Raw genomic sequence first — 56,441 nt, forward strand, 5'->3', positions numbered from 1 at the left:
CGACGAGACCGCGCACCGCGGCCGCGTCGAACACGTCCACCGCCACGTAGCACCCGCCGACCGCCAGGGCGGCGAGCAACCCCGCGTTCAGTCCGAACGAGTGCGACAGCGGATTGACGCCGAGCAGCCGGTCGGATCCGTCGATCCCCAGCCGCTCCCCCAGGTCGCGGTACACCCGCACCAGCTGGCCGTGCCGCAACACCACGCCCTTCGGGGTCCCTGTCGACCCGGACGTCGACATCACGTAGGCGACATCCCCCGCGGCGGCGGCGCGGTGCCGGTCCAGCCGGCGCAGGTCGAGGGCGCGCGGATCGTCGCCCGAGGCGACGAAACCGTCCCACCCCGCGTCCGGGTCCCGGTGCAGGTCCACGACACCGCGCAGGTCCGGCAGGTCGCGAAACGGTGCGTCCGCGGCCGGCGGACCGGCCGCGGCGCGCAGCAGTCCGGTGTAGTCGGTGTCGAGAAAACCGTTGTCGAGGAACAACTGTCGGACCCGCGTCCGCCGCAGGATCTCGGCCGCTTCATGCCCGCGGGCGCGGGTGTTGATCGGTACGACCACGGCACCGATCGAATGGGCACCGAGCACCACCACCGTCCAGCGCACGGAGTTGGGTGCCCAGAGTGCGATCCGGTCGCCGTGCTCGATCCCCGCGGCGATCATCGCCCGGCCGGCGCGGTGGGCCGCTGCGGCCAACTGCCGGTACGTCAGCCGTTCGCTCGTGTCCACGACGGCTTCCCTGTCCGTGTGCGTCCGCGCCGACTCGGACAGGATCGACCACACGGTCTGGGGCTCCGGTACGGGTGAGGTCACGGCCGGACGGTACCCCACGGATCACGACTCGGATGCGTGTCCCGCTCGGCGGGAGAAGCCGGGCGCAGGGCCCCGGTTACGTGGCTACCGTCACACCGCACGAACCCCGACACCCTGGAGTTGACCATGGCCTCCGAAGACGACATCCGTTCCGCGGTCACCGCGTACCTGGCCGCAGTCGGCGGCGGTACGTCCGCCGACGTCGCGGCCCTCTACGCCGACGACGCGACCCTCGAGGACCCGGTCGGCGCCGAACCGAAGGTCGGGAGGGAGGCGATCGAGAAGTTCTACGCGGCCCTCGACGCCGTCCGCAACCGCACCGAACTGCTCGCCGTGAAGGTGGCGGGCAACACCGCGGCGTTCCACTTCCGGGTGGTCACCGAGACCGGCGAGCAGACGATCACCATCGAACCCATCGACGTCATGACGTTCGACGACCAGGCACGCATCACCAGCATGCGTGCCGTCTGGTCGCCGTCCGACATGGTCGTGTCCTGAACAGGAGCCGATCGTGAGCACGAACGAAACCTGGGACCATGAAGTCGATTTCGTCGTCGTTGGCAGCGGATGCGGTGGTCTGACCGCGGCCCTGGCAGCGCGCAAGGGCGGTCTCGAGACACTGATCGTGGAAAAGGCGTCGGTCTACGGCGGCACCACCGCCCTGTCCGGTGGCGGCATCTGGATCCCGAACAACCCGACCCTGCGACGTGAGGGCCTCGCCGACAGCAGGCAGGACGTGCGCCGCTACCTCGACGCCGTCGTCGGCGACCGCGTGCCCTCGGCGAACATCGACGCGTTCATCGACCATGGGCCCGCGATGATGGAGTTCCTGGAGTCCACCGGACCGCATCTGCGGTTCCAGTGGTGCACCGACTACTCGGACTACCACCCCGAGAAGCCGGGCGGCCGGGCCCGCGGCCGATCCGTGGAACCGCTGCCGTTCGACCTGAAGCTGCTCGGCGACGACGAGAAGTTGCTGCGTCCGGCCGCGCTCGCGACCCCGGCCGGGCTGTACATCACCTCCAAGGAGTTCGTGAAGCTGAACATGGTGATGCGGACGTGGGCGGGTCGCCGTGCGGCGCTCGCCACCGGTTGGCGCGCCGTCAAGAGCGTCCTGCTGCGTCGGCACATGGAAACGCTCGGTCAGGCCCTGATCGGACGGCTCCGGCTCGCGGTCAAGGAGGCCGGGGTTCCGCTGTGGCTGGACAGCCCGATGCGCGAACTCGTCACGGACGACACGGGCGCGGTCCGCGGTCTGCTCGTCCGCAAGGGCGGAACCGACGTGCGGATCCGGGCCCGGCGCGGCGTTCTGCTCGCCAGCGGTGGATTCGAGCAGAGCACGCAGATGCGCAAGCAGTACCTGCGCGAGGGCGGGAAGGACAACTACAGCGCCGGGTCCGTCGACAACACCGGAGACGGCATCGTCGCCGGTGAGAAGGTCGGCGCCGCACTCGATCTGATGGACGACGCCTGGTGGATGCCGTCGTTCCGCAGGCCGGACGGGATCATGCACGTCCTGGTGTCGGAGCGGTCCATTCCGCGGTCGATCATCGTCGACCAGTCCGGTCGCCGGTTCACCAACGAGGCCGCCCCGTACGTGACGTTCGTCCACGAGCAGATCGCCGGCAGGCACGATCCGGTCTGGTTCGTCTTCGACGGAAAGGCGAAGAACCGCTACCAGTTCGGTGGGGTGATGCCCGGTCAGAAGTTCCCGCAGTCGTGGTTCGAGTCCGGCCTGATGCATCGTGCGGACTCGATCGAGCAGCTGGCCACCGACATCGGCGTACCGCCGTCGCAGTTGTCGGAGACGGTGTCCCGGTTCAACGGATTCGCGCGAAGCGGACGGGACGCGGACTTCGGCCGCGGCGACAGCGCCTACGACAACTACTACGGCGACCCGACGCTCCCGTCCCCGACGATGGACGTGATCGACTCCGGTCCGTTCTACGCGGTCCGGATGCAGGTCGGCGACCTCGGGACGAAGGGTGGTCTGGCCTACAACGAGCACGCCCAGGTGCTGCGCGCCGACGGTTCCGTCGTCGACGGTCTCTACGCGACCGGCAACACGGCATCCGCCGTCATGGGCAACGACTACGCCGGCGCGGGTGCGACCATCGGACCCGCCATGGTCTTCGGTTACATCGGTGCCCGGCACGCCGCCGCCGGTTGACGCGGGAGATGTGTGATGCGTGAACTGAAGTGCGGTACGTGCGGCACTCGGGTGCTGGTGGAGAAGTACAGCCCCACGCACACCAGCGTGCAGTGGCAGGGCGACGCGCAGTCGTCGTGCCCGGAGTTCGCGCGGCGGGCGGCGCTCGGAGAGCCGAGCAGCGCGATCCCGACGTGCCACGCGTTGCGCGACTCCATCGAGCGGGCCGTGTACGACGGTGTGCTCGAAACCGATTCCCCTCGTAGCTATCCGGTGGCCGGCCGCCTCGGATAGCCGACCGTCCCGACCAGCCCGGTGACCCGGTGCCACATCCGTGGCGCCGGGTCGCTCTGCGTTCCGGGGTGGTTCGTCATCTTCCGTGTGGCACAACGTCCTTACTTCTGCTACCGGTCCGATGTGCCGTGTCACCACGGGTTGTGCCGAACTCGGCGGGCGGTCCCGGGTCGGTTCTCCCGCTGGGTGGACACGGTCATGGCGCAGCAGGGGTCGATGCCACTGTGATGTCGGTTACACAGGCGATCGCCTGGTGACACCGAACCCCCACCCACGTTCCCCCATCCTCGGACGAATGCCGTGGTGGGTGAATGCGAAAGGAACCGATGATGGTCGGTCACGCTCTTCCCGGCGGTACCACCGCCGACACCGCGCCACAGCGCTGGACCCCGCGGCTGGTGTTCTCGCTCGCCTCGATCGTGCTGCTGCTCGAGATGCTCGCGGTGAGCTACATGATGATCTCGATGGCACTGCCCGCCATCTCGGCCCACTACCAGACCACGCAGGGCGCCTGGCTGCTCACGTCGTTCCTGCTCGTCGGGGCGGTCACCGCGCCGCTCATCGGCAAGCTCGCGGACATGTACGGCAAGCGGCGCCTGCTGCTGGCCTGCGTCGGCATCGCCGTCGCGGGCTCGTTCCTCTCGGCCGTGGCGGGCAGCTACGCGATGCTGATCGCAGGACGCGCGCTGTCGGGTCTGCTCGTACCGTGCCTGTTCCTGAGCTACTCGCTCATCCGCGACGTCTTCCCCGCGAAAACCGTTGCCCTGGCCGTCAGCATCGCGACCAGCGGTATGGGCCTGATCGCCATTCCCGCGCCGTTCCTCACCGGCTGGCTGATCGACAACCACGGATTCCGCAGCATCTTCTGGTTCTTCGTCGTCGGCCTGGTGGTGCTGGCCGCGATGATCGTGGCGTCCACCGACGAGTCGCAGGTCCGACTGCGGTCGAGCATCGACCTGATCGGTGCCGTCCTCCTCGGGGCCGGCATCGCCGGAGTGCTCGTCGCCGTCAGCTTCGGGCCCACGTGGGGTTGGCGCAGCGGCGCGACCCTCGCGTACCTCGTCGGTGGCGTCGCCCTGCTCGTCGCGTGGTTCGTCTCGGCGCGGACGGTCCGCGAGCCGCTGATCGACCTCAACGTCCTCGGCAAGCGGCCGGTGCTGCTCACCGCGGTCGGCGCCGGATTCTGCTACGGCGCCAGCGGACTGTTCACGATCCTGCTGCCGATGCTCGCGATGACGCCGGCGATTCTCGGCCTCGGCTACGGATTCGGCGTCAGCGCTGAGGGATTCGCGATCTTCCAGGCGCCGATCGGCGGCATGGTCGTGGTCGGCGGCATCGTCGTCGGCATGTTCGTCGGGCGCGGTGTCCGCCCCCGACCGCTGATGGTCACCGGCATGCTCTGCATGGCCGCCGGCTTCGCCTGCGTCGCGATGGTTCACGACGACAAGGCGCTGCTGATCGCCTTCGCCGCGCTGTTCGGCACCGGCATGGGGATGGCGTACGCCTCGGTTCCGAACCTGCTGATCGAGGCCGTCCCGCCGCAACTGCAGGCGAGCACCGCCAGCATCGTCGGGGTGTTCCAGTCGGTGTTCCCGGCGGTGCTGCCGGTGATCGCGTTCACGGTGATGAACAACTCGTACATCGCACCCATCCCGCTCGAGCTCACTCAGGGCGCGATTCTCTACACCGACACCGGCTACCGGGTCGCGTTCCTCATCGGCGCCGCCGCCGCGGTGCTCGGTGCGCTGGTCGCGTTCGCGCTGCCGCGTCGCATCGAGCAGCTCGCCGTGCCCGCGGCCGACGGGACCGCCACCCCGGAACCATCGCTCGTCCGGGACTGATGCCGGCTCGGCGGCTCTGACATCGCGTCGGACGAATTTCAGAGGACCGTCAGAGGGCGGGCGGTACCGTCGCCGAGTCGAGCGCAGGATGTGCTCGGCGGGGAAGGGTACTCGAAGAGGCCGAACGAGGGTCGAGTCCACCTCGATCAGGGTCGACGCCCTGCGCAGGTTCGAATCCTGCCCCTTCCGCGCGATGACTCGACAGGCCGACGGCGGATTGGTGGGCCGTCGGCGACGCCGACACGAAAGGTCCAGCCGATGCTCGAGACAGTCTTCGTCGCGCCCTGTGACGCGCCCGTGGAAGTGGCCTGGGACTACTTCAGCGACCACCGCAACGCCGTGAAGTACATGCACGGCATGGTGAGCTACACACCCACGGGGCCGCTCGACAAGTGCGCCGGCGCGACCTTCGACGGTGCCATGAAGCTCGGTCCCTCCACGATGAAGTCGACCGTCGAAACAGTGACGTGGGAGGAGAACTCCCTGGCCGTGTACAAGTCGACCCAGGGTGTGAACCTCACGACGACATACCGATTCAGAAAGGTCGACGACGATCGCTGCGAGGTGGAGGTCGAGATGTTCTTCGAACTCCCCGGCGGTGTCGCAGGACGGGCGATGGAGAAGGCGATCGAACCGATCGTGCGATCCAACGCCAATCAGACGAGGGACAACATGACCCGCCTCGTCGGCGAGTACCACACGGAGATCAAGAATTCCGTCCAGCCCTAGACAGCACATCGTTTCACCGGTCCGAGGCCGGCCTCGTTCACCTGACGAGGCCGGCTTCGTCGTCGTCCGAGCGCGTCGTCTGAAAGGTGCCGTGTCGGAGGCTCACCGAAAAGTCAGCACCCGTGCGACACCATGCCCTCGGGTACCGCACCCCGGTGCGCCGCGTCCTCACGTTCCGTGAACGCACGGAAGAACCACATCGTGTGCACCGCCACTGCTGATCAACGGAAGGCTGCCCCATGACGGTCAACTACGAGCGGCTGCTCGCCACCGCGGTTCCGGATCCGATCGTGGAGGCGGATCGGTCCGGAACCGTCACCCCCAGCGGTGCCGACCGGCCGGCCGTCGCCGCGTCGGGGTTCCCGGCGCTCCAGAAGGAGGTTCGTGCGGCGGGTCTGCTCGACCTTCGCCGGGGCCACTACGCGGTGAAGATCGTCGTGAACCTGATGATGCTCGGAGCGGGGTGGGTGGCCTTCTTCGTCATCGGGCGCAGTTGGTGGCAGTTGGTGATCGCGCTGTTCATGGCGTTCTGCTACGTGCAGATCGGTCTCATCGGCCACGACGTCGGGCACCACCAGGTGACGCGTACCCGCAGGGGGCGGGAACTCCTCGGCTACCTGCACGGAAACCTGTTGCTGGGAGCGAGTTACGAGTGGTGGATCAACCATCACAATCGTCATCACAGCAATCCGAACCACATCGAACGTGACACCGACATCGTCAGGCGGAAGGCGATCTTCACCGCCGAGCAGGCCGAGGAACCGATGAGTGCAGCACGCCGGTTCGTCATCCGCCACCAGGAGAAGGTGTTCTTTCCGATGGCGATACTCGAGTCACTCGGTCTGCGGGTAGTGAGTTTCCGGGCCGTCACGATGCGCAGCGTTCGCCGTCCGCTGCTCGAGGGCGCACTGATCGCGGTGCACACGGTGCTGTACTTCACCGCTGTCTTCACGGTGCTCGGGCTGTGGACGGGGATGGCATTCGTCGCGGTCCATCACGGTGTCACCGGCCTGTACGGGGGCCTGATCTTCGCGCCGAACCACAAGGGCATGCCGGTCCGGTCCGACGAGGAGACCCTCGACTGGATGACCCGGCAGGTCGTGACGGCACGCAACGTGCGGGGCGGGCGCATCATCGACTACATCTACGGTGGACTGAACTACCAGATCGAGCACCACCTGTTCCCGTCCATGCCGCAGCCGAACCTGCGCAAGGTACATCCGATCGTGCTGAAGCACTGTGCGGCAGCGGGACTCCCGTGTCACGAGACGTCCGTTGTCGGAGCCTACGTCGAGATCGTCAAGCACCTGCGCAAGGTGCGGATCGAGGCCGAGCCACTGCTCCGGTGAGAAGACACTCCCCCGGCGGACCCGTCCGCCGGGGGAGTGCGTGTGTGCGATGTCAGATCGAGTTGGTCACCCGCAGCAGGGCCCACGCCAGCCGGGGACGAAACCACCCGTCGTAGGCCATGTACTCGGGAAGCGTCGCTTCCGGATACCACTTCAGCTTGTACTCGAGTTGCGTCGCCGACGGATAGACGAACGAGCCGTGTTCCCCGAGCAGCCCGACGATCCGGGTGATCGGCGCGGACGCGGTGGTCATCTCGTGGACCGGGTCGAGGCTGGTGAACGGGGTGAACCCGAAGTGCAGCCACTCGGCACCGCCCTCTCGGAACCGTTGGCATGCACTGAAATTGATCGCCTCCATCACCCCGGGCGGCGCGTCGGGGACACGGCGACTCAGGTCGTGCAGCCATCCGGGGCGCGAACCGTGGACCGGCGCGTAGGAGACGTACCCGACCGGCACACCGTCGACGGTGCCCAGGAACAGTCTGCGGTGTTCCTGCGCCGGCCCGCCGATCTCACCGACCAGGAACTGCAGTTCCCGGACGTGCCGTCCCTTCTGTCGCAGCCACACGCGATCGATCTGCTCGATCCGATCCGCATGTTCCGCCGCGTCGACCTCCGCTATCTCGAGGCCCGCTCGGGTGGCTCGGGAGATCTTGTTCCTCAGTCGCACGAAACGCTTGCCCCGCAGGGTCATCCCGGACAGCTCCACGGCGTACGAGGCGCCGATCTGGTTGACCCGCATTCCCCGCTCGGCGTACAGGGTGGCGTCGTCGTGCTGGAGCTGCAGGGCCAGCACGCGTCTGCGTCGTCGCCCGGCGGCGTCGAGGAACGCCTGGAGCAGGGCCGCGCGGTCGTCGGCCGCTGCGAAGGGACCGCCGAACTGGATCCAGCACCTCCCCACCTCGCGGTAGGCGATGAATCCGTCGAGGTGTGGAGCCGTGAACAGCTCGTTCCCCTGATTGAGTGCGAGAAACGCACTCGGGTTGTCGGCATGTCGGCTGATTGCCGAGAATGCGGCATTCCGTGCCTGATCCGGCACGGCTCGAGGTGAGGACACGGTCGATCACTCCGTCGTGGGCTGGGACTGGTGGTGCGACGAGAGTTGCGCGTCGTCCTGACACGGGCCCGACGCACTGCCCCGAACGCATCAGTCGAGCGTCAGAAGAGGTCCATACGCTCGCACCGACGAAAGCGAAGTCCTGGCCGGCCGGACAGGCACAGCAACGAATCACATGGGATCGGGTATGTCACTGACCAAGCTGGGTAACGAACTGTTGACCTACGGCAACTACGTCGGAGGAAAAGACGTCGAAAGCGACAAGTGGGTGCATGTGCTCTCGCCCCGTGCCGTGCTCGACGACTCCTTCAGCGCGCTGCGGACCAAGCGTGAGCTCGACCGCGGAGCACTCTCGGTGGACGATGCCGAACCGGGGCTGGTCGTCGGACGTGTCGCACTCGCCGACGATCGCACGGTCTCCGAGGCGCTGTCGGCCGCGGCGTCGGCGGCCGTCCAGTGGCGCACCTACCCCCGGTCGGTCCGGTTCGACGACACCCTCCCGCGGATCCACGAGCGTCTCCTCGAGTGCCGTGAACTCATCGTCGAACTGCTGACGTACGAGGGGCATCCACTCGAACTGGCGGAGTGGGAGTACTCCGGATGCCTCGAGAACACCTCGAAGCTGTCGGTGGACTTCCTGCGGACACAGCTGTGGAACGAGCACATCGCCGACGACGGGCGGCGCCGGATCGTCCGCCGGCAACCCGACGGTGTGGTGTGCGTCAATCCACCGGCGAACGCGCCGATGGCCAGCGTCCTGCTCGCGGCGCTGTCGCTCGCGGCGGGAAACGCGATGGTGATTCGAGCCCCGCGCACCGCGCCCCTGGGCGTCATGTGTGTGATGCGGGAACTCATCGCGGACGTACTCGGGGAGGTCGGCGCTCCCACAGGGACGGTGAACGTGCTCTGCGGAAACCCGGCGCCGCTGCTCAAGGCCTGGCTCGACAGTCCCCATGTCGACGACATCATGTACTTCGGCAGCGTCGAGCCGGGACTGAAGTTCGAGCAGAAGTGTGTGGCCGCAGGCAAGAAGCCCATCCTCGAACTCGCGGGCAACGACATCGTCACCGTGTGGTCGGATGCGAACCTCGACCATGCCGCGACGGCGATCAGCGAGAGCTTCTACGGTTCGGGACAGCTGTGCATGGTCCCGAACGTCGTCGTCGCACACCCGGCGATCGCCGACGACCTCATCGCGTTGGTGGCGGAGAAGGCCGAGGCCATGCGGCCCGGATATCCCGACGACGAGTCGACACGTCTGGCTCCCGTCCTGCGCCACGACGGGTTCAACGCGTTCGTCGCGGACGCGGTCGCCAAGGGCGCCACCGTGGTGACGGGTGGCGGCGGCATGCACCTCGACGGTACCCCGGGGGACACCGGATTCTTCCTGCAGCCCACGGTGATCCGTGTCGACGGTCTCGAGCGGGCCCGTGACGTCGACGCGGTACGCGAGGAGACCTTCTTCCCGCTCATCCCCGTCGTCGTCGCGGAGGACGCCGCCGACGACGTGCTCCTCGACACGATGATCGACTTCGTCAACTCGAACAGGTACGGCCTGCGGAACTCGTTGTGGGCAGGCAACGACACCACGATCGACCGCTACGTGACCGCCGTCGTCAACGCGGGACTGTTGAAGGTCAACGAATCTCACATCGCCTTCAGTGCACCGCTGCCCTCGCACGGCGGCACCGGTGTCACCGGCGGCGTCTTCGGCGAAGCGAACTACCCGATTCTGCGTACCACCCACCTACAGGGCGTGGCGATCACCGATCGCCCGCAACCGCCTCGGCACCGCTAGGAGAGCCACCATGCGAAGCCTCGACGATGCTCGCGACGTCTGCGAAGCGTATCTCCCGGGCCTCTTCGACGAACTGGACGCGACGCCGCTCCGTGATCTCGAGCGGCCCGGCAATCAGGGCCTGGACATCTTCCGGAAGTACGGCGGATCCGCGCTCGTGATTCCGGAGATCTACAGCGGGCTCGGCGCCGGTCCCGTCGACGCGATCCACGTCATGCGCGCGATCGCCTCACGTGCCCCCTCCCTCGCGGTGGCCACGGCAATGCACCACTTCTCGGTCGCCACGCTGTTCACCCTCGCCGACTGCCTGCGCTCGAGCGGCACCGAGTGGGCGATGCTCATGGGCATCGCCGAACAGGGTCTGCTGGTGGCGTCGGGATTCGCGGAAGGTAAACCGGGACAGGGAATCCTGTCGCCGTCCGTCCGAGGGTCGATCGCCGACGGCGGGTACGTCGTCAACGGATCCAAGAAGCCGTGCAGCATGGCGCGGTCGATGGACCTGCTGTCCGCCAGCACGGCGGTGACCGACGCGAACGGCGACACCGAGCTGATCCTCCTGCTCGTCCCGGCGGATTCCGACGGGCTGTCGGTACATCCCTTCTGGCAGAGCGACATTCTCGCAGGGGCGGAGAGCGACGAAGTCCGCCTCGTCGACGTGTTCGTCGACGAGCGGCTCGCGACCCGAGCGGAGTTCACCGACAGCGGCGAGGTGGATGCACTCCAGACCGTCGGCTTCATGTGGTTCGAGATGCTGATCTCCGCCTGCTACCTCGGGATGGCCAGTGGATTGGTCGAACGGGTCTTCGCCGCGGACCGGGTCGGCGCCGAGGCACGGGCGGCGATCGGTGTCCGGCTCGAGACGGCAACGCTGCTGTTGGAGCGGGTGGCGGCGTTGCTGGCCGACGGTGCCTGTGACGGCGCTGCCCTGACCAGGGCGATGATCGCCCGCTACGGCGCTCAGGACGCGATCAACGACGCCGTGGGCCGGGCCGTGGAAGCCCTGGGCGGGATCAGTTTCATCACCGATCCCGGCATCGCGTACCTGCAGTCGGCGACGCGCTGCCTGAGCTTCCATCCCCCGTCGCGTTCGTCCACCCACGGGACGCTCGCCGTGAGCCTGGCCGGCGGCAGCTTCGTACTGGATCGATGAGGCGGACGACATGACAACGGCGAGAACGACACCGGCGAGTTCGACAGCGGCCGGGGACGTCGACCGGATCTACCGGACCAACCTCAGCGCCGGGCGCGCGATGATCGCGGAGATGACCGGTGGCCACGTCGAGGTCGCCTCCGAAGGCGCGTGGGTCACGTCCGCCGACGGCGAGCGATTCCTCAACGCCGGCGGCTACGGGGTGTTCATCACCGGTGCGCGACACCCGATCGTCGAGGACGAGGTGATCAGGCAGTTGCGAACGCATCCGGTGGGTACCAGGATGTTCCTGGACCCCGTCGCGGCACGGGCAGCCGAGATGCTGTCCGCGTGTACTCCTGCGGGTCTCGAACGAATCCACTTCTGCGGTTCCGGAGCGGAAGCGACGGAGGCGGCGATCAAGATCGCACGCCTGCAGGGTCGGCGCAGGCTCGTCTCGATGTACGGCGGCTATCACGGCAAGACGATGGGAGCGCTGTCGCTGACCGCCCGCGCGGCGTACCAGAAGCCCTTCGAACCGCTGCTGCCCAGCGTCACCCACGTCACCTACTCGGACGTCGACGAACTCGAGGCCGAGCTACGCCGTCATCCCGGTGAGGTGTGTGTGATCGTCGAACCCGTGCAGGGCGAGGCCGGCGTGATCGTGCCCGAGCCGGGATACCTGCACACCGTGCGGGCACTGTGCACGCGATACGGTGCATTCCTGGTCGTCGACGAGATCCAGACCGGCCTCGGCCGTCTCGGGTCGTGGTGGGGGGTCGACCGCGAGGCCGTCGTTCCCGACATCCTGCTGTCCGGGAAGGCCCTCGGCGGCGGCATCCTTCCCGTCGCGGCGGCGATCTGCACCGACGAGGCGTTCGGGGTGCTCAACCGCGATCCGTTCCTGCACACCTCGACCTTCTCCGCCGCCCCCCTCGCGATGGCTGCGGTCTGCGGGGCACTGCGCGCAATCAAGGAGGACGACCTCGTCCTGCGTGCGCAGACGTTGGGGGCCATCCTGATTCCGGCCGTCACCCGGAGCCTGACCCGTCACCTGGGTCCGTTCGTCCGCGCCGTTCGTGGGCGGGGCCTGCTCATCGGCATCGAATTCTCCGAGCCGGGTATGGCGGGAGAAATGTTGGTGGAGTTGATCTCCAACAGGGTCATCGCCAACTTCTCGTTGAACTCGGACTCGGTTCTGAGGTTCACGCCCCCCGCGATCCTCACCGAACCGGACACCGAATTCCTGCTCGCCGCGCTGGACAACGCAGCGCACACGGTCGGCACCAGATATCAGCACAGTTAGGAACGCACACATGAGAACAGTGACTCTCGCGGTGGTCTCGCGGGGCTGCGACGCCGACGAAGCGTACCGGCGCGTCAGCGACTTCGAGCGGTATCCGCAACTCGTGGACGAGGTGCGCTCGATCACCGTGCAGGAGAGCACCGGTGGTGTGACCGCCAGCGACTGGGAGGTGTTCTTCCGCAACGGACCGCTGCGGTGGTCGGAAGTCGACTACTTCCAGCCCGAGATCCGCCGCATCACGTTCGAACAGACGGCGGGATACTTCGAGGTCTTCCGCGGCAACTGGCAGGTCGATCCGGTGCGCGACGGATGTGTCGTGAACTTCGAGGTGACCTTCGACTTCGGTATCCCGAGCCTGGTCGGGGTCCTGGAACCGATCGCGACCAAGGTCCTCAAGGAGGGGATCGCGCTGGCACTCCTGCAGCTGCTCGGCGACGCCGAGGTCGAGAACGATCCCCTGGTCAGCGGTGCGGTGGCGGCCAAGCTCGCCGAACTGTCGCTCGCCGAGACCGCCGCGACGCCCGCCGGGCCCGCGAGGAGACCGGACGCCCGCACGGAATCGGACGCCCGATGGACCATGTGAACCGGTACGACACCCGGAACACGTTCTGGCTGGTCCGTGCGGAGTACGCCCTTGCGTTGGCGATCGCCGTGGCGCTGTTCCTGTGCCATGTCCGTGACGTCAACTGGGTGGTCGCGGTCGCGCTGTTCCTCTACATCGACGTGATCGGCTACTTCCCCGGGGCCGTCGCCCACGCCAGATCGAAGACCGGCGAGATCTCGACCGTGTACTACGTTCTGTACAACACGATGCACAGCATGGTCACCCAGGCCGCCGTCGTGGGTGCGTGGGTGTACCTCCTGGGCTTCGAATGGGCGCTTCTGGTGATCCCGATTCACCTGTGCGGCGACAGGTTCCTCTTCGGAAACTTCCTCAAGCCGTTCGCCGATCCGTTCGAGCCGAAGCTCATTCCGGAATTCAAGGAGTTCGAGGAACGCAGAGCGCTCCGGGGGCGGGCCCGGATCCCCGCTCGACAAGCGCCGCCGCCAACCGTGGTGCCGGTGCCGTGACCGTCACCGACACCGCGACGCCGACGGCCCTCCTGCGCACGCTCGCCGACTGGGCCGCGCGACTGCGGTACGACGACATCCCTTCCACGACGAGGGAGCTCGCGCACAGTCAGATCGTGTCCAACATCGCCGCGGTGCGTGCATCGGCGCAGCATCCACTCGGCCGCCGGCTCGTGGCGGCATTCGGGCCACCCGACCAGCGGGATCCGAAGAACGCCGCATTCGTCCTCGCGGGACTGTCGATCCTGCTCGACTACGACGAGGTGTCCTACGTCGGTCATCTGTCGACCTCGGGGGTGAACGTGGCGATCGCCTACGCGGCGGAACTGGGTTCGAGTGGCCGGGACGTCGTGACCGCGGTCATCGCCGCGAACGAATGCGCCGCGCGTGTGACGGCGGCGACGATCCTGGGCCCGTTCTTCCGCGGGCAGACGAACACCCACTGTCACCTGGTGGGCGCCGCAGTCGCGCTGTTGAAGGCGAGGGCCGCGTCGCACGAGGAGTGGGTCGCCGGCCTGGGGCTGGCGCTGGGCATCCTTCCCACACCGGTTCACGACGCCGTCCTGGGCAGTGACCTGAAGGCGCTGACGGCTGCGTCCCCGGTCCGGATGGCCCTCGACGCGTGTGACGCTGCCGCTGCGGGGTTGACGGGCAGTGCGACGCTGCTCGACGGCCCGGACGGGTTGTTGGGCCAGTTGTCGAACGTGTACATGCCGGACGCGGTCGTAGCCGGCCTCGGCGAACGGTGGCACACGGACACGTTGGCCTTCAAGCGATTCCCCGCCAGTGCCTACGCGCAAGCGGCGTTGGAGTGCGCCGAGCGCATTCACCGGCGCACGGGTGGGATCGGTCCGTCCGACGTCACGGAGGTGCGTGTCCACGGGTCGATCCTGACCTGGTTGCTGGACCGGAAGGTGACCTCGCATCCCGACGGTCACACGAGAAGTGTGACGGCCGCGAACTTCTCGCTGCGATACGGCGTGGCGACGGTCCTGACGTGCGGCCGACTCCAGGTCGCGGACCTCACCTCCGAGCGGATCACCGACGAGGGGCGCGGGGAACTGGCGTCGAAGGTGGTGGTCGAGCACGACACGGAGCTGTCCGAGGCGATGGTTCGGGCCACCTCGCCCCTGGGCCAGGCATTGCGGCAGGCCGGACCCCGGGCGCTCGACTGGCCGGAGCTGACGGCACTCGGTGGCGACGATCTGGAGAGCAGGCTCCTCGCACTCGGCCCGGTCGAGTCGACGTTCGAGAACGCGACGATGGCGATCGGAGCCCGTGTCGAGGTGATCCTGGTCGACGGGACGGTGCTCACCGAGACCTGCGACGTGCCGACCGGCATGACCGGGCACACCACCCGGAGATCCCACCGGAGCCTGGTTGCCGAGAAGTTCACCGGAGTCGGTGGCGATCCGGCGACCGCCGAAAAGCTCGGCGCACTGGGACAACTCGATCCGACCTCGACCGCGGACACGCTCAGAGCCGCACTGGGAGCAGCATGATGACACCCGATCGTGGACGCCTCCTCGCCGACACCTCGACCGCCGGGGAGGACGTCGAATCCGCCACCGTCGAGCCCGACGTGCTGATCGTCGGCGCCGGGCTGGCCGGTATCGGGATGGCGATCACCCTGCTGAAGGAGGGGCGGCCCAACTTCGTCGTCCTCGAGAAGGCGTCCCGCATCGGCGGAACGTGGCGGGAGAACACCTATCCCGGCTGCGCGTGCGACGTCGCCAGCGTCATGTACTCGTACTCGTTCGCGCCGAACCCGTACTGGTCGCGGATGTACGCGGAGCAGCCGGAGATCCTCGACTACATCGATCGCGTCGCCCGCGAGTACTCCCTGGACTCGTACATCGAATTCGACACGGAGGCAGTGTCGTACGTCTTCGACGAGTTCACCGACCGGTGGCGAGTCGAGACGCGCGGCGGCAAGGTGTACGCACCGCGGGTGGTCGTGGCGGCACACGGGGCCCTGCACAATCCCGAGATCCCCCACTTCGACGGTGACGCCGATTTCCAGGGTGCGATGTTCCATTCGGCCCGGTGGGATGAGGGCGTCCGGCTCGAAGGCAAGAGGGTGGCCGTGATCGGTACGGGATCGAGTGCAGCGCAGTTCATTCCGAGGATCGCTGAGAGTGCCGCGCACGTCGAGGTGTTCCAGCGTACGGCGCACTGGGTGCTTCCCAAGGCGGATCGCCCGATCGGTCCGGTCGAGCGGTGGCTCTTCGCACGGGTTCCCTTCCTGCAGTTCGTGTACCGAAACGTCGCGTACTGGACGCACGAGGTTCCGGTGCTCGCCTTCATGAACCCGCGCCTGGTGAAGCTCCTGCGAGCGGCCGCTCTCCGGCATCTCCGGAAGCAGGTCCCGGATCCCGAGCTGCGGGAGAGGCTGACCCCGACCTACGAGATCGGCTGCAAGCGGATCCTGCTGTCGAACGACTACTTTCCGGCCCTGCAACGTGACAACGTGACCCTGGTCGCGCAGGGCGTCACGGATCTGACGTCGACGGGGGTCCGCACCGCCGACGGTGCGGTTCACGCCGCCGACGTGGTCATCCTGGGTACGGGCTTCTCGACGAACAATCGCTGCGCCGACGAGAACATCGTCGGGCGCGCAGGGGTGTCGATTCAGGAGGCGTGGCGCGACGGGATGCAGGCGTATCTGGGGACCACCGTCGCGGGATTCCCCAACATGTTCATGATCATGGGCCCCAATTCGGGTGGTGGGGCCCAATCAATTCTGTTCGTGATCGAAACCCAGATCAGGTACATCGTGCGGTGTCTGGACATGATGACCGCGCGCGGCGCCACCCGGCTCGAGGTTCGTGACGACGTGCAGCGCGACTTCAACTCCTGGCTGCACGGGCGACTCTCCAGGTCGGTGTGGAACGCGGGCGGGTGCACCAGCTGGTTTCTCGACCACACCGGACGCAACCGGCAGTCGTGGCCCGGGACGGGCACCAGCTACTGGCGACGGTTGCGCACACCGGATCCCGAGGCGTTCCGGCTGTCGTCCGCGACCGTGTCGGATCGCGGGTGACCCGATGAACGTGTGAAAGTGTTTTCAGGGCAAGCAGATTGCCGTTGCCCTGTGCTTCGACACCGGGCCGGGTCGATTGCGGCAACAGCTGAACGAATTGCCGAGCGCTGTGACTGATGTCTCAAGGCTGCCCAGCGGTTGTCTCGATGGCGCCCCCTGGTGCGCGCTAGACTCCGGTTCGCTCGATGCGGTGGGGGGAGCGTCCGGAGCAATCCGTCTTCCTGTCGTCATCGAGTGCGACGGCAAGAGGTGAACGACGACCACCGGTCGATCTGTACTCGGAAACAGGGGTTCGGAAACGACGAGCGGCTCCGCTGTGAGCAGTCGTCCTTTTCGTTGAGTCTTCCGGGTACGCACCTGCCGTCGTCCACCGGAAGTCGCACGCGTGTGCGACCAGGCGCCAAGGGGAGAGCTGCCATGAGGGACGGACGGTTTTCGATCAACATTCTCGGCCCGTTGCAGCCGAAGTACGGCGACGTCGAGCTGCGGCTTCCCGGACGGAAGTTGCGCGGCATCCTCGCGCTGCTCGCCGTGCGTGCCGGCGACGAGGTCCGACGCGACGAGCTGATCGAGGAACTCGATCTGATGCGCACCACGGGAAACGCGACGAATGCGCTGCACGCCCACATGACGAGGCTCCGCCGGTGGCTCAATGGGCACTGTGACAGGCAGTATCTGCTGCAATCCGTGAACAGCGGCTACCGCCTGAACGTCGACTACGCGGCCATCGACGCACTTCGGTTCAGGGCCCGCGTGGACCAGGCGCTGGCCTTGTGGCCGTCGGCGCCGTCGGTGGTCGAGACGATGCTCGACAACGCGTTGGGCCTGTGGCGCGGTGATGCACTGGTCGACACGTCCGACGGCCCGATTGCCGCGGCGGCAGCCGACGAACTGCACCAGATGCGCACCGCGGCACGTGAGGTCCTGCTCGACGCCTGGATCGTGCTGGGTCGCGATCAGCAGGCCATCGTCAACGCGCGGCGCTTCATCCTGAGCGAGCCGTTCAACGAGAGGATGCGGGCGCACCTGATCACGGCGCTGAAACGACAGGGACGCCACGCCGAGGCGTACGAGTCGTACTTCCAGGCCGAGAAGATCTTCAACGACGAACTGGGGATCAACCCGGGACGCAACCTGCGCGCAGCGCTCGTCGAGACGCACTGACCATGGACCTCACCATGAGGAGCGGCCGACCGCCCTGGCCCGGCGATCCCGGCAACCCCGACCGCGTCGTGGTCGACGGCGAAAGTGCGGGCCGACGTCACGATCGTCGGCGCCGGAATCACGGGGTTGTCCACCACCTCGTGTCTGGCCGAGCTGCGCCCGGACCTCGACATCGTGGTGATCGAGGCAGACACGGTGGCCGCCGGCGCGAGCGGCAGCGGGACCGGGCTCGTCGGACCGCGGATCGGCCCGGCGCTGCCCGCGCTGCGCCGGAAGCGGGGAGACGACATCGCTCGGGCGAGCTACCGCTGGTCGCAGGCCGCCGTCGAGCATGTCGTGGACACGATCGAGCGGGGCGCCATCGACTGCGGCCTCACCACGGGCACCCAACTCGTCGTGGCGGCCGATCGGCGCGGAGCGAAAGCCGTGCTCGCCGAGAGCATCGCCGCCCGAGCTCTCGGCCTGGACGTCGAGGTCGTGGCGGCGCGGAACCTGCCGGAGGCGGCCTCCCGCTATCTGGGTGGCCTGCGCTACGCTCCCGCCGCGACGGTCGATCCGGCCGGGTACACCCGTGGGCTGGCCACGTTGTGCGAGCGCCGCGGTGTCAGGATCTTCGAGCGCAGCCGCGTCGAGCGTGTCGAACCGGCAGGCCGTCCGACGCTCGTCGCCGGGCACGGGCGGGTGGTGGCCGGCCGAATTGTCCTGGCGGTGAACGCGTTCACCAGAAGTCTGGACGCCTCGTCGAACACGATCGCGCTGCGCGTGCAGGCCGGCGTCACCTGCGGACGGAGCCGCTCGTCGAGCACGGCGAACTGTCGCCCTACTACCGCCTGACACCGGACGGTCGCCTCGTGGTCGGCGGAGGGTCGGTCGGGCACGGACGGGACGACCCGCATGCCCGGGCGCGGGCATTTCTCGACGAGGCGGTGCGGTCACTGCATCCGACCCTGCACGAGCAGCGGATCGTCGCCACCTGGTCCGGTCCGATCGCCATGACCCGCGACGGGTTTCCGATCGTCGGGCGTCGACGAGACCACCCCGCGATCTTCCATGCGGGAGGATGCTGCGGTCACGGGATCGCGGTGTCGAGCTACAACGGCGCCTACCTGGCTCGGTGGATCGAGAACGGGCATCGGAACGACCTGACCGGCCAGCTTCCCTGGATCCGCTCGACCGGGCCGTGGATCCCGTCGGGGATGCTCGCGGATCACGTCCTGGGTCGCTACCCGAGGTGGATGAGCAGAGGGGCACGAACGCGGATGGCGGTGTGACAGCGCATCACGGCAGTGGCCACCGCACTGGTCGTGCCGCGCGAGAGGGGCGCGCGGTACAGACCGGATCAGCGGACCGCGACGCCGACGGACCGCGCGCTGAACGCCGGTGGCAGCGGCGTCGGCACGAGGACCTCGAGTGCCGCGGACAGCACCCGCACCGTGTACGAGGGGGTCTCGAGCTGCGCAAGCTCGCCGTCGAGCTCGACGAGCAGGGGAACCGAGTCGGTCCTCTCGACCGTGATCGCCGCACCCCGGCCGTATCGTGGTGCGGCGGTGTTGCTCAGGAGGCACACGTCGAGCTGTCCGTCGTCGATCAGGGAATCCGGAAGCATCTCGAAACGGCCACCGCGGTGCCGCATCCCGCCGATGTAGGTTCCGATCAGTTCGCCGCTGTGGATGATCTCGCCGTCGACGCTCACCCGCGCCGGATACGGCTTCTGCTTCGTCAGCGCTTCGATTGCGGCCCGGCTCAGCAGATCACGCCCGGTACCCGCCGTCGACTGCGCGATCTCCAACGTGGTGGGGAGCAGTCCGGTGGTCGTCCCCAGCAGGATCACCCGATCGACGCCGTCGGTGACGGCGAGGTCGACGCGACGGTGTTCCAGCGTTCCGGTGGCCAGGGCATCCACGACGTCCGCCCAGTCACGGTCGTCGCACAACCCTCGATAGTTCGAGTTGCCGGTTCCCGCCGGTGCGATCAGCAGGGGCGTCCCCGGATGTGCGTACAGCCCGGTCGCGACCTGCGCGACGGTGCCGTCGCCGCCGACCGCGACGACGACCTCGGCCCACCCGTCCTCCGATTCCCGCGCGACGAGACGTTCGCCGTCGCCGGGGCGGGTGGTGTGGACGGTTCGCAGGTCGATGCACGGATGCGCACGCAGGGTCCGGACCGCACTCTCGGGGGACCCGCCTGCTGCGGGATTGACCACCGCCACTACCCGGACACGGTTGTCGCTCATGTCGTCTGTCGTCCTTTCGACTGTGGTGAAAATGCGCCGACGGCGTCGGATCACGGTCGGCCGGAGCCGTCGGTCTCCGCCGCCACCGCAGCGGCCGGTGCCGTCGATGCGGTGGGTTGTTGATGTCGAGTGGTGGTGCGGCCGAACCTGATCCGTGCAGCGTCGGGTGTCGTGACGGTCGACTGCTCCGGTGGCTCCGCACGGAAGTGTTCGCGGACGATGCCACCGGCGATCGGTGCGGCGATCCCGATCAGGGTCCAGGTGGCACGGTGCGATCGGGCGACGGCCGTCAACAGTGTCCGCATTCCCGCCACGGCCGCTCGGTCCACGACGGCCGGCTGGTCGATCCCGGCGAGCGTCCGCACCCACTTCGGCATCGTCGCGACCGAAACGGGTGCTCCGATTCGACTGATCGCCGCGATCTTCGCCTCGGTGTACGGGCCGCTGGTGTACAACTGCTGGCGCAGTCCCGACCGGGCACGCTCGGACAGGCACAGCCGCGGACGCAGTGACGCGTAGTACCGCCGTACCTCGTCCCGTGAGCGCGGCACGTCGGACGCCTTGCAGGTGAACAGTTCGGCCGCGATGGAGCATTCGTGCCAGTACCGGAGTTCGGAGTCGGGATCCAACGGTCCGGGCCCGAGGAGTTCGTAGCACTTGAGCATCGACTGCCACCCGTCGACGTGGGTGTACAGCTGTGCCTCGGGGCTGTTCGCGTTGTACCGCTTCTGCGTGACCGGCTCGATTCCGGTGGCATGCGTGTGGATCGCGGTGATGAAGTCCGATGTCGTCAACGCGGTCCTGCTGTCACCGAGGATGCCGCTGAGCAGGAACGAGAGCGTGATGTCGAAGAAGTGCGCCGGCTGACGGTAGATGGAGCGCGCGTCGTCCTGTGCGGCGGCGAAGAAGGGATTGAGGAACTGCATGGCGACGGCTCGCTGGAGGCCGATCAGGATCGCCGGATGCGACCAGACGCGCCACGAGACCGAATCCGGTCCGAAGAAGCCGTGATCCACGCGGCGCAAGGTCGTCGCGAGGCGGGAATCGGTCAAGATGTTTCCGGACATGGTCGGCTCCTCGGACGTGCGGCCAGCAGTGCCCGTCATGGTGCTGGTTCGCGCTGACGAGGGGAGTACGCCACCCACCCGTGGAATCAGCGTGGCGTCAGCGCCCGGGTGAATGCTCGTCGACCGACGAGATCGACGTGTGGACGATGTTTCGAGGTGCTGATGCGTAGGTGGTTGTGGTGGGCCGGATCGTACGGAATGCCACGAGTGGCGGTCCTGCGGCAGGCCCGGCGCGGTGATCCGTTGGCCCGATTCATCGTCGAATCCGAAAATGGCTCCGACACTTCAGAATTCACAGCGGAGCTGCGTCGACGCGGTCCTCTGGTGAGGGGGACGCGGCTGTCCGTCACCGTCGATCACGCTCTGTCGACCGCCATACTTCGGGACCGCAGATTCAGTGCGATGGTGCCACCGAAGGACGCCCGCCCGAAGCCGGTGCAGTGGCTGCTGGAGCGAACCGATCCGGGCCTGCCCGATCCGATCGCTCCCCCTTCGATGCTGCGGGTCGATCCCCCGGCGCACACCCGGTACCGTCGGCTGGTCACGAAGCCGTTCAACCATCGGGCGGTGGAGAAGCTGCGCGAGCGCGTCCTCACCGAAACCGACCGAGTGCTGGTCGATCTGGCCGCGATGCCCGCGCCGGAACTGATGGCGGACTTCGCCGTCAAGCTGCCGGTGGCGGTCATCGGGGCGATTCTGGGCGTTCCGGACGACGTGCGGCCGCGGCTGGCGGACTGGGGCACCAGTGCGGCACCCCTGCTGGATCTGTGCCCGAGTTGGCCGGCGTTCCGCACCGCGATCAGCGGGTTGGAGGAGGGAGCGGCGTACTTCGCCGAACACATCGAGGCGTTGCGGCGCGCCCCCGAGGACAACGTGCTCAGCGATCTGATCGCGAACGGCGGCCTCGACGACCGCGAACTGCTGACCAACGCGGCATTGCTGCTCGGTGCGGGATTCGAGACGACGGCCAATCTGCTCGGGAACGGGATCGTCGCCCTGCAGAGCCATCCCGAGCAGTGCGAACTTCTCCGTGCGGACCCGACCCTCTGGGCGACCGCGGTGGACGAGATCCTGCGCTTCGACAGTCCCGTGCAGGTCACGGCGAGGGTGGCGACGTGTGACGTCACGGTCGAAGGGCAGGACATCGACAAGGGCACGGTGGTGCTGATCCTGCTCGGCGGGGCGAACCACGACCCGGCCGTGTTTCCCGATCCGGACCGCTTCGACGTGACGCGTCCGAACGCCAGGGAGCACCTGTCGTTCGGCAGTGGTATCCACACGTGCCTCGGTGCGAATCTCGCACGCATGGAGGGCACGATCGCCCTGCGGGCACTGTACGACCGCTTTTCGGAGATCACGCTCGACGTCGTCCCGGCCCGGCGTCCGTCGGTGAACATGCACGGCTGGGCGGCCCTGCCCGCGGCGTTGATCGAGCAGCCGACATTCACATACTGAGTGTATGTAAAAGTCATTGTGTTCACTGTGTGTGTGCTCGTACAGTGTGTGACGGGGGATACGTCAGCTGTGGTGAAGGGGCGGGCTCTCGAGGTACGCACCGGGCCCGCGGGGGTCGAGGCCCGGATCGAACGGGGGGGCGACGGGCGGGGCTCGTCGACTCGATGCAGAAGGAGCGGTCATGCTGACGAAACTGGCCGAGCTGGCGATCCGGTGGCCGCGGCGGGTGCTCGCCGGTGCCGTCGTCTTCGCCGTCGCCGCAGCCGCATTCGGCCTACCGGTGATGTCGAAGCTGCTGGCAGGAGGGTACGACGTCCCGAACTCCGAATTCGCCAGGGCGGAAGAGGTACTCGCGGACGAGTTCGACGCCGGAGGCTTCGCACTGATCTTCACGGTGACGGACCCGGCCGGCGCGGACAGCGCGCAGGCCCGTCAGCGCGGCCAGGACATCGCGAGCGCACTGCAGGCGTCACCACACGCGCGCAGCACGCTCTCCTACTGGTCGGCGCCGCCTCGGATGGCCGAGTTCCTGGTGGCGTCGGATGGGCAGACGGGCCTGGTAGCCGCCCAGATCGCGGGCAACGACCGGGACGCGCCGAACCGGGCGTACGAACTCGCCGAGCCGTTCATCGGAACGCACGACGGCGTGACGGTCGCCGCCGGCGGGGAGGCGATCGCCCAGTACGAGCTCAACCACCAGTCCCGCATCGACCTCATCCGCCTCGAGATGATCGCCGCACCGTTCATCTTCATTGCCCTGGTGTGGATCTTCGGCAGTGTGGTCGCGGCGATGGTGCCGCTGATCGTGTCGGGATTCGCGATCGTGGCGACGATGGCGACGCTGCGTGTGCTGTTCCAGTTCACCGATGTCGCTGTCTTCGCGATCAACCTGTCCACGGCGTTGTGCCTGGCACTGGCCGTCGACTACGCCCTGTTCATCGTCAGCCGCTATCGAGAAGAGGTGGCGGCGGGGCAAACCCGGGAGAAGGCGCTCGTTCGCGCACTCGGGACCGCCGGCCGCACGGTCGTCTACTCGATGCTGACCGTCGCGGTGATCACCGCGACCATGCTGGTCTTCCCCATCTACTTCCTGCGTTCGCTCGCCTACGCCGGCCTGGCCGGTGTGACGTTCTCCCTCGTCGGTTCACTGCTGGTGGCGCCGGCGCTGCTGATGGTGCTCGGCGACCGGGTCGACGCCCTCGACGTCCGGAAACCGCTGCGACGCTGGTTCAATCGGCCCGACCCGCAACCGAAGCGGCCGGAGGAACAGTTCTGGTACCGGGTGGCGAGATTCGCGATGCGGCGCGCGGTGCCGGTCGTGGTGATCGTCGTCGGGGTCATCCTGGTGCTCGGTTCACCGCTGCTCGGCGCGCGACTGGGATACCCGGACGATCGGGTGCTCCCGGAGTCGACGTCGTCGCGGCAGGTCGGCGACCTCCTCCGGAGCCAGTTCTCGGCGGGACAGCTCGGTGTGGTGCACATCGTGCTCCCGGAGGGCTACGGATCACCGAAAGCGTTGACGGACTATGCGATCGAGCTGTCCAAGGTCGACAACGTCACCGGGGTGGCGGCTCCGAGTGGGATCTACGTCGAGGGATCCGTGGTCAGCCCGGTCACGGTGGACTCCCAGATGACCGCTGACGCGGCGTATCTGACGGTGACGACCGACCTGGATCCGCTCTCGACCGAGGGCGCGGCGCAGATCGGGGAACTGAAGGACGTCGTGGCTCCGGGCGAGGTGTTGTTCTCCGGGCTCGCGCAGCGAGGAATCGACAACACCGCGGGCATCGAGCAGCGGTTGCCCTGGGTGCTGGCGATGATCGCGGCCGCGACGATGGTCATCATCTTCATGATGACGGGGAGCATCCTGCTCCCCGTCAAGGCGCTCCTCATGAACCTGCTGTCGCTGATTGCCGGCTTCGGTGTGATGACGTGGATCTTCCAGGACGGTCACCTCGGCGGCTTCGGGACCGTGGCAACGGGCTACTACAACTACACGATTCCACCGCTGCTGCTGGTCCTGGCGTACGGGCTGTCGATGGACTACGAAGTGTTCGTGCTCTCGTGCATGCGGGAGGAATGGGTCAAGTCCGACAGGTCCAGCGCGGCCAACGAGCGGGCGGTGGCGCTCGGTCTCGCGCACACCGGGCGTCTGGTGACGGCCGCGGCCACCGTGATGGCCGTGGTGTTCCTCTCGATCGCGACGGCGGAGGTCTCGTTCATGCGCGGGCTCGGCATCGGTCTCGCGCTGACAGTCCTGTTGGACGCCTTCGTCGTTCGGCCACTGCTGGTTCCCGCGTTCATGCGCCTCTTCGGACGTCTGAACTGGTGGGCCCCGGAACCTCTCGCCCGATGGCACGACAAGCGCGGCTTCACCGAGGGCGAGTCCATCCCGGTCATGTCCGGGGCACGGGGCCTCGACCCGGACGGCGAACCGTTCGTGCGCACGTGAGATCGAGACGGTGGTCCTCCGGCCTGACGTCACGCCCGTACGGGTGTGGCGGCAGGCCGGTGGGCGTCTCCCGGCGTCCCGGTTCGGCGGGCTCGAAGGAACGCCGAGCGACATCCGGCGCGTGAGTAGACTCGGCCTGTGTCCCCCGTGAGAAGCCGTCGTGAGTTGTACTCCGAGGCGACGAGGAATGCGCTCGTCGACGAAGCGACCACGTTGTTCGCGGAGCGAGGGTACGCCGGTACGTCACTCGAGGAGATCGCCGCCTCCGCGCTGCTGACGCGCGGCGCCGTCTATCACCATTTCGCCGGTAAGCAGGCGCTTTTCGAAGCCGTCCTCGACAGGCTGGGAATCGGGGCGATCAAGCGGGTGGCCGAGGTCGCCGGCAGGCAGTCCACCCCCGAACAGGCCGCGATCGCCGGGTTCGACGCGTTCCTCGAGGAGTCGTGCGATCCGGTCTACGGCAAGCTGGTCTGGCAGGAAGGTCCGCTCGCGCTCGGCTGGGAGGGCTGGCGTCGCTGCGAACAGGATCATTCGTATGCCCTCGTCGAGGGCATCGTGCTCAGCCTGATGGACTCGGGCTACCTCGAACGCACGGCGGAGCGGACGACCGTGCGCATCTTCCACGAGATGCTGGGCGGCGCGGGGTTGGCGCTCACCGAGGCGGCGGCGGAGGACAAGCCGCAGGTCCGGCGGGAATGCACGGACCTGTTCCGGCGGGTTCTCCTCGGATTGCACCAGCAGACGGTCGCCGACGACTGCTCGTCGGTCAGCGCGACGCCGCGGTGACGAGGTCGGCGGCCAGCGCGGTGAGCGCGTTCGCCGACCCGCCCTGCGGATAGAGGCCGCCGACGACGAGCGAGCCCACGATCGCGATGTGCAGCTGGTCGGCCAGGCGAGCACCGTCCGCAACGCCCAGCCGACCGGTCAGCGCGTGCAGTCGGCGGCGGAGTTCTTCCTCGTGCTCGAGGCACCGTGCGCGAATGTGCTGGGACTCGGTGTCCTCGAACTCCGCGGCGGTGTTGACGAACGCGCACCCGCGGTAGTGACGCCGCGTTGCCAGGGCCTCGATCCAGGTCAGCTGCGCGTCCAGTTGCTCGCGGGGATCGGTGCACCGGGCGGCGACCTCGTCCCAGTGGGCCCAGAAGTCGTCGTCCCGCCGCTGCAGGACGGCGAGAACGAGGTCGTCCTTGCGGGGAAACCAGCGGTACAGGCTGGATTTCGCGACGCCGGCCTGGCGGACGACCTCGTCCACGCCGACGGCACGAACGCCGTTGACGTAGAACAGTTCGGCCGCGGTGTCGACCATCTTGTCGCGCAACGCGGCGCCCCGGACCTGTCTGGTCGACTCGTGCACTGTCGCTCCTACCGGCTCGTCAGGATCGCCGCTTTGCCGAAGCCGCGGCGATCGGTCACCCACTTCTGTGCTTCGGCGGCCCGGTCGAGTTCGAACTCGGCGCCGACGATCACGCGCACCCGTCCGGCCGCGACGTGGTCCGCGATCACCCGCAGGGCGTGCGGATCCGGCTCGACGAGGCACGAGACGGCCCGAATCCCGTTGCCCGAAGCCACGACATCGTACTTCGGGATCGACCACGCGGTTGCGAGGGCGATCGAGCCGCCGGCGGCGACGAGACCGAACAGGGAACGCCCGAACCGTCCACCGACGAGGTCGATCGCGGCGTCGACCGATCCGACCGCGGCGACCGCGTCGGCGTCGGCGTAGTCCACGCACGACTGCGCGCCGAGGTCGTGCAGCAGCGCGTGATCGCGCGGGCGTGCCAGGGCGACGACGGTGGCTCCGCGGGCGATCGCCAACTGGACGGCGAGATGCCCGACACCTCCCGACGCCCCGCTCACCAGGATGCGGTGATCGGCCTCGACGCGGGCGGCGTCGAGCATCTGCAGTGCGGTGAGCGCCGCCATCGGCAGGCACGCCGCCTCGGCGAAGTTGATCGACGCCGGCAACGGCGCCACCTGGTATGCGGGCACCGTCGTGAACTCCGCGTAGGTGGCGGCCGGATACGGGAACCACGCGAGACCGAAGACGCGGTCTCCGACGGCGTGCCGCGTCACGCCGTATCCCACCGCGTCGACGACGCCGGCGACGTCCCACCCGGGTGTGTAGGGCAGCTGCATCGACTGTTCGTACCCGGCGTTGCGCCCGGTGTGGATGTCGATGGGGTTCACGCTGGTTGCCCGGACCGCGATGCGCACCTCGCCCGCCGCCGGTTCCGGGCGCGGAACGGTCGAGATCGTCAGCGGGGAGCCCCACTGTTCGTGCCGCGCTGCGGTCATCGTGTCCGTGCTGTCACGGCGGGCGCCGACGATCACCGGGCGCGGACCAGGGCGGACGCCTCGACACCGCACTGGCGTGCGACACCGGCGACGTCGAAGTTGAAGCTCTCGTAGCTCACTCGGCCGTCCTGGAAACGGAAGAGCATGAACACCGGCACGGTGGCTCGCCGACCGTTCGGTGCGACGCCCGCCCAGGTGAACGCGGGGGTGAGGGAGATTTCTCCCCAGCAACACAGGACCCCGCGATCCATGCCGTGACCGTCCACGCGCACCTCGTAGTCGGGTGCGAATGCGAACCAGCCCTCGACTGCACTCCTGACGTCCGGTCCGACGTACCGAGTCCCCAGAGGGGGCGACTCGAGTACGGCGTCCGGGTGGTAGACGGCCATCGCGGCCACCACGTCCTGCCGGCTCTTCGCCCGCGCCAGTCGCTCGACCATCTCGAGACCTTCCGATGCCGACACCGTTGGATCAACCACCTGTGCTCTACCCTCCCCTATCGAGACAGATCTGTCTCTTTTCTAGCATCGCGGTGGCGCTCGTGCCGGCGGATCGGCCGAACGGGCGGAAGTCGTTGTCGGTTCACTCCGTGCGGAACCGTCGCTTTCCGCGCGCAGAGAAGGCGCGCATCGACTTCTGGACCAGGGCGACCCGCTCGCCGACGTACGGGAACCACGCCATCTCCTTGTTGGAGACCGGCAGCGCGGGGCTCGTCAGTGCCTGTTGCCTGCAGAACTTCCGTACGCCCTGGGCTCCACCCCACCTGCTTCCGGTCCCGGACTGGCCCCAGCCGCCGTGCGGAATGGTGAAGTTGAAGAGGTTGATGACGGAGTCGTTGATGTTGACGGTTCCTGCGAACAGTCGTCGGGCGACCGCGTGCCCGTGGGCCTTGTCCGTGGTCCAGACGGAGGCGGACAGGCCGTACCGGGAATCGTTCGCGAGCGTGATCGCTTCCTCTTCGTCCGCCACCTTCATCACCGGGATGATGGGGCCGAACGTCTCCTCCGTCATGCATTCCATCGTGTGATCGACGTCGGTGAGGACCGTCGGAAGGTAGAACGTGCCGGAACCGGTTCGCTTTCCGCCGGTCAGGACCGTGGCCCCGGCCGCCACCGCTTGATCGACGTGCCGGGTCACGATGTCGAGTTGGGCCTCGGTGGCGAGGGGTCCGATGTCGTGTTCGATGGTGCGACCGTCCGTCCCCGTGCGGAGTTCGTTGACGTGGTCGACGAGCTTTCTGACGAACCGGTCGTAGACGGGTGCCTCGACGTACACCCGCTCGATGGATACGCACAGCTGCCCGGTGTTGACCAGCGCTCCGTAGGCGATGCCGTGCACTGCCCGGTCGATGTCGGCGTCTCGCAGGACGACAGCGGGATCCTTGCCTCCGAGCTCGAGGCTGTACGGCGTCAGGGTGGCCGCGCAGGCGCTCGCGATCTTCTTGCCGGTGGCCGTGGACCCGGTGAACTGGACGTAATCGGCCTGATCGACGACCGCCGCGCCGGTGACGGCGTCGCCGGTGGCCACCGCGAACACCGATGGTGCGCCGATCTCGGCCCACCCCTTCGCCAGAAGGACTGCGGTCAGCGGGGTCACGTCGGACGGCTTGAGAACCACGCCGGCACCCGCGGCGAGCGCGGGGACCACATCGGCGGCGGGCATGCCGAGGGGAAAGTTCCACGGCGTGATGATGCCGACGACGGGATACGGACTGTATGCGACGGTGAGGCGTTTGACCCGCATCAGGGGTGTGTGTGGCCGGGGATGGTGTTCGGCGAGAAAGTCGCCGGCGTGACGTGACCAGTAGCCGAGCAGGTCGACGATGAACGCGACCTCCACCTCGGCGTCGACGCGTGGCTTGCCCGACTCCGATTGCACGGTGTCGGCGAGTTCGGCGGCGTGGTCGATGATCCAGTCCTGGAAGGCCAGCAACCATCGTTTCCGCCCCTTGTGGCCGAGTGCCGACCAGTCAGGCTGTGCGGCACGTACTTTCGTGGCCACCTCGGCGACCGCCGCGGCGGACAGATTCGGGACGGTTCCCACGGCGTGTCCGGTGCCGGGGTTGGTGACGGTCAGTGCGTCGTCCGACGTGGCGGGCACGGTGAGTTCGCTGGCGTTCATTCTCGGAACACTGGCACGGGCCCGTCCCGGTTTTCTCATTCACATCATCCAACGACGTGCGGTGCGTGCTGTGCGCACCGCCCAGTGCCGTGCACCGTCATGCCTCGAACGGTCGAGGAACAAGGGGAAGCATCGACGTGCGTCGCCTCAGCCTGGCGCCGTTCGGTTTTCGGGCGAGCAGGTGTTCGCTGCCGTTCGAGGCGATCAGATCGAGCCGGGCGGGACGGCGGCGGGCGAGCCGGTTCACCTGCCGACTCGGGCGATCCCGGCGCATGCCCACCATGACCGCCTCGGCCTGGTAGCGATCGGCCGCGCGGAGCAGTGAGCGCACCGGATCGCCGGGCTCGTCGAGCACGGCCACCAGGGGCAGCCCCGCCCGTCGCGCCGCGTCGCGCCCGCTCTGCATGGCCTCGTGCACGTCGGCGGACTGGGCGAGAAGGTGCGTTTCGCCCGTGAGGAACTCGGGTCCGAACAGGTGCCGGTCCGGCGTGGACGAGGCCGGCCGCCTGACCGCACAGACGAGCACGACCCCGCCGGCGACATTCGCGATCCGTGGTGCGGCCTCGATCATGCGAAGCGATGCCGCGGAACCGCTGCAGCCCAGAATGACTGGACCGCGATAGGACGTCCTGCCCTCGGGCTTGGAAAACCAGAGTTCAGGGGCGAAGACAGTGCCGCCGATCATCGATGCCTCCCTCGTGTCGGGGGATCTCCCCCTCTGGGGCTTGAGTGCGCTGGGAACTGAGTGCACAGAGGCTTACATACCTTTTTGAAGTTATCAAGACGTTTTCAGAAGTGATTGCTTTGCTTACTGCTGCACGGGGTAGGGTGTGGACATGGTCCGACGTAGCTACGACCAGTTCTGTGGTCTCTCGCGTGCCCTCGACGTGGTGGGCGAACGATGGACGCTGCTGGTCGTCCGCGAACTCATGTCCGGCCCGAAGCGGTACTCGGACCTCGCGGACGCACTACGAGGCATCGGGACCAGCCTGTTGGCGGCGCGTCTGAAACAGCTGGAGAGCGATGGCATCGTGGCGCGCCGCTATCTGCGACCGCCGGCTGCGTCGACGGTCTACGAACTGACCGAAGTCGGGCAGGAACTCGCGACCGCACTCGTTCCGTTGGCCCTCTGGGGAGCTCGTCACCAGACCTGTGACGGACGGGCGCCGTCGGAGAGATTCCAGGCGGAGTGGGCGCTGCAGTTCCTCGTCCGCATGCTCGACCCGGAGCGACTGGTCGACCTGGATGCGTCGTACGAGTTCCGGATCGACGGCAGCGTTGCGCGCCTGTCGATCGCCGACGGGGCCGCCCAGGTGCAGGGTGGTCAGACCGGTGAGGTCGCGGATGCGACGATCACCACCGACGCGTCGACGATGGCCGCGATAGCGGGAAGCCGCATCGGTGTCCTGGCCGCTCTCGAGGACGGTCTGGTCGAGGTCGACGGAGACGCGGATTCCCTGGCCCGGTTGCTGAAAGTCCTGGAGGCATACCTCGATCGCGACCACGGACCGGTCGCGGCCTCCTCGACGTAGGCGGCTCTCGCGTACTACTGCCCGACGCGCTCCGGACGGGAGACGCTGAAAACCCTCGCGCACCGCAGTGCGACCTCGAGTTCGACGCGTCGGGTCTCGATCGGGTGCCCGAGTGCGCTCTCGATCTGCTCGAGGCGGTATCGAATCGTGTTGCGGTGCACCCGCAATCGCCTCGACGCCCCTTCCACACTGCACCCGGTCGCGAGGTAGCCGTGCAGCGTGTCGAGCAACTTCGGCTCCGCCACGAGTCGTCCCAGTTCGCGACCGACGAAGTCGTTCATCGCGGGGGCGTCCCGACTGCACAGGTACTCGATCTCGACGTCGCGGAACTCCACCACCGCCCCCCGGATCGTCGACAGGCGCGCGACGGATTGTGCGGCGATGGCCTGCTGATGGGTGTGGCGGAACCCGGCGATGCCCGGCATCGGTGTCCCGACCGCGACGACCACACCCGAGCGGGCGAGTTCGCTGCGGGAAAGTCCGGAGCCCGTCGTGTTCTCGTCCGGAATGCCCGTGCTCCGGACCCATCCCCACACCGTGTCGCCCGAGTCCGCGACGATGAGCGACCGGGCGATGTTGTCGGCGCCGGCGAACCGCTTCGCCAGCGAGAGGATGTCGGGGTCGGCGCCGCCCGGGGCGGTGGTGTGGCCGGGGTCGCGCCACACGACGAATCCGCGGTGGAACTCGTTGAGCCGGTAGCCCATTCGTTGTTCGGCTCGTCCGATGTCGGTTTCGCTCCCGCACAGGACCGAGCGAACCGCGCGTTCCCGTGTCAGGCTCTGTCCGGGGTCGCCCACGCCGTCCGTCCGCCCGAAGGCCGCCGACAGGGTTTCCGCCGTGGACCCCGCCCAGTCGGCCGTGAAGGACGCCACATGGAGCAGCAGATGCTGCGGGACGTCGGTCAGCCGCAGGGCCAGCGCGTCGACGAGGCCGTGCACCGTGGCGTGCTGACCCGCTCGACAGATTCGAAGCAACACCGGCAGGCCCATGTTCCTCGCCACCAGCAGCTCGACGAAGTCGTACACGGGGTCCGGGAGGGTCTGCGGCGTCAGTCCGGTGACGAGGCCGGGCAGCATCGCCTGCGCCAGCGCGCGGGTGCAGGCGTCGAGGGCCCGGCGCAGATCCATCGTGTCCAGTTCGGGTACGCACTCGACTATGTACGCGCTGGCCGACGAGGCCAGCGCAGCCAACTGGTCGTCACTGCGCACGACGTCGTGGAGCAGCGTGTTGAGCCGCTCGGCTGTCTCGAGTTCGGAGTACCGCTCCGACATGTGTGCCCCCCGCACCGTTACGACCGCAGTCCCGCGAAGCATAGTCGCAGGCGCGGAAGGAGGTTTTCTCCCGCTGAGTGGCCGTTACGGTCCCACTGGTAACGGAATGGTCCTAGGCTCGGTCCACCCGAAACCGGAGGACGTGACGTGACCCATCCTGACGTGCTGGCACCGGCCAAGCTCGGCCCGATCACCCTGCGCAACCGCATCATCAAGTCGGCGACGTTCGAGGGCCGGACGCCGAACGCCCTGGTCACCGACGACCTCATCGAGTTCCATCGCCGGCCGTCCGCCGGAGGCGTCGGCATGACGACCGTCGCGTACTGCGCGGTCGCTCCCGAGGGGCGGACCGAGTACGGCCAGCTGTGGATGAGACCGGAGGTCGTTCCGGGCCTGCGCCGACTCACCGACGCCGTTCACGCCGAGGGCGCAGCCGCATCCGCGCAGATCGGGCACGCCGGGCCCGTCGCCAACGCCAAGTCGAACGGTCTGACCGCCCTGGCCCCGTCGGCCTCGTTCAACCCGATGAGCATGAAGGTCACCAGGGCGGCGACGATCGACGACATCGCGCGGATCACCGCGGCGCACGCCGACGCGGCCCGGATCGCGATCGAGGGGGGCTTCGACGCCGTCGAGATCCACTTCGGACACAACTACTTCGCCAGCTCGTTCCTGAGCCCGAAGCTCAACCACCGCAAGGATTCCTACGGCGGATCGCTGGAGAACCGGGCCAGGATGGTGCGCGAGACGGCGTTGGCCGTGCGCGAGGCCGTCGGCGACCGGATCGCGGTCCTGGCGAAGCTGAACATGGACGACGGCGTGCCCGGCGGATTCTGGATCGACGAGGCCATCGCGGTGGCGCGGTGGCTCGAGGCGGACGGCGGTCTCGACGCGCTCGAGCTGACGATGGGCAGCTCGCTGCTCAACCCGATGTACCTGTTCCGTGGGGACGCCCCGGTGCACGAGTTCGCCGAGGCCATGACGCAGCCCGTGGTCAAACTGGGCGTGAAGATGGTCGGCAGGCAGTTCATCCGTGCCTATCCCTACGAACCGCTGTTCATGCTCGAGCAGGCCCGCCAGATCCGTGCGGCGGTCACGATGCCGCTGGTGCTGCTCGGCGGCGTCACCGACAAGGCGGGCATGGACACCGCGATGGCGGAGGGCTTCGAGTTCGTCGCGATGGCCCGGGCCCTGCTTCGCGAGCCGGACCTGGTCAACCGGATCGCCGCCGACGAGCGCGCCCGGTCGCTGTGCATCCACTGCAACAAGTGCATGCCGACGATCTTCTCCGGCGCCCGCTGCGTCCTCGTCGACCGCGGATAGCGTCCGCCCGGTCAGCGTGCGATCGGGCGCAGGACGATCTCGGTGGGGTGAGCGTCCCGCGGTGTCTCGACCGCCTGCCGCACGGCGGCGGCGACGGTCTGCGGGGTGAGGAACCGGTCGGGGTCGTACTCGCCGCCCTCGGTGGCGACGATGGCGCGCTGCATGTCGGTCGCGATGCGGCCGGGATGGATCGAGGTGACGCGCAGCGCCGGCTCCTCCAGGCGCAGCGCGTCACCGAACGCGCGCAGGGCGAACTTGCTCGCCGCGTAGGCGCCCCAGCCGGCGTTGGCCCGCAGCCCGGCCCCCGAATTGATCAGCACCACATGTCCGTTGGCCGCACGCAGCGCCGGCAGCAGCACCCGGGTGAGTTCGGCGACCGCGATCACGTTGACCTCCAGCGCCCGGCGCCAGACGTCGACGGAGGTGTCCGCGACGGTGCCCAGATCGGCGACGCCGGCGTTGTGCACCAGTACGTCGAGCCGGTCGATGCCGGCCGCGGCCACGCCGACGGCACGGTGATCGGTGAGCTCGACCGGCCAGCCCCGGGCGCCGGGCAGTTCGGCGAGGATCGGGTCGAGCGCCGCGGCGTCGCGTGCCCCGAGGATCAGGTCGTGGCCGGGTGCGAGCTCGCGGGCGACGGCGGCGCCGAGACCGCGGCTCGCGCCGGTGATCAGTGCTGTGGGACGCATGGTCTCGACGCTAGGGCATGTTCTCGGCCGAGCAGAATCGAGCGACACGGCCCGGCTGCGGCGCGCGGTGCTGGTGTGCGGCGCCGCGATCCATAGACTGGGTGTGCGGTGAGGCGTGCAGCACCCGCCCGCGTCCCCGTCGACGCCGAGGAGTGCCGTGGACGAGCAGCAGATCGCCACCTGTGTGGCAGTCGGTGGGGGCATCGTTGCGGTGCGCCGAGCCTCCGACCAGGCGCGACGCGCTCCGCCGTCCCGCCGATGGGTACGGAAGGTACAACGTCAGCTACATTCTGGTTACGAGACTGGTGCCGTGCCGGCGCCACGGTCGGGGCAGCTTCTCGAGGAGCTTCACGTGCCGGGCGATCAGGAAGGAAGTCGCGAACATGGGATCTGCCAAGGAAGCGAAAGGGTCCGACGCGCAGTCGGGTGGAACGTCGGCGGAGAAACCGCTTGCCATCGGTGACGTCGTGGTGACCAGCGTCGATCCGGCCTCCGGGGAGGGGAAGCCCACGGAGCAGTCGGGCGTCATCGTCGACGACTTCGCCGGGAGCCTCGCCAAGGACGAGGCCGACTACGGCCGGGACTGGGCGCTCGCCAAGCGCTGGGCGATCAAGCTCGACGACGGTCGGCTGGTGTTCCGCAGCTCCGAGGACGTCGCCCGCCCCGCCGGCTGAGACCGCGACGGAGGAAGATCGCACACCCCGGCGGGCGAAGCGGCCCGCCGGGTCGCACACTTGTGGGCATGTCGGACCCCGGATTCATCCCCACTCAGCTCGCGGCGCGCGCCGCCTACCTGCTGCGGGGCAACGACCTGGGCACGATGACCAGCGCCGCGCCCCGCCTGTACCCGCACATGTGGAGCTGGGACGCCGCGTTCGTCGCGGTCGGACTGGCACCGCTGAGCGTCGAGCGCGCCGTCGTCGAACTCGACACCCTGCTGTCCGCGCAGTGGTCGAACGGGATGATCCCGCACATCGTGTTCGCGAATGGGGTCGACGGCTACTTTCCCGGGCCGGACCGGTGGGCCTGCGGCGCGCTGGCGTCCGCGGCGCCGTCCGGACCGCAGACCTCGGGTATCACCCAGCCTCCGGTGCACGCCATCGCCGTGCAGCGAATTCTCGACCACTCCCGCCGCCACGGCCGCACCACCCGCGCGGTCGCCGAGGAGTTCCTCGACCGACGCTGGCCGGACCTGATGCGCTGGCACCGCTGGATCGCACACGCACGGGATCCCAAGGAGTCGGGTCGCGTGACGCTCTACCACGGGTGGGAGTCCGGGATGGACAACTCGCCCCGCTGGGACGGCCCGTACGCCAACGTCGTTCCCGGCGCCGTACCCAGCTACCTGCGCGAGGACACCGCCGTCGTGCCCGACCCGACGCAGCGGCCGACCGACGCCGAGTACGACCGCTACCTGTGGCTGCTCGAGGAGATGAAGCAGGTCCGCTACGACGACACCAGCCTGGTGACCGCGATGAGTTTCGCGGTCGAGGACGTGTTCGTCAGCGCCATCTTCTCGCTGGCCTGCGACGTGCTCGCGACGATCGGAGAGGAGTACTCCGCCCCGCGTTCGGACGTCCGCGACCTGCACCTGTGGGCGGCGCGGTTCCGGGAGGGAGTGGCGGCGACCACCGACCCGCGGTCCGGCGCGGCCCGCGACTTCGATCTGCGGTCGGGTAGGTGGATCGGCACCGACACCCTCGCGATGTTCGCGCCGCTGCTGTGCGGTGGCCTGCCCCGCGACGTCGAGCGGACGCTGGTGCGGACGTTCGAGGGTCCCCGGTTCTGCGGCCACCCCGATCTGCGGTACGGCGTGCCGCCGTCGACCTCGCCGGTGTCGGGAGACTTCCGTCCCCGCGAGTACTGGCGCGGTCCCGTGTGGCCGGTGATGACGTGGTTGTTCTCCTGGGCGTTCGCCCGCCGCGGGTGGGCCGAGCGGGCCCGCCACCTGCGTGCCGAGGGCCTGCGTCAGGCGAGCGACGGCAGCTTCGCGGAGTACTACGAACCCTTCACCGGCCGACCCCTCGGCAGCATGCAGCAGTCGTGGACCGCGGCCGCCGTGCTGGACTGGCTGGGTTGACACCGCAGGTCGACACCGGTCCGGCGCAGGGTGACGGCGAACCGAACTGTCGGTAACGATCCCGGGGAACCGCTGCAGTGCGCTGCGGTGTCGGTTTAGTCTCGGGCAATGACGTCGCTACGCCGTGGTCGTATCCGAAATGTCACCCGCGTCCTGCCCCTCGTGGTGGCTGGGGCGCTGGCCCTGGCTCCGGGGCTCGCGGCGGCCGCTCCGGTGAAGGGTCCGGATGTCGCATCCTGGCAACATCCCGGCGGCGCCGGGATCGACTGGTTCGCGGTCCGCGCGGCCGGTTACCAGTTCGCGATGGTCAAGGCCACGGAGGGCCTGAACTACGTCAACCCGTATTTCGTGCAGGACGGCATCGGGATGCGCGCGGCCGGCGTCATCCGCGGCGCCTACCACTACGCCGACGTCCGGCAGTCGCCGGAGGCGCAGGCCGCGTTCTTCGCGTCCACCTCGTTCCCCGTGGCCAGCGGGGGTCTGCCGCCGGTCCTCGACCTCGAGCAGACGTACGGGTTGTCGCCCGCCGCGATGATCGACTGGACGCGGCGATACCTGAACTCGGTGCAGGCCATCACCGGCGTCCAGCCGATCATCTACACGTATCCGAACTTCTGGCGCACCGCGATGGGCAACACCACCGAGTTCTCCAACTACCCGCTGTGGATCGCCGACTACAACGGCGGCAGCGCGCCCGGCCCGCTGCCCGGCGGCTGGTCGCACTGGACGTTCTGGCAGTACACGGATTCCGGGCGGATCCCCGGCGTCACCGCGGCGATCGACCTGAACGTCTACGGCGGCGGCCTCGGCGACATCAACCGGTTCGCGAATCCGCTCGGGTCGTAGGGGGCGGCTCCGCCGCAGTGGTGCACTTTCGGACGCGTCGACATCCGAAACTGCACCACTGCGCGAAGCGCCCGATCTTTCTCGGCGAGGAGGCCACCGTGCCCGAATCCGTGCGATCCGATTCCGTGGACGGGATCACGACGATCACGATCGACCGCCCCGAACGCCGCAACGCCGTCGACGGGCCGACGGCACGCCACCTGCGGGCCGCGTTCGAGGCGTTCGAAGCGGATGACGCCCAGCGGGTCGCGGTGTTGTGGGGAGCCGGCGGCAACTTCTGCGCGGGCGCGGACCTCTCGGCGGTCGGTGATCCCGCACGGCGCAACGACCTCGAGCCGGACGGGGGCCGCGATGCGCCGATGGGACCGACACGAATGATGTTGCGCAAGCCGCTCATCGCCGCAGTCAGCGGCTACGCCGTGGCCGGTGGTCTCGAACTCGCCCTGCTCGCCGACCTGCGGGTCGCGGAGCAGTCCGCGACGTTCGGCGTCTTCTGCCGCCGGTGGGGCGTCCCGCTCATCGACGGCGGCACCGTCCGCCTGCCGCGCATCGTCGGACAGGGTCGCGCTCTGGACATGATCCTCACCGGCCGCGCCGTCGACGCCGCGGAGGCGCTGTCGATGGGGCTGGCCAACCGGGTGGTCCCGGATGGTCACGCCCTCGAGGCGGCGCAGCAGCTGGCCCGCGAGATCGCCGCCTTCCCCCAGGCGTGCCTGCTCACCGACCGCAACTCCGCCTACCGGGCGCTGGATCTTCCTCTGGCGGAGGCACTCCGGGCCGAAGGGGTCGACGGGGTCCCCGTCGTGTACGCGGAGGGCGTCGACGGTGCCGCCCGCTTCGCGGGCGGAGCCGGACGGCACGGAGCCTAGAGCACCTCGGACAGGAAGGCCTGCAGCCGGTCGGTCTGCGGGTCGTCGAACAGCGCCTCCGGCTCGCCGGTCTCGACGACCACGCCGCCATCCATGAACAGCACCGTGTCGGAAACGCTTCTCGCGAAGCCCATCTCGTGGGTGACGACGATCATCGACATGCCGCCGGATGCGAGGTCCGCCATCAGCGCGAGCACGCCCTTGACCAACTCGGGGTCCAGTGCCGACGTGGCCTCGTCGAAGAACATGATCTCCGGCTTCATCGCCAGTGCCCGCGCGATCGCCACCCGCTGCTGCTGCCCACCGGACAGGTTGCCCGGCCGCGAATCCGCCTTCGCCCGCAGTCCGACCTGGTCGAGATGGTCGAGCGCGAGTTCGCGGGCCGCGTCCTTGGACAGCCCGCGCAGTTTCCGGGGCCCGAGTGCGACGTTGTCGGCGACCGTCCGGTGCGGGAACAGGTTGAACTGCTGGAACACCATGCCGATCCGCTGCCGCAGCCGGTCGGGGTTGTCGCCGAGCACGGAACGCCCGTCGAGCAGGATGTCGCCGGCGTCGGGTTCGTACAGCCGGTTGAGCACCCGCAACAGCGTCGACTTGCCCGACCCCGACGGCCCGATCACCGACGTGGTGGTACCCGCGTCGACCTGGATGTCGACGCCCCGCAGAATCTTGTTGCGCCCGAACGCCAGGTGCAGTCCGGTGCCGGTGAGCGATCCGGACTTCGGTGACTCGGACTTCGGTGACTCGGGGTTGGGCGGCTCGGTCACGGGTCATCCCCTCTCCACGACGACGGCCTGCTCGAGTTCGTCGAGAGTGCCCGAGGTGTCGGCCTTCCCGGTGCGCAGCCGCTTGTCGATGTAGTTCACCAGGTGGGTCAGCGGAATCGTCAGCAGCAGGTAGAACAGGCCCGCCGCGACGAGCGGGGACAGGTTGCCCGTCTGCGCGTTCAGGTCGCGGCCGACGGCGAACAGCTCACGTTGCGTGGCGAGCAGCCCGAGGAAGTAGATCAGCGACGAGTCCTTGATGAGCGAGATGAACTGGTTCATCAGCGCGGGCAGGACCCGTCGCACGCCCTGGGGGATCACCACGAGCGTCATCGCCCGCCGGTAACCGAAGCCGATGGCCCGCGCGGCCTCCATCTGGCCGGGTTCGACGCTCTGGATGCCGGAGCGGAAGATCTCGCCGATGTACGCGGCAGCCAGCAGGGCCAGGGCGGCGGCACCGAGCCAGTACGGGTTGTTCCCGGTCAGGCCCTTGACGACCGGGCCGACGCCGAGTCCGACGAGGAGGATGATGACGACGGCGGGCAGACCGCGGAAGACATCGGTGTAGACGCGGGCCGGCCACCGCAGCCACCGGGTGCGGGAGATCCCCGCGATCGCCAGGAGCATTCCGAACACGGTGCCGATCACCCCGGAGGTGAGGGCGAGGATGACAGTGTTCGGCAGGCCGGTGGTGAACAGGTCCGGGATGGCCCGGCGATACAGCTCCCAGTCGAAGAACGTCTCCCCCAGCTGCGCCAGCGTCGACTTCGGCGCCGACTGCTCGGCGCCGCCACCCTGCCCCTGCTCGGCGGCCAGCGCCGCGAAGTCGGGCAGGTCCGGGGCGGGAGCGGCCTTGCTGCCCGGCTTCCAGCCCGGCGGCAGCTCGCGGGGCACCCACTCGGAGTACAGCCGCGCCCAGGTCCCGTCCGCGATCACCGCGTCCAGTCCGGAGTTCAACGCGTCGATCAGTGGCTGGTTGGCGCGGTTCACCGCCCACCCGACGAAGTTGTTGAGGCTGAACGTGTTCTGCACGATCGATGTGCCGTCACCGGGTTGGATGGCCCCCTCGGCCTGCTGCGACGGCGCCACCCAGGCGTCGATCTGCCCGGATTTGAGGTTCGCGTACGCGGTGTTGTAGTCGGGGAACTTGACCGGATCGAGCTTCAGGGTGTTGACGACGAAGTCGTCCTGCACCGTGCCCTGCACCACGCCGATCCGGACACTCGGATTCAGATCCGAGAAGCTCTGGACCGCACCGCCGTTCGGTGCGACCAGGGAGAAGTAACCGAAGTCGTAGCCGTTGGTGAACCCGACCGTCTTGCGTCGCTCGTCGGTTGTGGTGATCGACGACGAGCCCACGTCGAAGCGGCGGTTCGCCACCTGCGAGAGCAGCCCGGCGAACTCGGTGCCGGAGAACTCGATCCGCAGGCCGAGTTTCTCGGCGACCGCCTTGAGCAGTTCGTTGTCGAACCCGGTGAACGTGCCGGTCGAGTCGACACAGATGCTCGGTGGCGCGTCCGACAGGGTGCCGACGCTGATCGTGCCGGGCACGATCAGGCCCAGCGCGTTCGTGTCGATCCGGTCGAGCGGTGTGGTGGTCGCGGTGGTGTACCGGTCCGCCGCCGCGGCGGCCGCCGCACCCAGATTCGTCGGTACGGCGGCGGCGCTCCCGACGCCGGGTGGCGAGCACAGATCGGTCGATGCGCTGTCACTGCCACTGTTGCCGCAGGCGGTGGCGGTGCACGCCACCAACAGCGCGAGCACCGCGAGGACCAACACCGTGACCGATCGTGACCTGGTCATGTGGGGAGCCTAGCGGGAATGCCGACCCGGCAGGCGGATGCGACGCCGCGTCAGGCCAGCCCGGCCAGCGGCTGCGCGTAGTGGTCGTCGCGCCAGCGGACCGCCTCGGCGAGGGTCGTCAGGTCGTACTCGGGACCGCCGACGCCGACGGTGAACAGGGTCGCGCCGGTGTCGACGAACGACTGCGCGGCCTCCGCGCCGGGCCAGGCGACGGAGCGTTCGATGCGGTGCGGGTCGCGTCCGACGTCGGCGCAGTGCGCGGCGAGCACCTTCGACTTGTGGTTCAGCGCGTCGAGATCGGCGAAGCTGTGCCACACGTCGGCGTACTCCGCGACCAGGCGCAGCGTCTTGCGTTCCCCGCCGCCCCCGATGAGGATCGGAATGTGCCGTGTGGGAGCCGGATTCAGCTTCCCGAGCCGGGCCCGGATACGGGCCAGGTTCTCGCCGAGCAACTTCAGGCGACTGCCCGCGGTGCCGAAGTCGTACCCGTACTCGTCGTAGTCCTTCTCGAACCAGCCGCCGCCGATGCCGAGGATCAGTCGGCCGCCGCTGATGTGGTCGACGGTGCGGGCCATGTCCGCGAGCAGGTCGGGGTTGCGGTAGCCACCGCCGCTCACCAGGGCGCCGATCTCGACCCGCTCCGTCTGCTCGGCCCACGCGCCGAGCATCGTCCAGCACTCGAAGTGGGCGCCGTCCGGGTCTCCGTAGAGCGGATAGAAGTGGTCCCAGTTGAACACGATGTCCACGCCGAGATCCTCGGCGCGGAGCACGGCGTCCCGGATCAGGCCGTAGTCCGGTGCGTGCTGGGGCTGGAGCTGGACGCCGATGCGAACGGGGCGGGTCATTCTGCGGCACTCCTCGGGGTGAGAAACGGTTGCCCGTGTCACGTTAGACCCGGTACGACATCGCCGCCGATCGCTCGACCACTTCCGAGGACGAATCGGGTACCGGGAGTGGAGCTGCGCCTATTCGTCTCCGGGGGACTCCACGGATTTGTTTCCCGGTGAGCGCAAGGGTGGGGTTCGGGCGGGGCCGGCGATAGCGTTCGGGCACCACCACTCGCCCGGGGAGAACAGATGACAGCAGTAGACGAGTCGACCGCACCGGTGAACGCCGGCGATGCCGCCCTGCTCGTGCAGCGTTACGGTGCCGAGCCGGAGTCGGCTCCGGAACTGTCCGACGTGATCCGCCACCAGTTGGCGCACCGCTCGGTGCGGGCCTTCGGCCCCGAGCCTGTGTCCGACGCGGCACTCGACGCGATCGTGGCGGCCGCCCAGTCGGCGCCGACCTCGTCGAACCTGCAGACGTGGAGTCTCGTCGTGGTCCGCGATCCGGAGCTCAAGTCCCGGCTGGCCTCGCTGTCCGGGGACCAGGAGTTCATCCGGCAGGCACCGGTGTTCCTCGTCTGGCTCGTCGACTTCGCCCGGCTCGCGCAGCTGGCGGACCGTCACGACCACGCACTCGACGGCGCCGACTACACCGAGTCCGCGATCGTCGGGTTCGTCGACGTGTCCCTCGCCGCGCAGAACGCGTCCCTGGCCGCCGAATCGCTCGGTCTGGGAACGGTGTTCGTCGGCGGAGCGCGCAATCACCCCGAGGAGCTGGCCGCCGAGCTGCACCTGCCCGACCGGGTGGTCGCCGCGTTCGGGCTGGCCGTCGGGCATCCCGACGAGGCGGACACCGCACGCGTCAAGCCGCGCCTGCCGCAGCCCGCGGTCGTGCATCACGAGCGCTACCGGGAGGACACCCAGCTTCCCGCCGTCGACGACTACGAGAAGACCATCCGTGCCTTCTACGAGGACGAGGGCCTCGCACACAGCTGGATCGAGCGCGTCCTCGCCCGCATCGGCACCGTCCGCGGACTGAACGGGCGTGAGCGGAACCGGGAGGCGCTGCGCAACCGCGGGTTCGAGCTGCGCTGACCGCGGTGAGCGTCACCGTCGCCCGTTCCCCCGGTATTGGATGACGTGGCGCGCCGTCGGGCCTGCGATACTGTCGCGCGGACCACACCGCGTGTCCGGCGCAGCCGGTGAAGGGATCGACGACCACGATGGCGACAGTCACCTACGACTCGACGACCTGCCTGTTCCCCGGTTCCGACAAGCCTGCCGTAGACCGGTTGCGCCTCGACATCGAGGACGGTGAGTTCCTCGTCCTGGTCGGTCCGTCGGGCTGCGGCAAGTCGACGTCGCTGCGGATGCTCGCCGGCCTCGAGGAGGTGCACTCCGGACGGATCCTGATCGGCGACCGCGACGTCACCGGGGCCGAGCCGAAGGACCGGGACATCGCGATGGTGTTCCAGAACTACGCGCTGTACCCGCACATGTCGGTGGCCGAGAACATGGGTTTCGCCCTGAAGCTGGCGAAGACGCCGAAGGACGAGATCAAGCGCCGGGTGCTCGAGGCGGCGAAGATGCTCGACCTCGAGCCGTACCTGGAACGCAAGCCGAAGGCGCTGTCGGGTGGTCAGCGGCAGCGGGTGGCGATGGGACGGGCGATCGTGCGGCAGCCGCAGGTGTTCCTGATGGACGAGCCGTTGTCGAACCTGGACGCGAAGCTGCGGGTGCAGACGCGGACGCAGATCGCGCAGCTGCAGCGGCGCCTCGGCACCACCACCGTGTACGTCACCCACGACCAGGTCGAGGCGATGACGATGGGTGACCGGGTGGCGGTCCTCGCGGACGGGGTGCTGCAGCAGTGCGCGTCGCCGCGGGAGCTGTACTCGCGGCCGGCGAACGTCTTCGTCGCCGGGTTCATGGGGTCGCCGTCGATGAACCTGTTCACGCTGCCCGTCACCGACGGCGGCGTCCGGTTCGGGGCCGCCGTCGTCCCGGTGCCCCGCGACACCCTCGGCAAGGTCCACGAGTCCGAGGTCGTGGTCGGGGTCCGGCCCGAGCATCTCCAGCCGGCCGACACGGGTGTCGAGTTGGAGGTCGACGTCGTCGAGGAACTGGGGTCGGACGCGTACATCTATGGCCGCGCGGATGTCGCGGGGCTCGGGCAGGAGATCGTCGCGCGCGCCGACTGGCGGAACCCGCCGCACAAGGGTGACCGGGTGCGGTTGCACGTCGATCCGGCGGAGATCCACCTGTTCTCGGCGGCGGACGGCCGTCGGCTGGGGTGACCCCGACCGATCCGGTTGCGGGGGTAATGAGCGAAATCACGTCCCGGTCGTGCCACAGTAGGCGACGACATATGCCTCGGCCCGGGTGACGGGCCGGACAGTCGGGCTTCTCGAAAGGTGGACCATGGGTTCCTTCAGCACGCGGTCGCGGATCGCGGTGGCGGCGTCGGCAGTGGCGCTGCTCGCGCTCGCCGGTTGTTCCAGTGACGACAGCAGCGGCGGCGGTAGCGTCGACGAGGCCGTCGGCCAGAACCTCGACGGACGCGGCGACATCACGTTCGCGATGGGCAAGAACGACGTCGACAAGCTGCAGCCGGTGATCGAGAAGTGGAACGCCGCGCACGCCGACGAGCAGGTCACCCTCAAGGAGCTCGCCGGTGAGGCCGACGATCAGCGCAACCAGCTGGTGCAGTCGCTGCAGGCGGGTAACGCCGACTACGACGTGATGGCCCTCGACGTCACCTGGACCGCGGAGTTCGCCGCGAACGGCTGGCTGCAGCCGCTCGAGGGTGGGCTCGCGATCGACACCGCGGACCTGCTGCCCGCGACCGTCGACAGCGCCACCTACCGCGGCACCCTGTTCGCGGCACCGCAGAACACCAACGCCCAGCTGCTGTACTACCGCACCGACCTGGTGCCGACGGCGCCCGCCGACTGGAAGGCACTGACGGACAGCTGTGCGGCCGCGGTCGCGCAGACCACCGACTGCCTGGTCACCCAGCTCAAGCAGTACGAGGGCCTGACCGTCAACACCACCCAGTTCATCAACTCGTGGGGCGGCGCGGTCGTGGCCGAGGACGGCAAGACCCCGGAGGTGACGTCGCCGGAGTCGAAGGCCGGTCTGCAGGCGCTGGTCGACGCCTACAACGGCGGCCAGATCGCGAAGCGGTCCACCTCGTTCACCGAGGAGGAGACCAACCTCGCGTTCGTCGGTGGCGAGTCGGTGTACGCCTACAACTGGCCGTACATGTACACCAACGCGGAGAAGGACGGTTCCGCGGTGAAGGGCAAGGTCGCGGTGGCGCCGATCGTCGGCCCCGCCGGTGCGGGTGCGTCCACCCTCGGCGGCTACAACGACGGCATCAACGTCTTCTCGAAGAGCAAGGCCACGGCCCGTGACTTCGTCGCGTTCATCCAGAACGAGGAGAACCAGATGTCGTTCGCGGACGCGTCGTTCCCGCCGGTGCTCCGGTCGGTCTACGACGACCCGGCGCTGGTCGCGAAGTACCCGTACCTGCCTGCGCTCAAGGCCGCGCTCGAGAGCGCGCAGCCGCGGCCGGTGACGCCGTACTACAGCCAGATCTCGAAGGCGATCCAGGACAACGCGACCGCCGCGCTGACCGGCAAGGTGACCGTCGACCAGGCGGCCACCGACATGGCGGCCGCGATCACGAACGCCGCCAAGTAGCGCCTGCGCGCCCGGTTCGGCAGTTCCACGAGAGAGCAGGAAATCAGGTAGCCGAAGATGACCGACTCTGCCGAGCCGGGTGCCCGTGACGGGGACGCCGCGACCGAGGTGATCGACCTCGGCCGCGGCGTCCCCGCGTCCGGCACCCCCACCGATCCCCCGCCATCTCCGAAACGGGTCCGCGACTGGCGTCCGGTGTACCTGATCGCGCCGACCCTGGTGGTTCTCGCGATCGTCATCGTCTATCCGGTCGTCAAGGCCGTGATCCTGTCGTTCCAGCGCAACCCGGGGATCGACCCGGACACCGGGCGGTTCGTGCAGGGCGGTTTCGCCGGGCTCGACAACTACCTGCTCTGGCTGACCGGCAACTGCGGCGAGGGCCGCGGAACCTGCCCGCCCGGAACCCTCGGCGCGGACTTCTGGCCCGCGGTCGGGGTAACGCTGCTGTTCACCGTGGCGATCGTCGGCATCTCCACGCTTCTCGGCCTGTGGATGGCGACGATCATGAGCCGCAGCTTCGTCGGCCGGTCGTTCCTGCGTGCCAGCGTGCTGATCCCGTGGGCCATCCCCACCGCGGTCACCGCGAAGCTGTGGTTCTTCATCTTCGCCGAGAACGGCATCGCGAACAGCCTGCTCGGCACCGACATCGCCTGGATCACCGACCCGTGGGCGTCCCGGTTCGCGGTGATCATCGCCGACGTGTGGAAGACGACGCCGTTCATGGCGCTGCTGATCCTCGCCGGGCTGCAGATGATTCCGCAGGAGGTGTACGAGGCGGCCCGCGTCGACGGCGCGAGCGCCTGGCAGCGGTTCACGTCGATCACGCTGCCGCTGGTGAAGCCGGCGCTGATGGTCGCGATCCTGTTCCGCACCCTCGACGTGCTGCGGATCTACGACCTGCCGGCGATCCTCGGCGGCACCTCCGGCTCCACGCCGATCTCGACGGTGGCGATCCTGACCGTCGCGGACATCCGGCAGAACAACTACCAGAGCGCGTCCGCCCTCTCGACGCTGATCTTCCTGGGAATCTTCGCGGTGGCCTTCGTGATGGTGAAGTTCCTGGGCGCCAACGCCGTGCGCACCCAGAACGAGCAGCGCAAGGGAGGTGACCGCTGATGGGCAGGCACAGCCTTCCCGACGAGAGCGCCGCGTCCGGAGCTTCCGCACCGTACGAGCGGTTCACGACGGAGACGCCGAACGACTCGCTCGAGACGCGCGTGATCCCCGCCGTCGTCGTGCTGGACGATCCGGAACCGGTGGCCCCCGAGGACTCCCCCGCGCCGCGCCGTCGCCGGCCCGTCGGACCCGCGGTCCGCAACTACCTCGGCGTGATCGTCATCCTGATCTGGGGCCTCGCCCCGTTCTACTGGATGGTGGTCACCGCCTTCCGCGACAGCGCGTACACCTTCGACACCACGCCGTGGCCGACGCACCTGACGTTGGACAACTTCAAGGACGCCCTGTCGACCGACACGGGCAACGACTTCCTCGGTGCCATCGGCAACAGCATGATCATCGCTGCGGTGACCACCGCGGTGGCGCTGCTGCTCGGCGTGTTCACCTCGTACGCGCTGGCGCGGATCGACTTCCGCGGCAAGTACGTCGTCACCGGCATCATCCTCGCCGCGTCGATGTTCCCGACGGTGGCGTTGGTGACGCCGCTGTTCCAGCTGTTCAGCGACATCGGGTGGATCGGCAAGTACCAGGCGCTGATCGTTCCGAACATCTCGTTCGTGCTGCCGCTCACGGTGTACACGCTGACGTCGTTCCTGTCGGACCTGCCGTGGGAGCTCGAGGAGGCCGCCCGCATCGACGGTGCGTCCCGCGGGCAGGCGTTCCGGCTGGTGATCCTGCCGCTCGCGGCGCCCGCCCTGTTCACCACCGCGATCCTCGCGTTCATCGCGACGTGGAACGAATTCCTGCTCGCCAGCCTGCTGTCCAACGACCGCACCGAGCCGGTGACCGTGGCGATCGCCCGGTTCGAGGGGCCCGACGCGTTCAGTCAGCCGTACGCGGCGATCATGGCGGCGGGCACCCTCGTCACGATCCCCCTGGTGATCATGGTGCTGATCTTCCAGCGCCGCATCGTGTCCGGTCTGACCGCCGGCGGCGTCAAGTCGTGAGCGGCGGCCGGTGAACGACGCCCGGGGGCGGGCCCGGCGCAGGCAGCAGCTCGAGATCCTGATGGGCGTGCTCGGGTTCGTCACGGTGATGGCGTTCGTCGCGGCGGTGGTCGGCATCGTCCGCGGCGAACCCGGGGTGACGCCGTCGCTGGTGCTGCTCGCGCTGGTGGTCGCGCTCGGTCTCACCGTCCGGGCCTGGATGCGGCTTCGCCGCAGTGGTGCACTTGTGGAGGTCCCGCCGTCCGTTTCTGCACCACTGCCGCGGAGCGGCAACACGCGGGCTACGCTGCCGGTGGTGGACGTCGGCGATGGGTGATGCCACGATGCGACTGGACGACGGGCACGCCTGCCCCGTCCCGTACTGCCCGCCGATCCATGTTCTTCTGACCGTTCAGGAGAGTGCATGTGAGCTCCTCGCCCGCCGCGACCGCCGACCCGAACACGCCCTCGGACGACCCGGGTGGCGAGGGACCGGCGCGCAAACGGCGACGCCGCCGCCGGATCGCGTGGGCCGCGCTCGCGGTGGTGATGCTGCTGCTGGTGCTGCCCGCCGCGGTGTTCGCGGTCGCCTACATGCGGGCAGTGGTGCCGAGACCGGCGGACATGCGCACCAACCAGGTTGCCACCATCGTCGCCGCGGACGGCTCACCGATCACGAAAGTCGTTCCACCCGAGGGTAACCGGACCGACGTCCCGATCGATCAGATTCCGGAGCACGTGCGGACGGCCGTGCTCTCCGCCGAGGACCGCGACTTCTACTCCAATCCCGGCTTCTCCGTCAGCGGATTCGCCCGCGCGGCCCGCGACAACGTCCTCGGCAAGGACAGCGCCGGTGGCGGCTCGACCATCACCCAGCAGTACGTGAAGAACACCCTCGTCGGAGCCGACCGCAACGTCGTCCGCAAGATGTGGGAACTGGTGATCTCGTCGAAGATGGCGCGGCAGTGGTCGAAGGACGACATCCTCGCCGCCTACCTCAACACCATCTACTTCGGTCGCGGCGCCTACGGCATCGCGGCGGCGTCCACGGCGTTCTTCGGCAAGCCGGTCGGTGACCTCACGGTCGCCGAAGGCGCGATGCTCGCCGCGGTCATCCAGAGTCCCTCGTCCCTCGACCCGGAGACCAACCCCGTGGCGGCGCGGGCCCGGTGGGCGTACGTGCTCGACGGCATGGTCACGATGGGCGTGCTCTCCGCCGAGGACCGTGCCGCGCAGGAGTTCCCGCTCCCCCGGCCCCTCGCCGAACTCGACGACGTCGGTGCCGCCCGAGGTCCGGAAGGCCTGATCCGTGCGCGTGTGCTCGAGGAGTTGGCCGCGTCGGGCATCAGCGGGCAGGAACTCAACACCGAGGGCCTGCAGATCACCACGACGATCGACCCCGTGGCCCAGGCCGCTGCGATCGACGCCGTGACCGAGACGCTCGACGGGCAGCCCCCGGAACTGCGCACCGCGGTGGTCTCGATCGACCCCCGCACCGGGGCCGTGCGGGCCTACTACGGCGGTGCCGACGGCGCCGGGTTCGACTTCGCGCAGGCGCCCCTGCAGACCGGATCCGCGTTCAAGGTGTTCGGGCTCGCCGCCCTGCTCGACTCGGGGAAGGGACTGCAGACGACGTTCAACTCGGCGCCCCTGACGGTCGGCGGCGTCACCATCACCAACGTCGGCGGCGAGTCGTGCGGCACCTGCACCATCGCCGAGGCGCTCAAGAGGTCGCTGAACACCAGCTTCTACCGCATGACGCTGTCGCTCGAGGACGGCCCGCAGAAGATCGCCGACATCGCGCACGCCGCGGGGATCCCACTGCACATCCCGGGTGTCGAGGGTGTCAGCCTCAGCCAGGACGGCGGGCCACCGGAGAACGGAATCGTGCTGGGCCAGTACCAGACCCGGGTGATCGACATGGCGTCCGCCTACGCGACGATGGCCGCGTCGGGGGTGTACCGGGCGCCGTACCTCGTGCAGCGGGCCGTCACCGCCGACGGTCGGGTACTGCTGGACCGCGCGCCCGATCCCGGCGAGCAGCGCATCCCCGCACCGGTCGCCGACAACCTCACACAGGCCATGATGCCGATCGCGGCCTACTCCAACGGGCACGCCCTCGCGGGTGGCCGCCCCTCGGCGGCGAAGACGGGGACCGCGCAACTCGGCGACACCGGACTGAACAAGGACGCGTGGATGGTCGGGTACACGCCCTCGCTGTCGACCGCGGTGTGGGTCGGCACCGAGCAGGCGCAGTCGATCGTGACCCGGTGGGGCGGGTCGATCTACGGGTCGGGGCTGCCGTCCGACATCTGGAAGGCGACGATGGACGGCGCACTCGAGGACACCGACCGGGAATCGTTCCCCTGGCCGAAACCCATTGGGGGACAGGCCGGTGTGCCGGCGAACTCCGGGGCGACCGGAGGCACGTCGACGGCCCGGGCGCCCGCGGCCGCGACCCCCGAGCCGCCCGCACCGGTGGCGACGGTGCCGGAGGTGGCCCCACAGCCCGCCTCTCCGGCTCCCATCCGGGTGCCGATACCGGTCGTGCCCCCGGTACCGCGTTCGGTGGAGATCCTGCCCGGCGTCGTGATCCCCCTGCCGGGTTGACCGCGTGTACCGACGAGTGGTCGCACCCCATTCGGGCCCGACTCACTGCAGCGGCGGTCCCGCGAAACGGGTTCGCCTCCCCCGAAGGAGGTCAGGAGGCTGGGACCACCGGCGGTAGCTGCCAGGTGCCGCCAAGGACCGACGCGCGGGGACGGTAGAGGCGGACGAGGAAATTCCAGTCCTCAGGGGTCGGGATGACGTTCGACGTGCCCTCGGGAAAGTCGCCGAACCGCACCGTCACCGAGCCGTCGGCATTCGGGTCCGCAGTGATGTTGTTGATGCTGTAGGCGTTTCGCGGGTTCTTCTCGAAGAAGCCCTCCGCGTTGTAGACCGAGATCGACCAGAACCCGTCCACCGGAACGTCCCGGAGCGTGATCTCCTGGTTGCCGTTCGTCGACGTCGGGACGACGCCGATGTAGGAGGCCTCGTCGCTGGGCAGGCCACCCCAACCGGCAGCGGTGCCGAGAAGGTGACGGATCGGGTCGACCTGCTCGGGCCGCCCGAACGTCGAGTCGAAACCGGTCAGCCCCGCGGCCAGTGTCAACAGCGCCTCACGCGTGGCGTCCAGGCTGGCGACGTCGTAGTCGGGGGAGACGAACGGCTGCGCGGACGCGGCGGTGATCGCGAGCTGATCCTGCACGGCTGCGACCGCCGCGAGGTCGCCGGGCAGGGCGGGGTCGACGAGCGTGCGCACCGCGACCACCACGTGGCGGGTGCCGAAGTCGGCGGCCCGCAGTTCGTACTTCCCCGCATCGTGGAAGATCGCCCCCACGTAGTGGTCCTGGTTGACGACCATCGCCGACAGGTACCGGTCGCCGTGGTCGGGGATCGTCAGCGTCGCGCCGTCCACGACGTCGACGACCGCGAAGCTGTACAGCGTGTCCCGGTTCAACCGGATGACGGTCTGGTGGTCGATGGACGCGGGTTCGCGGTTGTGCGCGAAGGTGTTCACGGCACCGGCATCGCGCTGCAGGTCCGCGAACATGCGGTCCGTCTCGGCTCGCACGAAGTTGTCGACGTTGACGTGGATGCTCACCATGGGAGTCCTTCGTTCGGTTCTTCCGGTACCTGGGTGCACCCCGGGGCGGGCGTGGGTCGAGGCGCACGGTCAGACTCTCACGAGGGCGGCCACATTTCCGGGCGCCGCGTCGCAGAATCATCCCTTGCGGGTGACCCCTGTGCCGTGCACGGCCGATCACGAACCCGCTCGGGGACGACCGGTGATGCCGAAGCGTGCGCTCCACTACGGTTGCGGCGAGGCGTTCGAGCAGGTCGAACCGATCGACACCGGAACGAGGGGAGCGCAGTGGGCACGAGCACGACGCGACAGAACATTCTCATCACGGGCGCCAGTTCGGGCCTCGGACGTGGCATGGCACGGGAATTCGCCGCGCGGGGGCGCAATCTCGCCCTCGCCGCCCGCCGCGTCGAGCGGCTCGAGGAACTGCGCGACGAGCTGCTCGCCGCGCACCCGCGGATCACCGTCGCGATCCGCGCACTCGACGTGAACCGGCACGACGACGTGTTCACCGTGTTCAGGGCGTTCGACGAGGAACTCGGCGGCCTCGATCGGGTGATCGTCAACGCCGGCCTCGGCAAGGGACAACCGTTGGGCACCGGGTACTTTCGGGCCAACTCCGCGACCGCGACAACCAATTTCCTCGGCGCGCTCGCGCAGAGCGAAGCGGCGCTGGAGCTGTTCCGGCCCAGGAATGCCGGACACCTGGTGCTGGTCTCGTCCGTGAGCGCGGTTCGTGGCATGCCGCGCAACCTGACCACCTACGCGGCGTCGAAGGCGGCGGTCGCCGCGCTGGGGGAGGGGATGCGGGCCGACCTGGCGAAGACGGGGATCGGTGTCAGCACCGTCTTCCCGGGTTTCATCCGCTCGGAGATCAACGAGAACGTGAAGAAGGTGCCGTTCATCGTCGACACCGAAACCGGTTGCCGCGCATTGGTGAGGGCGATCGAGAAGGAACCCGCCAAGGCGTACGTCCCGGCCTGGCCGTGGCTGCCGATCGCCACCGCCATGAGGGTGCTGCCGCTGTCGGTGGTGTCCCGCGTCGTCTGACCCGTGAGTCCTTTCGGCCCGCGAGAGGACCAAGAGGACTCACGGTCCCAGGACGCCGGTGGCGGTGGGCGAGTTCGTGACTCGCCCACCGCCGCGGGTGGGATCTTCGACGAGGATCAGGCCTCGATGATGAAGGCCTCGAGCTCGGTGCGGGCCTTGTCGTCGGCCATCTGGACCGGCGGGGACTTCATCAGGTACGCCGACGCGGGCAGGATCGGGCCGCCGAGGCCGCGGTCCTTGGCGATCTTCGCCGCGCGGATCGCGTCGATGATGATGCCGGCCGAGTTGGGGGAGTCCCACACCTCGAGCTTGTACTCCAGGTTCAGCGGGGCGTCACCGAACGCGCGACCCTCGAGGCGGACGTACGCCCACTTGCGGTCGTCGAGCCACTCCACGTAGTCCGAGGGACCGATGTGGACGTTGCGGTCGTGCACCTTGCCGGACAGCGGGCCGTTGAGGTTCGAGGTGACGGCCTGCGTCTTCGACACCTTCTTCGACTCCAGGCGCTCACGCTCGAGCATGTTCTTGAAGTCCATGTTGCCGCCGACGTTGAGCTGGTACGTGCGGTCGAGCACCACGCCGCGGTCCTCGAACAGCTTCGCCATCACGCGGTGGGTGATGGTGGCGCCGACCTGGGACTTGATGTCGTCACCGACGATCGGGACGCCCGCTGCGCGGAACTTCTCGGCCCACTCCGGGTCGGACGCGATGAACACGGGCAGCGCGTTGACGAACGCGACACCGGCGTCGATCGCGCACTGCGCGTAGAACTTGTCGGCCTCCTCGGAGCCCACCGGCAGGTAGGAGACGAGAACGTCGACCTGCGCGTCCTTCAGAGCCTTGACGACGTCGACGGGCTCGGCGTCGGAGACCTCGATGGTCTGCGCGTAGTACTTGCCGATGCCGTCGAGGGTCGGGCCGCGCTGGACGGGGACGTCGAGTGGCGGCACGTCGGCGATCTTGATGGTGTTGTTCTCGCTGGCGAGGATCGCCTCGGACAGGTCGAACCCGACCTTCTTGGCGTCGACGTCGAACGCGGCGACGAACTGCACGTCGCGCACGTGGTACTGGCCGAACTTGACGTGCATCAGACCGGGGACGGTCGAGCTCTCGTCCGCATCCTTGTAGTACTGGACGCCCTGGACCAGGGACGAGGCACAGTTCCCCACGCCCACAATGGCCACGCGCACCGCGGTGCTGTTCTCACCCATGGTCGGGTTCTCCTTCTTTCTTCGGTGACGCTGTTGGTGTTTGCTCGGCAGCGATCAGCTCGTTGAGCCACCGCACTTCACGCTCGCTCGACTCGAGCCCGAGTTGATGGAGCTGGCGGGTGTAGCGGTCCAGTGAGCCACTGGCCCGCCCGATCGCGTCGCGGAGCCCTTCCCGGCGCTCCTCGACCTGACGGCGACGACCTTCGAGGATCCGCATCCGCGCTTCCGCGGGGGTGCGGCTGAAGAAGGCGAGGTGCACCCCGAAGCCGTCGTCGGTGTAGTTCTGCGGTCCGGTGTCGGCCACCAGTTCGGTGAACCGCTGCCGGCCCTTGTCGGTCAGCTGGTAGACGCGGCGGGCGCGGCGCTTGACCGTCCCGTCCGGACCGACGTCCTCGGCGATCAGCCCGTCGGCCTGCATGCGGCGCAGCGTCGGGTAGAGCGATCCGTAGGAGAAGGCGCGGAACGCTCCCAGGAGGCCGGTCAGCCGCTTACGCAGCTCGTATCCGTGCATGGGCGACTCGAGGAGCAGCCCGAGAATCGCCAGCTCGAGCATCCGTGTGCACCTCCCCTGTCGTCCAAACCTAACCGCATGATGCGACCACCAACTATATCGCAGCGATATAAACGGGCGCAGGGAGCTGGTCTGTTACCCACGCCACTGTGGGGCGGGCTGTGCAGGCGTGGAACGGCGCGGCGACGCGTCAGTCGGTGGGCAGGTTGACCTCGAGGACCTCGCCGTCGAACCCGGCGACCATGTACGTCGAGTTCTCGAACGCATCCGTGACGTAGATGGAGACCACCGGTTCGGTGACCCGCTCGTTCGTGTCGTACTCGAACCGGATCTGGCTGACCTCGCCGTCGGGCATCCGCAGCGTCTCGGGCGCACCGGAGACCAGCGGGGCGATCGCGGCGAGGTCGACCGCACCGAGATCCAACGTCGGGGTGTCCCTCGACCGGGACGAGTCACTCCCGAACGAGTCGAACTCCCCGTCGTACGTGTAGTCGAGGTACCTGGTCGGGTCGGTGTCCGACTGCCGGTCGACAGACGCGTGCTCCGGGAACAGCAGAACCTCGTCGGCGACCGTGTCCCCGAAGTGTGCGCGGTAGTCGTCGACGAAGTGCCGGACACCGTCGCCCGTCGTGAGCATGGGGACCGCCGCCGACGACGACGAGAATCCGCCTCCGTCCGAGCACGATCCGGCCAGCGCCCCGACAACGGCCGCGACCGCGACGATCCCGGCGCCCACGGCCCACCGCCGGCCGCCGCCGGGCTGCCGCTCACGTGGACGACGATCCGGCCGGACCACGGCCGACTCGTCGTAGCGCGAGGGAATCTGCAGGTCGTCGACCAATTTCCCCAGCTGCTCGAAGGTGGCGGCCTTCATCGCCCGGGCGGTGCGGGTGGCGTGCTCGGCCTCCGTCAGCTGTCCTTCCGCGAACGCGGTGTCGAGCAGACCGCACATCTCGACGCGGTCGGTGTCCCGCGCGCGCAGCTTCATCCGAGTCGTCTTCATCCGAGTCGTCGCCACCGGTGCTCCCTACTGTCCGAACGGGTAGGCGCGCTGCACCTCGCCGGCCAGGCTCGCCGTGAGGTATCCGCTCTCGCTGAAGTCGTTGCCGACGTAGACACTGATGGCGGGCCCGTACCGGCCGTCGGGCTCGACGGAGAAATAGCTGATCGTGCCGCCCGGCACGTTCAGCAGGGCCGGCGCCTCCGCGAGCACCCGGGCGAGGCCCGCCTGGTCGACGTCGGCGAGGTCCACCGTCGGTGTGTCAATCCTGCGCGTCATCGGGTCGCCGGAGGGCTCGAAGCCGTACCGGTAGCTGTAGTCGATCTGGCGATTCGGCTCGCGGGGCAGCGCGCGGGTGACACTGGCGTGCACGTCGTGGAGGTAGAGCTCGTCGACGACGGTGTCGCCGAACTCGGCGCGGTAGTCGTCGACGAACTGCGCGAACCCCTCGGCGGTCGAGAGCACCGGCGTCGGGATCACGCGTGGCGGAAGTGCATCGAGGGCTCCGGCCACGGCCGCGGCCGGAGCCGGGCTCGCCGGGACGTCGTCGTCGCGGCCGACGAACCAGAAGGCGGCGATCGCGGCCACGAGCGCGGCGCCCGCGGTCCCGGCGAGGAAGCGTCGAGCGCGGGCCGCGGGATCGACGGGTGCCGGGCTGCCCGGGATCGACGTGGTCGGTCGCGGCGGCTCCGCGTCCTGCAGGTCCTCGACCAGTGCCTCCAGGTCGCCCAGGGTCCTGGCGTCGGCGAGCAGGTCGGCCCGCAGGTCGTGCTCGGCCACGTCGAGCTGACCGTCGGCGTAGGCGGCCTCCAGGAGTGTGAGCACAGCGGCTCGGTCGGCGTTGGTCGCGCGGGTCGACGATGGGTACGGACGGGCCACGGCGGAATCCTAGTTCGCTCGAATCGCCTGCGCGCCGCCGCCGTCGAGCCCCGCGACGACGTAACCGACCGCCCGGTCGCCCTCCAGGACGTAGACGGTGACCGTCGGCCGGCCCGAATCGGCGACCAGGACGTGCTCGACACTCCCGGCCGGCGCACCGACGAGCGTCGGGGCCTCGGCAATCAGCCGCGCGACGGCCGCGGCGTCCACCCGTGCCAGGTCCACCGCGGTGGTCCGCGGCGACGTCGGTTCGGTCCCGGTCGGTTCGAACTGCTCGGCCAGTTCGTAGGCGTCGACGCGTCCGGAGACTCCCGCGGTGGCGCGGGTGACGCGCACCCCGTCCGGATACAGCGCGAGCGACGTGACCGTGGTGTCGCCGAACCGGTGCCGGTAGCGGGCGACGACCGCGTCGATGCCGGACTCGGTGAACGGGTCGACGGGTGTCGTGAGGTCCGGCGGCGCATCGGGCGTCGCATCGACGTCGACGGACGATGCCGGCGACGTGGGTGTGGCGTCCGGTTCCCGGTCGAGGAGGGTCAGTGCGGCGACTCCCACGGCGAGGACGACAGCCGCGACCGCGGCCGCGGCGACGAGCCGACCCCGGTTCGAACGGCGACCGACGGGGTGCGTATCCGCCACCGAGGCGGGCAACTGGAGATCCGACGTCAGATTCCGGAGTTCGCCGAGAGTGTCCGCGGTCGCGGCCTGCGCGATGCGGTCGTGGTACTCGCCGGCGCCCAGCTGGCCCTCCGCGTAGGCGGCCTCGAGAAGCCAACGGGCGTTCGTGCGGTCGACGTCCCGGGCCCGGGTCGAATCGCGCTGCGGTGGCACCTTCGGAATCATAGGGGCGACCGTCGTCGGCAGAGTGTGTGGACCGTCACTCGTATTCGTCGGCTTCTTCGGCGTTTCGCCAGGCGCGTCGCGGTGAATCGGTCGGACGACCCGAGACCGGGCGGCCCCGCCCACGTACTCTGGTCAACGTGCGAT

At 68.7% G+C, this 56,441-nt stretch carries 54 protein-coding genes and 1 tRNA gene (2 of these 55 only partly in view); 35 read left to right on the forward strand and 20 right to left on the reverse strand.

The annotated features are described in order from the left end of the window. Nucleotides 1-811, reverse strand: partial view of an AMP-binding protein gene (locus ACFYVR_RS16285; protein ID WP_387474853.1) — the 5' portion only. 782 nt of this gene lie to the left of the window's left edge; 811 of the gene's 1,593 nt are visible here — the first part of the coding sequence; it begins with the start codon at nt 809-811; its stop codon lies beyond the left edge, outside the window. A 126-nt stretch (nt 812-937) separates the two neighbouring features. Between ACFYVR_RS16285 and ACFYVR_RS16290 the strand changes: the two genes are divergently transcribed. From ACFYVR_RS16290 to ACFYVR_RS16320, 7 genes are all read left to right on the forward strand, one after another. Continuing rightward, entirely contained in the window at nt 938-1,309 is a 372-nt protein-coding gene (locus tag ACFYVR_RS16290) for a nuclear transport factor 2 family protein (RefSeq protein WP_387474854.1), read from the forward strand. Nucleotides 1,310-1,322: 13 nt separating this feature from the next. After that, the gene (locus ACFYVR_RS16295; RefSeq protein ID WP_387474856.1) at nt 1,323-2,981 is read left to right on the forward strand and encodes an FAD-binding protein; all 1,659 of its coding nucleotides are present in this window, start codon (nt 1,323-1,325) and stop codon (nt 2,979-2,981) included. 15 nt (nt 2,982-2,996) lie between these two features. Continuing rightward, nucleotides 2,997-3,254 carry a hypothetical protein gene (locus tag ACFYVR_RS16300; RefSeq protein WP_387474858.1) on the forward strand — a complete coding sequence of 86 codons (258 nt, stop codon included), beginning with the start codon at nt 2,997-2,999 and terminating at the stop codon, nt 3,252-3,254. 326 nt (nt 3,255-3,580) lie between these two features. Continuing rightward, nucleotides 3,581-5,095, forward strand: coding sequence for an MFS transporter (locus ACFYVR_RS16305; RefSeq protein WP_387475004.1), 1,515 nt, complete (start codon nt 3,581-3,583; stop codon nt 5,093-5,095). A gap of 101 nt (nt 5,096-5,196) precedes the next feature. After that, a tRNA-Trp gene (locus tag ACFYVR_RS16310) sits at nt 5,197-5,284 on the forward strand. 69 nt (nt 5,285-5,353) lie between these two features. After that, nucleotides 5,354-5,824 (forward strand): SRPBCC family protein, encoded by a 471-nt coding sequence (locus ACFYVR_RS16315; protein ID WP_387474860.1) that lies wholly within the window; start codon nt 5,354-5,356, stop codon nt 5,822-5,824. Between the two features lie 239 nt (nt 5,825-6,063). After that, nucleotides 6,064-7,173: a fatty acid desaturase family protein gene (locus ACFYVR_RS16320; RefSeq protein ID WP_387474862.1), complete on the forward strand. Its 1,110-nt coding sequence runs from the start codon at nt 6,064-6,066 to the stop codon at nt 7,171-7,173. 52 nt (nt 7,174-7,225) lie between these two features. Here the strand turns inward: ACFYVR_RS16320 and ACFYVR_RS16325 are convergent, their stop codons facing one another. Then, a complete protein-coding gene (locus tag ACFYVR_RS16325) occupies nt 7,226-8,230 on the reverse strand; it encodes a bifunctional lysylphosphatidylglycerol flippase/synthetase MprF (protein WP_387474864.1) in 1,005 nt (334 codons plus the stop codon). Nucleotides 8,231-8,417: 187 nt separating this feature from the next. Here ACFYVR_RS16325 and ACFYVR_RS16330 point away from each other — a divergent pair, with 187 nt between their 5' ends. The 10 genes from ACFYVR_RS16330 (at nt 8,418) to ACFYVR_RS16375 (ending at nt 19,012) form a co-directional block, all read left to right on the forward strand. Next, the gene (locus ACFYVR_RS16330; RefSeq protein WP_387474866.1) at nt 8,418-10,028 is read left to right on the forward strand and encodes an aldehyde dehydrogenase family protein; all 1,611 of its coding nucleotides are present in this window, start codon (nt 8,418-8,420) and stop codon (nt 10,026-10,028) included. Nucleotides 10,029-10,038: 10 nt separating this feature from the next. Then, a complete protein-coding gene (locus tag ACFYVR_RS16335; RefSeq protein ID WP_387474868.1) occupies nt 10,039-11,178 on the forward strand; it encodes an acyl-CoA dehydrogenase in 1,140 nt (379 codons plus the stop codon). A 10-nt stretch (nt 11,179-11,188) separates the two neighbouring features. After that, complete coding sequence (locus ACFYVR_RS16340; protein WP_387474870.1) at nt 11,189-12,463, forward strand: aspartate aminotransferase family protein; 1,275 nt, start codon at nt 11,189-11,191, stop codon at nt 12,461-12,463. A 10-nt stretch (nt 12,464-12,473) separates the two neighbouring features. Next, the gene (locus ACFYVR_RS16345) at nt 12,474-13,046 is read left to right on the forward strand and encodes a type II toxin-antitoxin system RatA family toxin (protein ID WP_387474872.1); all 573 of its coding nucleotides are present in this window, start codon (nt 12,474-12,476) and stop codon (nt 13,044-13,046) included. Then, nucleotides 13,034-13,534, forward strand: coding sequence for a hypothetical protein (locus ACFYVR_RS16350; protein WP_387474873.1), 501 nt, complete (start codon nt 13,034-13,036; stop codon nt 13,532-13,534). Before ACFYVR_RS16345 ends, ACFYVR_RS16350 begins: the two co-directional genes overlap by 13 nt. Further along, nucleotides 13,531-15,036 carry an MmgE/PrpD family protein gene (locus ACFYVR_RS16355; protein ID WP_387474875.1) on the forward strand — a complete coding sequence of 502 codons (1,506 nt, stop codon included), beginning with the start codon at nt 13,531-13,533 and terminating at the stop codon, nt 15,034-15,036. The genes ACFYVR_RS16350 and ACFYVR_RS16355 overlap by 4 nt, the downstream gene beginning before the upstream one ends. Further along, nucleotides 15,033-16,577 carry a flavin-containing monooxygenase gene (locus ACFYVR_RS16360; protein ID WP_387474877.1) on the forward strand — a complete coding sequence of 515 codons (1,545 nt, stop codon included), beginning with the start codon at nt 15,033-15,035 and terminating at the stop codon, nt 16,575-16,577. The genes ACFYVR_RS16355 and ACFYVR_RS16360 overlap by 4 nt, the downstream gene beginning before the upstream one ends. A 417-nt stretch (nt 16,578-16,994) precedes the next feature. After that, on the forward strand, nt 16,995-17,741 hold the full coding sequence (locus tag ACFYVR_RS16365; protein WP_387474879.1) for a BTAD domain-containing putative transcriptional regulator: 747 nt from the start codon (nt 16,995-16,997) through the stop codon (nt 17,739-17,741). A gap of 84 nt (nt 17,742-17,825) precedes the next feature. Beyond that, the gene (locus ACFYVR_RS16370) at nt 17,826-18,575 is read left to right on the forward strand and encodes an NAD(P)/FAD-dependent oxidoreductase (RefSeq protein WP_387474881.1); all 750 of its coding nucleotides are present in this window, start codon (nt 17,826-17,828) and stop codon (nt 18,573-18,575) included. A 17-nt stretch (nt 18,576-18,592) separates the two neighbouring features. Further along, on the forward strand, nt 18,593-19,012 hold the full coding sequence (locus ACFYVR_RS16375) for an FAD-dependent oxidoreductase (protein WP_387474883.1): 420 nt from the start codon (nt 18,593-18,595) through the stop codon (nt 19,010-19,012). Between the two features lie 68 nt (nt 19,013-19,080). Here the strand turns inward: ACFYVR_RS16375 and ACFYVR_RS16380 are convergent, their stop codons facing one another. Together ACFYVR_RS16380 and ACFYVR_RS16385 are read right to left on the reverse strand one after the other, a co-directional pair. After that, a complete protein-coding gene (locus ACFYVR_RS16380) occupies nt 19,081-19,974 on the reverse strand; it encodes a diacylglycerol/lipid kinase family protein (RefSeq protein ID WP_387474885.1) in 894 nt (297 codons plus the stop codon). 50 nt (nt 19,975-20,024) lie between these two features. Beyond that, nucleotides 20,025-21,041 (reverse strand): oxygenase MpaB family protein, encoded by a 1,017-nt coding sequence (locus ACFYVR_RS16385; RefSeq protein WP_387474887.1) that lies wholly within the window; start codon nt 21,039-21,041, stop codon nt 20,025-20,027. 402 nt (nt 21,042-21,443) lie between these two features. Between ACFYVR_RS16385 and ACFYVR_RS16390 the strand changes: the two genes are divergently transcribed. The 3 genes from ACFYVR_RS16390 (at nt 21,444) to ACFYVR_RS16400 (ending at nt 25,734) form a co-directional block, all read left to right on the forward strand. Next, complete coding sequence (locus ACFYVR_RS16390; RefSeq protein WP_387474889.1) at nt 21,444-22,496, forward strand: cytochrome P450; 1,053 nt, start codon at nt 21,444-21,446, stop codon at nt 22,494-22,496. Between the two features lie 181 nt (nt 22,497-22,677). After that, nucleotides 22,678-24,948 (forward strand): MMPL family transporter, encoded by a 2,271-nt coding sequence (locus ACFYVR_RS16395; protein ID WP_387474891.1) that lies wholly within the window; start codon nt 22,678-22,680, stop codon nt 24,946-24,948. A 138-nt stretch (nt 24,949-25,086) separates the two neighbouring features. Beyond that, complete coding sequence (locus ACFYVR_RS16400; protein WP_387474893.1) at nt 25,087-25,734, forward strand: TetR/AcrR family transcriptional regulator; 648 nt, start codon at nt 25,087-25,089, stop codon at nt 25,732-25,734. Here ACFYVR_RS16400 and ACFYVR_RS16405 read toward each other — a convergent pair. The 5 genes from ACFYVR_RS16405 to ACFYVR_RS16425 form a co-directional block, all read right to left on the reverse strand. Further along, complete coding sequence (locus ACFYVR_RS16405) at nt 25,715-26,302, reverse strand: TetR/AcrR family transcriptional regulator (protein ID WP_387474895.1); 588 nt, start codon at nt 26,300-26,302, stop codon at nt 25,715-25,717. The genes ACFYVR_RS16400 and ACFYVR_RS16405 overlap by 20 nt on opposite strands. 8 nt (nt 26,303-26,310) lie before the next feature. Beyond that, the gene (locus ACFYVR_RS16410; RefSeq protein ID WP_387474897.1) at nt 26,311-27,243 is read right to left on the reverse strand and encodes an NADP-dependent oxidoreductase; all 933 of its coding nucleotides are present in this window, start codon (nt 27,241-27,243) and stop codon (nt 26,311-26,313) included. 32 nt (nt 27,244-27,275) lie between these two features. Further along, nucleotides 27,276-27,683: a nuclear transport factor 2 family protein gene (locus ACFYVR_RS16415; protein ID WP_387474899.1), complete on the reverse strand. Its 408-nt coding sequence runs from the start codon at nt 27,681-27,683 to the stop codon at nt 27,276-27,278. Nucleotides 27,684-27,825: 142 nt separating this feature from the next. Further along, on the reverse strand, nt 27,826-29,364 hold the full coding sequence (locus ACFYVR_RS16420) for an aldehyde dehydrogenase family protein (protein WP_387474901.1): 1,539 nt from the start codon (nt 29,362-29,364) through the stop codon (nt 27,826-27,828). Nucleotides 29,365-29,461: 97 nt separating this feature from the next. After that, nucleotides 29,462-30,049 carry a universal stress protein gene (locus ACFYVR_RS16425; RefSeq protein WP_387474903.1) on the reverse strand — a complete coding sequence of 196 codons (588 nt, stop codon included), beginning with the start codon at nt 30,047-30,049 and terminating at the stop codon, nt 29,462-29,464. 151 nt (nt 30,050-30,200) lie between these two features. Here ACFYVR_RS16425 and ACFYVR_RS16430 point away from each other — a divergent pair, with 151 nt between their 5' ends. Beyond that, nucleotides 30,201-30,896, forward strand: coding sequence for a winged helix-turn-helix transcriptional regulator (locus tag ACFYVR_RS16430; RefSeq protein ID WP_387474905.1), 696 nt, complete (start codon nt 30,201-30,203; stop codon nt 30,894-30,896). 14 nt (nt 30,897-30,910) lie between these two features. Here the strand turns inward: ACFYVR_RS16430 and ACFYVR_RS16435 are convergent, their stop codons facing one another. Then, on the reverse strand, nt 30,911-32,167 hold the full coding sequence (locus ACFYVR_RS16435) for a PucR family transcriptional regulator (protein ID WP_387474907.1): 1,257 nt from the start codon (nt 32,165-32,167) through the stop codon (nt 30,911-30,913). Nucleotides 32,168-32,314: 147 nt separating this feature from the next. Here ACFYVR_RS16435 and ACFYVR_RS16440 point away from each other — a divergent pair, with 147 nt between their 5' ends. Further along, complete coding sequence (locus ACFYVR_RS16440) at nt 32,315-33,490, forward strand: NADH:flavin oxidoreductase (protein ID WP_387474909.1); 1,176 nt, start codon at nt 32,315-32,317, stop codon at nt 33,488-33,490. Between the two features lie 11 nt (nt 33,491-33,501). On the opposite strand, the gene ACFYVR_RS16445 is transcribed toward ACFYVR_RS16440, so the two are convergent. Further along, nucleotides 33,502-34,179, reverse strand: coding sequence for an SDR family oxidoreductase (locus tag ACFYVR_RS16445; RefSeq protein ID WP_387474911.1), 678 nt, complete (start codon nt 34,177-34,179; stop codon nt 33,502-33,504). A 383-nt stretch (nt 34,180-34,562) separates the two neighbouring features. On the opposite strand from ACFYVR_RS16445, the gene ACFYVR_RS16450 reads away from it, so the two are divergent. The 4 genes from ACFYVR_RS16450 (at nt 34,563) to ACFYVR_RS16465 (ending at nt 37,974) form a co-directional block, all read left to right on the forward strand. After that, complete coding sequence (locus tag ACFYVR_RS16450) at nt 34,563-34,853, forward strand: hypothetical protein (RefSeq protein ID WP_387474913.1); 291 nt, start codon at nt 34,563-34,565, stop codon at nt 34,851-34,853. A 68-nt stretch (nt 34,854-34,921) separates the two neighbouring features. Beyond that, nucleotides 34,922-36,259 (forward strand): amylo-alpha-1,6-glucosidase, encoded by a 1,338-nt coding sequence (locus ACFYVR_RS16455; protein ID WP_387474915.1) that lies wholly within the window; start codon nt 34,922-34,924, stop codon nt 36,257-36,259. Nucleotides 36,260-36,367: 108 nt separating this feature from the next. Continuing rightward, the gene (locus ACFYVR_RS16460) at nt 36,368-37,105 is read left to right on the forward strand and encodes a glycoside hydrolase family 25 protein (RefSeq protein WP_387474917.1); all 738 of its coding nucleotides are present in this window, start codon (nt 36,368-36,370) and stop codon (nt 37,103-37,105) included. A gap of 98 nt (nt 37,106-37,203) precedes the next feature. Further along, nucleotides 37,204-37,974, forward strand: coding sequence for a crotonase/enoyl-CoA hydratase family protein (locus tag ACFYVR_RS16465; protein ID WP_387474919.1), 771 nt, complete (start codon nt 37,204-37,206; stop codon nt 37,972-37,974). Here ACFYVR_RS16465 and ACFYVR_RS16470 read toward each other — a convergent pair. The 3 genes from ACFYVR_RS16470 to ACFYVR_RS16480 are packed head-to-tail and all read right to left on the reverse strand — an operon-like array spanning nt 37,971 to nt 41,386. Further along, nucleotides 37,971-38,741 (reverse strand): amino acid ABC transporter ATP-binding protein, encoded by a 771-nt coding sequence (locus ACFYVR_RS16470; protein ID WP_387474921.1) that lies wholly within the window; start codon nt 38,739-38,741, stop codon nt 37,971-37,973. The two genes, ACFYVR_RS16465 and ACFYVR_RS16470, sit on opposite strands and share 4 nt — an antisense overlap. Before the next feature lie 3 nt (nt 38,742-38,744). Continuing rightward, on the reverse strand, nt 38,745-40,541 hold the full coding sequence (locus ACFYVR_RS16475; protein ID WP_387474923.1) for an ABC transporter substrate-binding protein/permease: 1,797 nt from the start codon (nt 40,539-40,541) through the stop codon (nt 38,745-38,747). A gap of 50 nt (nt 40,542-40,591) precedes the next feature. After that, nucleotides 40,592-41,386, reverse strand: coding sequence for an LLM class F420-dependent oxidoreductase (locus ACFYVR_RS16480; RefSeq protein WP_387474925.1), 795 nt, complete (start codon nt 41,384-41,386; stop codon nt 40,592-40,594). Between the two features lie 231 nt (nt 41,387-41,617). Here ACFYVR_RS16480 and ACFYVR_RS16485 point away from each other — a divergent pair, with 231 nt between their 5' ends. The 7 genes from ACFYVR_RS16485 (at nt 41,618) to ACFYVR_RS16515 (ending at nt 49,785) form a co-directional block, all read left to right on the forward strand. Then, the gene (locus ACFYVR_RS16485; RefSeq protein ID WP_387474927.1) at nt 41,618-42,463 is read left to right on the forward strand and encodes an NADPH-dependent oxidoreductase; all 846 of its coding nucleotides are present in this window, start codon (nt 41,618-41,620) and stop codon (nt 42,461-42,463) included. A 128-nt stretch (nt 42,464-42,591) separates the two neighbouring features. Further along, complete coding sequence (locus ACFYVR_RS16490; RefSeq protein ID WP_387474929.1) at nt 42,592-43,665, forward strand: ABC transporter ATP-binding protein; 1,074 nt, start codon at nt 42,592-42,594, stop codon at nt 43,663-43,665. A 124-nt stretch (nt 43,666-43,789) separates the two neighbouring features. Then, a complete protein-coding gene (locus ACFYVR_RS16495) occupies nt 43,790-45,073 on the forward strand; it encodes an ABC transporter substrate-binding protein (protein WP_387474931.1) in 1,284 nt (427 codons plus the stop codon). Between the two features lie 57 nt (nt 45,074-45,130). After that, nucleotides 45,131-46,189, forward strand: coding sequence for a carbohydrate ABC transporter permease (locus ACFYVR_RS16500; protein WP_387474933.1), 1,059 nt, complete (start codon nt 45,131-45,133; stop codon nt 46,187-46,189). Further along, nucleotides 46,189-47,196, forward strand: coding sequence for a carbohydrate ABC transporter permease (locus tag ACFYVR_RS16505; RefSeq protein WP_387474935.1), 1,008 nt, complete (start codon nt 46,189-46,191; stop codon nt 47,194-47,196). Before ACFYVR_RS16500 ends, ACFYVR_RS16505 begins: the two co-directional genes overlap by 1 nt. A gap of 10 nt (nt 47,197-47,206) precedes the next feature. Then, on the forward strand, nt 47,207-47,512 hold the full coding sequence (locus ACFYVR_RS16510; RefSeq protein ID WP_387474937.1) for a hypothetical protein: 306 nt from the start codon (nt 47,207-47,209) through the stop codon (nt 47,510-47,512). Nucleotides 47,513-47,601: 89 nt separating this feature from the next. Further along, the gene (locus tag ACFYVR_RS16515) at nt 47,602-49,785 is read left to right on the forward strand and encodes a transglycosylase domain-containing protein (protein WP_387474939.1); all 2,184 of its coding nucleotides are present in this window, start codon (nt 47,602-47,604) and stop codon (nt 49,783-49,785) included. A 91-nt stretch (nt 49,786-49,876) separates the two neighbouring features. On the opposite strand, the gene ACFYVR_RS16520 is transcribed toward ACFYVR_RS16515, so the two are convergent. Further along, a complete protein-coding gene (locus ACFYVR_RS16520; protein ID WP_387474941.1) occupies nt 49,877-50,824 on the reverse strand; it encodes a DUF1214 domain-containing protein in 948 nt (315 codons plus the stop codon). Between the two features lie 267 nt (nt 50,825-51,091). Here ACFYVR_RS16520 and ACFYVR_RS16525 point away from each other — a divergent pair, with 267 nt between their 5' ends. After that, on the forward strand, nt 51,092-51,853 hold the full coding sequence (locus ACFYVR_RS16525) for an SDR family oxidoreductase (RefSeq protein WP_387474943.1): 762 nt from the start codon (nt 51,092-51,094) through the stop codon (nt 51,851-51,853). 116 nt (nt 51,854-51,969) lie between these two features. Here ACFYVR_RS16525 and ACFYVR_RS16530 read toward each other — a convergent pair whose 3' ends face one another. The 5 genes from ACFYVR_RS16530 to ACFYVR_RS16550 all read right to left on the reverse strand — a co-directional run bounded on the left by ACFYVR_RS16530 (nt 51,970) and on the right by ACFYVR_RS16550 (nt 56,297). Further along, a complete protein-coding gene (locus ACFYVR_RS16530; protein ID WP_387474945.1) occupies nt 51,970-53,064 on the reverse strand; it encodes an inositol-3-phosphate synthase in 1,095 nt (364 codons plus the stop codon). Continuing rightward, a complete protein-coding gene (locus ACFYVR_RS16535) occupies nt 53,057-53,617 on the reverse strand; it encodes a PadR family transcriptional regulator (protein WP_387474947.1) in 561 nt (186 codons plus the stop codon). The genes ACFYVR_RS16530 and ACFYVR_RS16535 overlap by 8 nt, the downstream gene beginning before the upstream one ends. A gap of 148 nt (nt 53,618-53,765) precedes the next feature. Next, nucleotides 53,766-54,593, reverse strand: coding sequence for a DUF1707 domain-containing protein (locus ACFYVR_RS16540; RefSeq protein WP_387474949.1), 828 nt, complete (start codon nt 54,591-54,593; stop codon nt 53,766-53,768). A 9-nt stretch (nt 54,594-54,602) separates the two neighbouring features. After that, nucleotides 54,603-55,454, reverse strand: a complete 852-nt coding sequence (locus tag ACFYVR_RS16545; RefSeq protein ID WP_387474951.1) for a DUF1707 domain-containing protein — start codon at nt 55,452-55,454, stop codon at nt 54,603-54,605. 9 nt (nt 55,455-55,463) lie between these two features. Next, nucleotides 55,464-56,297: a DUF1707 domain-containing protein gene (locus ACFYVR_RS16550; RefSeq protein WP_387474953.1), complete on the reverse strand. Its 834-nt coding sequence runs from the start codon at nt 56,295-56,297 to the stop codon at nt 55,464-55,466. A gap of 137 nt (nt 56,298-56,434) precedes the next feature. Between ACFYVR_RS16550 and ACFYVR_RS16555 the strand changes: the two genes are divergently transcribed. Next, on the forward strand, nt 56,435-56,441 hold the beginning of the coding sequence (locus ACFYVR_RS16555; RefSeq protein ID WP_387474955.1) for a DUF5318 domain-containing protein. It continues 419 nt past the right edge of the window; 7 of the gene's 426 nt are visible here — the first part of the coding sequence; its start codon is at nt 56,435-56,437; its stop codon lies off the right edge, out of view.

The organism is Rhodococcus sp. NPDC003318 (assembly GCF_042879035.1).
GTDB lineage: Bacteria > Actinomycetota > Actinomycetes > Mycobacteriales > Mycobacteriaceae > Rhodococcus_G.

Bases quoted from the DNA above. Each gene is read 5' to 3' on its own strand.
- ACFYVR_RS16290 (WP_387474854.1), top strand. From the start codon at position 938: ATGGCCTCCGAAGACGACATCCGTTCCGCGGTCACCGCGTACCTGGCC.
- ACFYVR_RS16300 (WP_387474858.1), top strand. From the start codon at position 2,997: ATGCGTGAACTGAAGTGCGGTACGTGCGGCACTCGGGTGCTGGTGGAG.
- ACFYVR_RS16305 (WP_387475004.1), top strand. From the start codon at position 3,581: ATGATGGTCGGTCACGCTCTTCCCGGCGGTACCACCGCCGACACCGCG.
- ACFYVR_RS16315 (WP_387474860.1), top strand. From the start codon at position 5,354: ATGCTCGAGACAGTCTTCGTCGCGCCCTGTGACGCGCCCGTGGAAGTG.
- ACFYVR_RS16320 (WP_387474862.1), top strand. From the start codon at position 6,064: ATGACGGTCAACTACGAGCGGCTGCTCGCCACCGCGGTTCCGGATCCG.
- ACFYVR_RS16330 (WP_387474866.1), top strand. From the start codon at position 8,418: ATGTCACTGACCAAGCTGGGTAACGAACTGTTGACCTACGGCAACTAC.
- ACFYVR_RS16335 (WP_387474868.1), top strand. From the start codon at position 10,039: ATGCGAAGCCTCGACGATGCTCGCGACGTCTGCGAAGCGTATCTCCCG.
- ACFYVR_RS16340 (WP_387474870.1), top strand. From the start codon at position 11,189: ATGACAACGGCGAGAACGACACCGGCGAGTTCGACAGCGGCCGGGGAC.
- ACFYVR_RS16345 (WP_387474872.1), top strand. From the start codon at position 12,474: ATGAGAACAGTGACTCTCGCGGTGGTCTCGCGGGGCTGCGACGCCGAC.
- ACFYVR_RS16350 (WP_387474873.1), top strand. From the start codon at position 13,034: ATGGACCATGTGAACCGGTACGACACCCGGAACACGTTCTGGCTGGTC.
- ACFYVR_RS16360 (WP_387474877.1), top strand. From the start codon at position 15,033: ATGATGACACCCGATCGTGGACGCCTCCTCGCCGACACCTCGACCGCC.
- ACFYVR_RS16365 (WP_387474879.1), top strand. From the start codon at position 16,995: ATGAGGGACGGACGGTTTTCGATCAACATTCTCGGCCCGTTGCAGCCG.
- ACFYVR_RS16380 (WP_387474885.1), bottom strand. From the start codon at position 19,974: ATGAGCGACAACCGTGTCCGGGTAGTGGCGGTGGTCAATCCCGCAGCA.
- ACFYVR_RS16385 (WP_387474887.1), bottom strand. From the start codon at position 21,041: ATGTCCGGAAACATCTTGACCGATTCCCGCCTCGCGACGACCTTGCGC.
- ACFYVR_RS16390 (WP_387474889.1), top strand. From the start codon at position 21,444: ATGGTGCCACCGAAGGACGCCCGCCCGAAGCCGGTGCAGTGGCTGCTG.
- ACFYVR_RS16395 (WP_387474891.1), top strand. From the start codon at position 22,678: ATGCTGACGAAACTGGCCGAGCTGGCGATCCGGTGGCCGCGGCGGGTG.
- ACFYVR_RS16410 (WP_387474897.1), bottom strand. From the start codon at position 27,243: ATGACCGCAGCGCGGCACGAACAGTGGGGCTCCCCGCTGACGATCTCG.
- ACFYVR_RS16415 (WP_387474899.1), bottom strand. From the start codon at position 27,683: ATGGTCGAGCGACTGGCGCGGGCGAAGAGCCGGCAGGACGTGGTGGCC.
- ACFYVR_RS16420 (WP_387474901.1), bottom strand. From the start codon at position 29,364: ATGAACGCCAGCGAACTCACCGTGCCCGCCACGTCGGACGACGCACTG.
- ACFYVR_RS16425 (WP_387474903.1), bottom strand. From the start codon at position 30,049: ATGATCGGCGGCACTGTCTTCGCCCCTGAACTCTGGTTTTCCAAGCCC.
- ACFYVR_RS16430 (WP_387474905.1), top strand. From the start codon at position 30,201: ATGGTCCGACGTAGCTACGACCAGTTCTGTGGTCTCTCGCGTGCCCTC.
- ACFYVR_RS16435 (WP_387474907.1), bottom strand. From the start codon at position 32,167: ATGTCGGAGCGGTACTCCGAACTCGAGACAGCCGAGCGGCTCAACACG.
- ACFYVR_RS16445 (WP_387474911.1), bottom strand. From the start codon at position 34,179: ATGCGTCCCACAGCACTGATCACCGGCGCGAGCCGCGGTCTCGGCGCC.
- ACFYVR_RS16450 (WP_387474913.1), top strand. From the start codon at position 34,563: ATGGGATCTGCCAAGGAAGCGAAAGGGTCCGACGCGCAGTCGGGTGGA.
- ACFYVR_RS16455 (WP_387474915.1), top strand. From the start codon at position 34,922: ATGTCGGACCCCGGATTCATCCCCACTCAGCTCGCGGCGCGCGCCGCC.
- ACFYVR_RS16460 (WP_387474917.1), top strand. From the start codon at position 36,368: ATGACGTCGCTACGCCGTGGTCGTATCCGAAATGTCACCCGCGTCCTG.
- ACFYVR_RS16475 (WP_387474923.1), bottom strand. From the start codon at position 40,541: ATGACCAGGTCACGATCGGTCACGGTGTTGGTCCTCGCGGTGCTCGCG.
- ACFYVR_RS16480 (WP_387474925.1), bottom strand. From the start codon at position 41,386: ATGACCCGCCCCGTTCGCATCGGCGTCCAGCTCCAGCCCCAGCACGCA.
- ACFYVR_RS16485 (WP_387474927.1), top strand. From the start codon at position 41,618: ATGACAGCAGTAGACGAGTCGACCGCACCGGTGAACGCCGGCGATGCC.
- ACFYVR_RS16490 (WP_387474929.1), top strand. From the start codon at position 42,592: ATGGCGACAGTCACCTACGACTCGACGACCTGCCTGTTCCCCGGTTCC.
- ACFYVR_RS16495 (WP_387474931.1), top strand. From the start codon at position 43,790: ATGGGTTCCTTCAGCACGCGGTCGCGGATCGCGGTGGCGGCGTCGGCA.
- ACFYVR_RS16500 (WP_387474933.1), top strand. From the start codon at position 45,131: ATGACCGACTCTGCCGAGCCGGGTGCCCGTGACGGGGACGCCGCGACC.
- ACFYVR_RS16505 (WP_387474935.1), top strand. From the start codon at position 46,189: ATGGGCAGGCACAGCCTTCCCGACGAGAGCGCCGCGTCCGGAGCTTCC.
- ACFYVR_RS16520 (WP_387474941.1), bottom strand. From the start codon at position 50,824: ATGGTGAGCATCCACGTCAACGTCGACAACTTCGTGCGAGCCGAGACG.
- ACFYVR_RS16530 (WP_387474945.1), bottom strand. From the start codon at position 53,064: ATGGGTGAGAACAGCACCGCGGTGCGCGTGGCCATTGTGGGCGTGGGG.
- ACFYVR_RS16535 (WP_387474947.1), bottom strand. From the start codon at position 53,617: ATGCTCGAGCTGGCGATTCTCGGGCTGCTCCTCGAGTCGCCCATGCAC.
- ACFYVR_RS16550 (WP_387474953.1), bottom strand. From the start codon at position 56,297: ATGATTCCGAAGGTGCCACCGCAGCGCGATTCGACCCGGGCCCGGGAC.